At 65.1% G+C, this 54,485-nt stretch carries 57 protein-coding genes (2 of these 57 cut by a window edge); 20 read left to right on the top strand and 37 right to left on the bottom strand.

The window, feature by feature from the left end; genetic code table 11:
• Positions 1-217, bottom strand: the 5' portion of a protein-coding gene (locus tag ABCV34_RS14235) for a methyltransferase domain-containing protein (protein ID WP_345796868.1). Its footprint begins 731 nt before the window's first position; only the first 217 of its 948 coding nucleotides appear in the window; it begins with the start codon at positions 215-217; the stop codon falls past the left edge of the window.
• A 72-nt stretch (positions 218-289) separates the two neighbouring features.
• Here ABCV34_RS14235 and ABCV34_RS14240 point away from each other — a divergent pair, with 72 nt between their 5' ends.
• Both ABCV34_RS14240 and ABCV34_RS14245 read left to right on the top strand, forming a co-directional pair.
• Positions 290-1,048, top strand: coding sequence for a phosphoribosyltransferase family protein (locus tag ABCV34_RS14240; protein ID WP_345796869.1), 759 nt, complete (start codon positions 290-292; stop codon positions 1,046-1,048).
• Positions 1,049-1,055: 7 nt separating this feature from the next.
• Positions 1,056-1,526, top strand: a complete 471-nt coding sequence (locus ABCV34_RS14245) for a tRNA (cytidine(34)-2'-O)-methyltransferase (RefSeq protein ID WP_345796870.1) — start codon at positions 1,056-1,058, stop codon at positions 1,524-1,526.
• Position 1,527: 1 nt separating this feature from the next.
• Here the strand turns inward: ABCV34_RS14245 and ABCV34_RS14250 are convergent, their stop codons facing one another.
• The 4 genes from ABCV34_RS14250 to ABCV34_RS14265 are packed head-to-tail and all read right to left on the bottom strand — an operon-like array spanning position 1,528 to position 3,823.
• The gene (locus ABCV34_RS14250) at positions 1,528-2,562 is read right to left on the bottom strand and encodes an NAD(P)H-dependent glycerol-3-phosphate dehydrogenase (RefSeq protein WP_345796871.1); all 1,035 of its coding nucleotides are present in this window, start codon (positions 2,560-2,562) and stop codon (positions 1,528-1,530) included.
• 37 nt (positions 2,563-2,599) lie between these two features.
• On the bottom strand, positions 2,600-3,106 hold the full coding sequence (gene secB, locus ABCV34_RS14255) for a protein-export chaperone SecB (RefSeq protein ID WP_345796872.1): 507 nt from the start codon (positions 3,104-3,106) through the stop codon (positions 2,600-2,602).
• 26 nt (positions 3,107-3,132) lie between these two features.
• Complete coding sequence (gene grxC / locus ABCV34_RS14260; protein ID WP_345796873.1) at positions 3,133-3,399, bottom strand: glutaredoxin 3; 267 nt, start codon at positions 3,397-3,399, stop codon at positions 3,133-3,135.
• A gap of 13 nt (positions 3,400-3,412) precedes the next feature.
• Positions 3,413-3,823 carry a rhodanese-like domain-containing protein gene (locus ABCV34_RS14265; RefSeq protein WP_345796874.1) on the bottom strand — a complete coding sequence of 137 codons (411 nt, stop codon included), beginning with the start codon at positions 3,821-3,823 and terminating at the stop codon, positions 3,413-3,415.
• A gap of 89 nt (positions 3,824-3,912) precedes the next feature.
• Here ABCV34_RS14265 and gpmA point away from each other — a divergent pair, with 89 nt between their 5' ends.
• The 4 genes from gpmA to ABCV34_RS14285 all read left to right on the top strand — a co-directional run bounded on the left by gpmA (position 3,913) and on the right by ABCV34_RS14285 (position 8,540).
• Entirely contained in the window at positions 3,913-4,665 is a 753-nt protein-coding gene (gene gpmA, locus ABCV34_RS14270) for a 2,3-diphosphoglycerate-dependent phosphoglycerate mutase (protein ID WP_345796875.1), read from the top strand.
• A 1-nt stretch (position 4,666) separates the two neighbouring features.
• The gene (locus ABCV34_RS14275) at positions 4,667-6,148 is read left to right on the top strand and encodes a peptidoglycan DD-metalloendopeptidase family protein (protein WP_345796876.1); all 1,482 of its coding nucleotides are present in this window, start codon (positions 4,667-4,669) and stop codon (positions 6,146-6,148) included.
• Between the two features lie 83 nt (positions 6,149-6,231).
• A complete protein-coding gene (locus ABCV34_RS14280) occupies positions 6,232-7,743 on the top strand; it encodes a S41 family peptidase (protein WP_345796877.1) in 1,512 nt (503 codons plus the stop codon).
• A 17-nt stretch (positions 7,744-7,760) separates the two neighbouring features.
• The gene (locus ABCV34_RS14285) at positions 7,761-8,540 is read left to right on the top strand and encodes a HesA/MoeB/ThiF family protein (RefSeq protein ID WP_345798795.1); all 780 of its coding nucleotides are present in this window, start codon (positions 7,761-7,763) and stop codon (positions 8,538-8,540) included.
• Here ABCV34_RS14285 and ABCV34_RS14290 read toward each other — a convergent pair.
• Genes ABCV34_RS14290 through ABCV34_RS14315 form a run of 6 tightly spaced genes read right to left on the bottom strand, consistent with a single transcriptional unit; the run spans position 8,470 to position 12,478 of the window.
• Positions 8,470-9,219: a pyrimidine 5'-nucleotidase gene (locus ABCV34_RS14290; protein WP_345796878.1), complete on the bottom strand. Its 750-nt coding sequence runs from the start codon at positions 9,217-9,219 to the stop codon at positions 8,470-8,472. The genes ABCV34_RS14285 and ABCV34_RS14290 overlap by 71 nt on opposite strands.
• A gap of 10 nt (positions 9,220-9,229) precedes the next feature.
• Entirely contained in the window at positions 9,230-10,132 is a 903-nt protein-coding gene (gene argB, locus ABCV34_RS14295; RefSeq protein WP_345796879.1) for an acetylglutamate kinase, read from the bottom strand.
• Positions 10,129-10,623, bottom strand: coding sequence for a TlpA disulfide reductase family protein (locus tag ABCV34_RS14300; RefSeq protein WP_345796880.1), 495 nt, complete (start codon positions 10,621-10,623; stop codon positions 10,129-10,131). Before ABCV34_RS14300 ends, argB begins: the two co-directional genes overlap by 4 nt.
• On the bottom strand, positions 10,620-11,339 hold the full coding sequence (locus ABCV34_RS14305) for a BON domain-containing protein (RefSeq protein WP_345796881.1): 720 nt from the start codon (positions 11,337-11,339) through the stop codon (positions 10,620-10,622). Before ABCV34_RS14305 ends, ABCV34_RS14300 begins: the two co-directional genes overlap by 4 nt.
• Entirely contained in the window at positions 11,339-11,932 is a 594-nt protein-coding gene (locus ABCV34_RS14310) for a phosphoheptose isomerase (RefSeq protein WP_345796882.1), read from the bottom strand. The genes ABCV34_RS14305 and ABCV34_RS14310 overlap by 1 nt, the downstream gene beginning before the upstream one ends.
• Positions 11,933-11,986: 54 nt before the next feature.
• Positions 11,987-12,478, bottom strand: a complete 492-nt coding sequence (locus ABCV34_RS14315) for a YraN family protein (protein WP_345796883.1) — start codon at positions 12,476-12,478, stop codon at positions 11,987-11,989.
• Positions 12,479-12,512: 34 nt separating this feature from the next.
• On the opposite strand from ABCV34_RS14315, the gene rsmI reads away from it, so the two are divergent.
• Positions 12,513-13,442, top strand: a complete 930-nt coding sequence (gene rsmI / locus ABCV34_RS14320) for a 16S rRNA (cytidine(1402)-2'-O)-methyltransferase (protein WP_345796884.1) — start codon at positions 12,513-12,515, stop codon at positions 13,440-13,442.
• On the opposite strand, the gene ABCV34_RS14325 is transcribed toward rsmI, so the two are convergent.
• The 10 genes from ABCV34_RS14325 to ABCV34_RS14370 all read right to left on the bottom strand — a co-directional run bounded on the left by ABCV34_RS14325 (position 13,430) and on the right by ABCV34_RS14370 (position 21,075).
• Entirely contained in the window at positions 13,430-14,425 is a 996-nt protein-coding gene (locus ABCV34_RS14325) for a septal ring lytic transglycosylase RlpA family protein (RefSeq protein WP_345796885.1), read from the bottom strand. The genes rsmI and ABCV34_RS14325 overlap by 13 nt on opposite strands.
• Entirely contained in the window at positions 14,422-15,297 is an 876-nt protein-coding gene (rapZ, locus tag ABCV34_RS14330) for an RNase adapter RapZ (RefSeq protein WP_345796886.1), read from the bottom strand. Before rapZ ends, ABCV34_RS14325 begins: the two co-directional genes overlap by 4 nt.
• 70 nt (positions 15,298-15,367) lie before the next feature.
• Positions 15,368-16,306 (bottom strand): HPr(Ser) kinase/phosphatase, encoded by a 939-nt coding sequence (gene hprK, locus ABCV34_RS14335; RefSeq protein WP_345796887.1) that lies wholly within the window; start codon positions 16,304-16,306, stop codon positions 15,368-15,370.
• Positions 16,278-16,775, bottom strand: a complete 498-nt coding sequence (locus ABCV34_RS14340) for a PTS sugar transporter subunit IIA (protein WP_345796888.1) — start codon at positions 16,773-16,775, stop codon at positions 16,278-16,280. Before ABCV34_RS14340 ends, hprK begins: the two co-directional genes overlap by 29 nt.
• 109 nt (positions 16,776-16,884) lie before the next feature.
• Positions 16,885-17,211, bottom strand: a complete 327-nt coding sequence (gene raiA / locus ABCV34_RS14345; protein WP_345796889.1) for a ribosome-associated translation inhibitor RaiA — start codon at positions 17,209-17,211, stop codon at positions 16,885-16,887.
• A 263-nt stretch (positions 17,212-17,474) separates the two neighbouring features.
• The gene (lptB, locus tag ABCV34_RS14350) at positions 17,475-18,263 is read right to left on the bottom strand and encodes an LPS export ABC transporter ATP-binding protein (protein WP_345796890.1); all 789 of its coding nucleotides are present in this window, start codon (positions 18,261-18,263) and stop codon (positions 17,475-17,477) included.
• A 19-nt stretch (positions 18,264-18,282) separates the two neighbouring features.
• Positions 18,283-18,876 carry a lipopolysaccharide transport periplasmic protein LptA gene (lptA, locus tag ABCV34_RS14355; protein WP_345796891.1) on the bottom strand — a complete coding sequence of 198 codons (594 nt, stop codon included), beginning with the start codon at positions 18,874-18,876 and terminating at the stop codon, positions 18,283-18,285.
• Positions 18,873-19,490 carry an LPS export ABC transporter periplasmic protein LptC gene (gene lptC / locus ABCV34_RS14360; RefSeq protein WP_345796892.1) on the bottom strand — a complete coding sequence of 206 codons (618 nt, stop codon included), beginning with the start codon at positions 19,488-19,490 and terminating at the stop codon, positions 18,873-18,875. The genes lptA and lptC overlap by 4 nt, the downstream gene beginning before the upstream one ends.
• Entirely contained in the window at positions 19,487-20,089 is a 603-nt protein-coding gene (locus tag ABCV34_RS14365) for an HAD hydrolase family protein (RefSeq protein ID WP_345796893.1), read from the bottom strand. The genes lptC and ABCV34_RS14365 overlap by 4 nt, the downstream gene beginning before the upstream one ends.
• Positions 20,089-21,075: a KpsF/GutQ family sugar-phosphate isomerase gene (locus ABCV34_RS14370; RefSeq protein ID WP_345796894.1), complete on the bottom strand. Its 987-nt coding sequence runs from the start codon at positions 21,073-21,075 to the stop codon at positions 20,089-20,091. The genes ABCV34_RS14365 and ABCV34_RS14370 overlap by 1 nt, the downstream gene beginning before the upstream one ends.
• Before the next feature lie 122 nt (positions 21,076-21,197).
• On the opposite strand from ABCV34_RS14370, the gene ABCV34_RS14375 reads away from it, so the two are divergent.
• Positions 21,198-21,752 carry an adenine phosphoribosyltransferase gene (locus tag ABCV34_RS14375; protein ID WP_345796895.1) on the top strand — a complete coding sequence of 185 codons (555 nt, stop codon included), beginning with the start codon at positions 21,198-21,200 and terminating at the stop codon, positions 21,750-21,752.
• 18 nt (positions 21,753-21,770) lie between these two features.
• On the opposite strand, the gene cydC is transcribed toward ABCV34_RS14375, so the two are convergent.
• The 10 genes from cydC to ABCV34_RS14425 all read right to left on the bottom strand — a co-directional run bounded on the left by cydC (position 21,771) and on the right by ABCV34_RS14425 (position 35,907).
• Positions 21,771-23,498 carry a thiol reductant ABC exporter subunit CydC gene (gene cydC / locus ABCV34_RS14380; RefSeq protein ID WP_345796896.1) on the bottom strand — a complete coding sequence of 576 codons (1,728 nt, stop codon included), beginning with the start codon at positions 23,496-23,498 and terminating at the stop codon, positions 21,771-21,773.
• 56 nt (positions 23,499-23,554) lie between these two features.
• On the bottom strand, positions 23,555-25,315 hold the full coding sequence (cydD, locus tag ABCV34_RS14385; RefSeq protein WP_345796897.1) for a thiol reductant ABC exporter subunit CydD: 1,761 nt from the start codon (positions 25,313-25,315) through the stop codon (positions 23,555-23,557).
• Positions 25,312-25,440: a cytochrome bd-I oxidase subunit CydX gene (gene cydX / locus ABCV34_RS14390; protein WP_345796898.1), complete on the bottom strand. Its 129-nt coding sequence runs from the start codon at positions 25,438-25,440 to the stop codon at positions 25,312-25,314. The genes cydD and cydX overlap by 4 nt, the downstream gene beginning before the upstream one ends.
• Before the next feature lie 10 nt (positions 25,441-25,450).
• The gene (cydB, locus tag ABCV34_RS14395) at positions 25,451-26,608 is read right to left on the bottom strand and encodes a cytochrome d ubiquinol oxidase subunit II (RefSeq protein WP_345796899.1); all 1,158 of its coding nucleotides are present in this window, start codon (positions 26,606-26,608) and stop codon (positions 25,451-25,453) included.
• 13 nt (positions 26,609-26,621) lie between these two features.
• Complete coding sequence (locus ABCV34_RS14400) at positions 26,622-28,199, bottom strand: cytochrome ubiquinol oxidase subunit I (protein ID WP_345796900.1); 1,578 nt, start codon at positions 28,197-28,199, stop codon at positions 26,622-26,624.
• Complete coding sequence (locus tag ABCV34_RS14405) at positions 28,196-28,759, bottom strand: GbsR/MarR family transcriptional regulator (protein WP_345798796.1); 564 nt, start codon at positions 28,757-28,759, stop codon at positions 28,196-28,198. Before ABCV34_RS14405 ends, ABCV34_RS14400 begins: the two co-directional genes overlap by 4 nt.
• Positions 28,760-28,915: 156 nt before the next feature.
• Positions 28,916-32,848, bottom strand: a complete 3,933-nt coding sequence (locus ABCV34_RS14410; protein WP_345796901.1) for an FAD/FMN-binding oxidoreductase — start codon at positions 32,846-32,848, stop codon at positions 28,916-28,918.
• 109 nt (positions 32,849-32,957) lie between these two features.
• Positions 32,958-33,506, bottom strand: coding sequence for a YqaA family protein (locus ABCV34_RS14415; RefSeq protein ID WP_345796902.1), 549 nt, complete (start codon positions 33,504-33,506; stop codon positions 32,958-32,960).
• Positions 33,507-33,659: 153 nt separating this feature from the next.
• A complete protein-coding gene (locus ABCV34_RS14420) occupies positions 33,660-34,910 on the bottom strand; it encodes a D-amino acid dehydrogenase (protein WP_345796903.1) in 1,251 nt (416 codons plus the stop codon).
• 106 nt (positions 34,911-35,016) lie between these two features.
• Complete coding sequence (locus ABCV34_RS14425; RefSeq protein WP_345796904.1) at positions 35,017-35,907, bottom strand: LysR substrate-binding domain-containing protein; 891 nt, start codon at positions 35,905-35,907, stop codon at positions 35,017-35,019.
• Positions 35,908-36,177: 270 nt separating this feature from the next.
• Between ABCV34_RS14425 and ABCV34_RS14430 the strand changes: the two genes are divergently transcribed.
• From ABCV34_RS14430 to ABCV34_RS14450, 5 genes are all read left to right on the top strand, one after another.
• Positions 36,178-37,080, top strand: coding sequence for an amino acid ABC transporter substrate-binding protein (locus tag ABCV34_RS14430; protein ID WP_345796905.1), 903 nt, complete (start codon positions 36,178-36,180; stop codon positions 37,078-37,080).
• Between the two features lie 103 nt (positions 37,081-37,183).
• Positions 37,184-37,924 carry an amino acid ABC transporter permease gene (locus ABCV34_RS14435; protein ID WP_345796906.1) on the top strand — a complete coding sequence of 247 codons (741 nt, stop codon included), beginning with the start codon at positions 37,184-37,186 and terminating at the stop codon, positions 37,922-37,924.
• An 11-nt stretch (positions 37,925-37,935) separates the two neighbouring features.
• A complete protein-coding gene (locus ABCV34_RS14440; RefSeq protein ID WP_345796907.1) occupies positions 37,936-38,625 on the top strand; it encodes an amino acid ABC transporter permease in 690 nt (229 codons plus the stop codon).
• 15 nt (positions 38,626-38,640) lie between these two features.
• The gene (locus tag ABCV34_RS14445) at positions 38,641-39,375 is read left to right on the top strand and encodes an amino acid ABC transporter ATP-binding protein (RefSeq protein WP_345796908.1); all 735 of its coding nucleotides are present in this window, start codon (positions 38,641-38,643) and stop codon (positions 39,373-39,375) included.
• Between the two features lie 148 nt (positions 39,376-39,523).
• A complete protein-coding gene (locus ABCV34_RS14450) occupies positions 39,524-40,393 on the top strand; it encodes a D-amino acid aminotransferase (protein WP_345796909.1) in 870 nt (289 codons plus the stop codon).
• Here ABCV34_RS14450 and ABCV34_RS14455 read toward each other — a convergent pair.
• Entirely contained in the window at positions 40,390-41,940 is a 1,551-nt protein-coding gene (locus ABCV34_RS14455) for a diguanylate cyclase (RefSeq protein ID WP_345796910.1), read from the bottom strand. The two genes, ABCV34_RS14450 and ABCV34_RS14455, sit on opposite strands and share 4 nt — an antisense overlap.
• A gap of 103 nt (positions 41,941-42,043) precedes the next feature.
• Between ABCV34_RS14455 and ilvA the strand changes: the two genes are divergently transcribed.
• Positions 42,044-43,552: a threonine ammonia-lyase, biosynthetic gene (gene ilvA / locus ABCV34_RS14460; RefSeq protein WP_345796911.1), complete on the top strand. Its 1,509-nt coding sequence runs from the start codon at positions 42,044-42,046 to the stop codon at positions 43,550-43,552.
• Here the strand turns inward: ilvA and phoR are convergent, their stop codons facing one another.
• Both phoR and phoB read right to left on the bottom strand, forming a co-directional pair.
• On the bottom strand, positions 43,553-44,881 hold the full coding sequence (phoR, locus tag ABCV34_RS14465; protein ID WP_345796912.1) for a phosphate regulon sensor histidine kinase PhoR: 1,329 nt from the start codon (positions 44,879-44,881) through the stop codon (positions 43,553-43,555).
• The gene (gene phoB / locus ABCV34_RS14470; RefSeq protein WP_345796913.1) at positions 44,878-45,573 is read right to left on the bottom strand and encodes a phosphate regulon transcriptional regulator PhoB; all 696 of its coding nucleotides are present in this window, start codon (positions 45,571-45,573) and stop codon (positions 44,878-44,880) included. The genes phoR and phoB overlap by 4 nt, the downstream gene beginning before the upstream one ends.
• Before the next feature lie 143 nt (positions 45,574-45,716).
• Between phoB and ubiE the strand changes: the two genes are divergently transcribed.
• The 5 genes from ubiE to rfaE2 all read left to right on the top strand — a co-directional run bounded on the left by ubiE (position 45,717) and on the right by rfaE2 (position 50,429).
• A complete protein-coding gene (ubiE, locus tag ABCV34_RS14475) occupies positions 45,717-46,481 on the top strand; it encodes a bifunctional demethylmenaquinone methyltransferase/2-methoxy-6-polyprenyl-1,4-benzoquinol methylase UbiE (RefSeq protein WP_345796914.1) in 765 nt (254 codons plus the stop codon).
• Between the two features lie 169 nt (positions 46,482-46,650).
• Positions 46,651-47,622 (top strand): TIM44-like domain-containing protein, encoded by a 972-nt coding sequence (locus ABCV34_RS14480; protein ID WP_345796915.1) that lies wholly within the window; start codon positions 46,651-46,653, stop codon positions 47,620-47,622.
• A 136-nt stretch (positions 47,623-47,758) separates the two neighbouring features.
• Entirely contained in the window at positions 47,759-48,385 is a 627-nt protein-coding gene (locus ABCV34_RS14485; RefSeq protein ID WP_345796916.1) for an SCP2 sterol-binding domain-containing protein, read from the top strand.
• Positions 48,379-49,944 carry a ubiquinone biosynthesis regulatory protein kinase UbiB gene (gene ubiB / locus ABCV34_RS14490; protein WP_345796917.1) on the top strand — a complete coding sequence of 522 codons (1,566 nt, stop codon included), beginning with the start codon at positions 48,379-48,381 and terminating at the stop codon, positions 49,942-49,944. The genes ABCV34_RS14485 and ubiB overlap by 7 nt, the downstream gene beginning before the upstream one ends.
• Complete coding sequence (rfaE2, locus tag ABCV34_RS14495) at positions 49,941-50,429, top strand: D-glycero-beta-D-manno-heptose 1-phosphate adenylyltransferase (RefSeq protein WP_345798797.1); 489 nt, start codon at positions 49,941-49,943, stop codon at positions 50,427-50,429. Before ubiB ends, rfaE2 begins: the two co-directional genes overlap by 4 nt.
• A 1-nt stretch (position 50,430) precedes the next feature.
• Here the strand turns inward: rfaE2 and ABCV34_RS14500 are convergent, their stop codons facing one another.
• From ABCV34_RS14500 to ABCV34_RS14510, 3 genes are all read right to left on the bottom strand, one after another.
• Complete coding sequence (locus tag ABCV34_RS14500; RefSeq protein WP_345796918.1) at positions 50,431-51,111, bottom strand: protein-L-isoaspartate O-methyltransferase; 681 nt, start codon at positions 51,109-51,111, stop codon at positions 50,431-50,433.
• 128 nt (positions 51,112-51,239) lie between these two features.
• Positions 51,240-52,061, bottom strand: coding sequence for a bifunctional hydroxymethylpyrimidine kinase/phosphomethylpyrimidine kinase (gene thiD, locus ABCV34_RS14505; RefSeq protein ID WP_345796919.1), 822 nt, complete (start codon positions 52,059-52,061; stop codon positions 51,240-51,242).
• 55 nt (positions 52,062-52,116) lie between these two features.
• Positions 52,117-52,920 carry a thiazole synthase gene (locus tag ABCV34_RS14510; RefSeq protein ID WP_345796920.1) on the bottom strand — a complete coding sequence of 268 codons (804 nt, stop codon included), beginning with the start codon at positions 52,918-52,920 and terminating at the stop codon, positions 52,117-52,119.
• Between the two features lie 192 nt (positions 52,921-53,112).
• Here ABCV34_RS14510 and ABCV34_RS14515 point away from each other — a divergent pair, with 192 nt between their 5' ends.
• Positions 53,113-54,485 carry the 5' portion of a hypothetical protein gene (locus tag ABCV34_RS14515; RefSeq protein WP_345796921.1) on the top strand. It continues 121 nt past the right edge of the window, so the window shows 1,373 of its 1,494 coding nt (coding positions 1-1,373); its start codon is at positions 53,113-53,115; its stop codon lies off the right edge, out of view.

Raw genomic sequence — 54,485 nt, forward strand, 5'->3', positions numbered from 1 at the left:
GGTTCGGGTAGCGGGCGCGCAGCGGATCCAGCGCATGGGCCGCACCGCAGCCGGCATCCAGAATGTCGTGCGGGTCCATGCGGATGTAGCTCAGCCGGCGCAGCATGCGCTGGGCGATTTCGCCAAACAGGAACTGGGGGGCGTCCAGGGGGGCGCGTCGGGCAAATTGCCGCGAGACGGCCATAGGGTCGATGGGCAGGCGGGGAAGCTGTGACATAAGCGATCAAGACCGGTGCCGCGAGCCTTCCGACTGTGCTGTGATGGAGGCTGCTGACACGAAGGTGACATTATGCGGCATCTGATGGCATGGCGCGACTGGTGCCGCTGGATTCCGGCCGAGTGCCCGGGCTGCAGGCGGCGCGTGCCTGGGCAGGGGCTCTGCGGCGCCTGTTCGGTGGCTCTGGTCCCGGATCGCAGCCGGCCGCGTTGTCCGGTCTGCGCGCATCCTTTGATGGGTGAGGCCTGCCCCGATTGCCCGCCCGGCGCCCCGGTTTATGACCGGATCGTTGCCGCCTTCGACTACACCGGCCTGGGGCGGGATCTGGTCCAGGACTACAAGATCCGGTGCCGCCTGTCGCTGGCCGGGGTGCTGGCCGATCGCCTGGCACAGGTTGTGCGCGAGGCCGGCCGGCCAGACGCCGGACTGCCCGAATGGATCGTTCCAGTTCCTGCTCGGCGGGCGGCGCTGTTGCAGCGGGGTTTCAGTCCCCCTGCCGAGATCGCCCGTCTGCTGGGGCGGCGTCTGGGGTTGCCCTGCCGGCTGGATGGCGTCCGTCGTCTGCGGGAGGGCCCCAAGCAGGCGTCCCTGGGGCGCACCGATCGTCTGCGGGCCCAGTCGGGGCTGTATGTCTGCGACCGTGGGCACCCGGAATCCGTGCCCGAATGCCTGGCGGGCGCCCGCATCGCCGTGGTGGACGACGTGCTGACGACCGGGGCGACAATGCGGGCGGTCGCGATGGCGCTGAAGGCCGCCGGTGCCGCCCACGTGGAAGGCTGGGTGCTGGCCCGTGCGGTTCATCAGGGGGCGCCAGAGGGAGTGATCCTATAATGGCACGATGTTTCATGTCGTCCTTGTCGAACCCGAAATCCCGCCCAACACCGGCAACGTCATCCGCCTGACGGCCAATACCGGCACGTTCCTGCACCTGGTGCGCCCCTTGGGCTTTCCGTTGGATGATGCACGTATGCGCCGCGCGGGGCTGGACTATCACGAGTGGGCCCGCATGCAGGTGCATGACAGTCTGGCGGCTGCGTTCGAGGCGATCGATGGAGACCCCGTCCGGCGATTCGCGCTGACCACGCGCGGCTCGGTGTCGATCGGCGAATGCCGCTTCCAGGCGGGTGACGTGTTCGTGTTCGGCCGCGAAACAGCGGGCCTGTCGGCGGAACAGATGGCGTTTTTCCCGGATGGTCAACGTATCCGTCTGCCCATGCGCCCTCAGCAGCGCAGCCTGAACCTGTCCAACGCCGTGGCCGTGACCGTGTTCGAGGCCTGGCGCCAGACCGGGTACGCGGGCGGGATCTGACCTATTCCGGGCGCGGATCGCGTGCCAGCAGGGCAGCCACTGCCTGATGGGGCGCCAGGCCTTCGAACAGTACCTGGCAGACCGCTTCGGTGATCGGCAGTTCCAGTCCGTGGCGGCGGCCCAGCGCCAGCGCGGCCTGCGCGCAGCGCACGCCCTCGGCGGTCATGCCGCCCGCCAGGATCGTTTCCAGCGACTGACCCTGGCCGATCGCGATGCCAACCTGACGGTTGCGGGACAGATCGCCCGTGGCGGTGAGCACCAGATCGCCCAGGCCGGTCAGGCCTATGAAGGTTTCGGCGCGCCCGCCCAATGCGACGCCCAGACGCTGGATCTCTGCCAGCCCGCGCGTGATCAGCGCGGCACGGGCATTGGTGCCCAGATGGAGGCCGTCGCTGATGCCGCAGGCGATCGCCATGACGTTCTTCAAGGCACCGCCGACCTCGACTCCGATGATGTCGCGGGTGGTGTAAATGCGTGCCTGGGTTCCGTGAAACGCAGCCTGCGCGACTCGGCCCGTGTCGGCATGCATGGTGGCTACGGTCAGAGCCACGGGCAGGCCCCGGGCGACTTCGCGGGCAAAGGATGGGCCCGACAGCACGCCGACCTGAAGCCAGGGGGCTCGGGGCAGGGCGCCCATGACGATCTGGTGTGGCCACTGCTGGGTGTCGGGGCTGATGCCCTTGCAGGTCCATAGCAGGTGCAGGGTGGCGGTTGGCTGCGTGGGCAGGGTCCGTGCGAGACGCCGGCAGACGTCGGCCAGGCCCGCCATCGGGACCCCCAGTACGATCAGTCGTTCGGCGTCGATGGGGCCCTGCAGGACATGATCCAGCGCCGCGGCCCAGTCGCTCGTGGCGCGTAGCGAGGCCGGCAGATCGATGCCCGGCAGATACCGCGGATTGGCATGATCCTGGTTGACTGTTTGGGCGACGTCGGGATCGCGCGCCCAGAGCAGTGTGTCGGTCCGGATGCTGGCGAGCGCCGCCAGCGCGGTCCCCCAGCTGCCTGCGCCCAGGACGGCAAGTCGGACAGGAAGCATGTCAACTCCTGGGCAGGTTCTGGAGGATTTTGGTGGGTTAGTTGCGCGCGCCCGGCGGCAGGATCAGGCCGGAGTCTTCACCCTGGGCCTGGGCGCCGGACTGTTGCGCCAGGCGCTGCTCGTACAGGGCCTGGAAGTTCATTTCGCTGAGATGCAGCGGCGGCAGCGAGGTGCGGGTGATGGCGTCGGCGACGTTGGCCCGCAGGTAGGGATACAGCATGGTCGGGCAGACGATGCCCAACAGCGGGTCGAGCTGGTCGGCGGGAATGTTCGCCGCCTCGAAGATGCCGGCCTGGCTGAGCTCGACCAGGTACAGGACCTTGTCGCCGATGCGCGTGGTCACCGTGGCCGTGACCACGGATTCGAAGACCGTTTCGGCCAGCTGCTGGCCGCCGACCTGAATGGAGACCTCGACGGTCGGACCTTCCTGTTCCAGGAAAATCGCCGGCGCGTTGGGCATTTCCAGGGACAGGTCCTTGATGTAGGTGCGTTGCAGGCCGAAGCTGGGGGCTTGGCCGTTTTCGGTGTGGTTTGCTTCGGACATGGGAATTCCAGGAATGGGGTGAAGGGTCAGGAGGGGCAGGCTTGCAGCAGCGGCAGCAGGCCGTCGGCGCGGTCCAGCGCGGACAGGTCGTCGAAGCCGCCGATGTGGCGGTCGTCGATGTAGATCTGGGGAACGGTGCGCCGGCCGGTGCGTTCCATCATGACGGCACGCTGTGCGGGGTCGCGATCCACGTAAATTTTGTGGATCTCCTGGACGCCGCGCTGCTTCAGCAGCATTTCGGCGCGCGTGCAATACGGGCACACGGTGGTGCAATACATCGTGATTTGGGCCATTGGGGAAACTCGGTCAGGATTTTTTGAGGGGCAGGCCGCCTTCGGTCCAGGCATTGAGCCCGCCGTCCAGGCAGGATACCCGTTCGAAGCCGTGCTTGCGCAGTTGCGTGACGGCGCGGCCACTGTCCCGCCCGTGGGCGTCCACGAACACGATGGGCTTGTCCTTTGGCAGGGTGCCGACGTGGGCATCCAGCGTGTCCAGCGTGATGTTGCGGGCCTGGGGGATGTGGCCGGCCTTGAATTGTTCGGCCGGGCGGATGTCGACGAACACGCCCTGTTCCCGGTTGATCTGCTGGACGGCGTCGGTCAGAGCGATGCGCCCGTGCGAGCGCCCCCGTGACAGACTGGGCCACAGAAGCATGGCCCCGGAAACCAGGGCGATCAGCAGGATCCAGAGGTTGTTCTGGCTGAGTAAAAAGTCCACAGTGCTTCCTGTAACAGCGGTCAGAAGAAATTGTATGCCGGGGGATTATAAAATGGTCCGCAGTTTTGAACTTTGCGGGCTTTCCGATCATGCACAAACTGGTCCTCATGCGCCATGGCGAAAGCCAATGGAATCTCGAAAACCGTTTCACCGGCTGGACCGACGTGGACCTGACCGACACCGGCCGGGCGCAGGCGCGCCAGGCGGGCGAACTGCTGCGCGCCCAGGGCTATGAATTCGACCTGGCCTTCGCGTCGGTGCTCAAACGCGCCATTCGTACGCTGTGGATCGCTCTGGATGCCATGGACGCCATGCATACGCCCATCGGCCTGAGCTGGCGCCTGAACGAACGTCATTACGGGGCCCTGCAAGGCCTGAACAAGGCCGAAACCGCCGCACGTTACGGCGAGGCCCAGGTCCTGCAATGGCGCCGCGCCTATGCGATCGCGCCCGACCCGCTGGCTGCCGACGATCCCCGCCATCCGCGGTTCGATGCGCGCTACAGCCGCGTCCCGGCCGACCAGTTGCCAGCGACCGAATGCCTGCGCGATACCGTGAACCGTGTGGTGCCTTTCTGGAACGACTCCATCGCCCCCGCGATCCGCTCGGGCCGGCGCGTGCTGGTGTCGGCGCACGGCAACAGCTTGCGGGCGTTGATCAAGCATCTGGACGGGATCTCCGACGACGAGATCGTCGGCGTGAACATCCCGACCGGCCAGCCGCTGGTCTACGAACTGGACGATGATCTGCGGCCCCTGCGCCACTATTATCTGGGCGACGAAGACCAGATCCGCGCCGCCATGCTGGCGGTCGCCAACCAGGGCAAGGCAAACCAGGCCTGACATGCGACATTTCGGCCTGGGGCTGGTGCTATGTCTGGCGATGGTCTCGGCCCAGGCGGAATCCTCGTTGCAGACGCGCCAGACACGGGCGCGCGAAGACCGGACGGCGCTGCAAGCGCAGATCGACGCCTTGCAAAAGCGCATCGAGGCCTCCGAGTCCTCGCGTCAGGATGCCAGCGCCGCCTTGAAAGACTCGGAACAGGCGATTTCCGACATCAGCCGCCATCTGGCCGAACTCGACCAGCGCCACAAAACGCTGTCGGACACCCTGAAGACACTTGGCGCGGCGCGCACGCAGCAGGCGGCGGAACTCGACCGGCAGCGCCGGGCCCTGGCCGACCAGTTGCGGGCGCAGTATGCCAGCGGCCTGTCTCCCTGGACGGCGCTGTTGTCGGGGCGCGATCCGCAGGACATCGGCCGTGAACTTGCCTACCTGGCGTATGTGTCGCGGGCGCGAACGCGCACGCTCGATGAGCTGCGAGGCACGCTGGCGCGCCTGACGGAGCTGCGACAGCGGACCGATGCCAGCCAGGCTGAACTCGACACCCTGGTGAGCGATACCCAGGCCCAGAAGCTCGCGCTGCAGACCCAGCAGGCGCAGCGCCGCGAGGTGCTGGCGCAGGTGCAGTCCCGTCTTCAGGGCGAACGCCAGCAGTCCAAGGACCTGCATGCGCGGGATGCGCGGCTGGGGAATCTGATTCAGTCGCTGGACACCGAGATCGCCCAGGCCGAGGCTCGCCGCCAGGCGGCGCTCAAGGCCGAGGCGCAACGGCGTGCGAAGGAACAGGCCGAACGGGCGCGGCGTGAGCAGCAGCGGTTGAAGGAACTGCAGGCGCAGCGGGACAAGGCCGCCCAGGAAGCGCAGCACGTGCGCGAGCAAGCCGAACGCCATTTGCGGGAATCGGCGACGCGCGATCAATCCGCTGCCGCGAAGCAGGGGGCGGCCGAACCGCATGCGCCGTCCGGACTTTCACCCGACGAATCCGCCGCGACCAAGCCCGCGGATGCACAGCCGGCCCCGACGCTCGCTACGCGGGAACCTTCCGCCGATGCCGCCGCGGCGACCGAGATCCGGTCGGTTCCCGAGAAGGGTTTTCCGGGGCTGCGCAAGGGCCTGCCCCGGCCCGTGGCCGGCGAAGCGCAGGGGCGCTTCGGTATGCCGCGCCCGGAAGGGGGCGTCTGGCGCGGCATCGTGCTGCGCGCGACGGCCGGGGCGCCGGTGCATGCCGTCGCGGCCGGTCGTGTCGTGTATGCGCACTGGCTGAGCGGTTTCGGCAACATCATCATCATCGACCATGGGCAGCAGTACCTGAGCATCTATGCTTACAACCAGACGCTGCTCAAGCAGGTGGGCGACGTGGTGGCCCGGGGGGATGTGGTGGCGCGCGTCGGTTCGACGGGCGGACAGGTCGAGCCGGGGTTGTATTTCGAATTGCGACATCAGGGGGCGCCGATCAATCCTCAACTATGGTTGCAGCCTTAATTTCTGTACTATGTGAGCTTTGACGCGCCGCGCCTTGCGGGGCATGGCGGCGGGTCTTTTCGGCGAATGGCTTAGGAATGTGCATGGGCACTCGAAAGAATCGATCGTTGGGCTGGGTTGTGATGGGCTTTCTGGGGGGTATCCTGGTCAGCCTGGGCATCTCCGCCGCCGCGCAAAAAACCGAGCCGCTGCCGCTGAAAAGCCTGCAGCAGTTCGCCAACGTCTATGGCGCCATCAAATCCAGCTATGTAGAGCCGGTGTCCGACCAGGCCCTGATCGACGACGCCATCAAGGGCCTGTTCACCGATCTGGATCCGCATTCGGTCTACCTCGACGAGGAAGCCTACAAGCAGATGCAGGACATCACGCGCGGAGGCTTCGGTGGCCTGGGCATCGAGATCGGCACCCAGGACGGCATGCCGAAGGTCATTGCGCCGATCGAGGACACCCCTGCCGCGCGCGCCGGCATCCTGACCGGGGACCTGATCACGGCGATCAATGGCGACCCCACCAAGGGCATGTCCCTGAACGATGCCGTGAAGAAGATGCGCGGCGAACCCGGCACGGCCATCGATCTGACCATCCAGCGCGCAGGTAGCCCCAAGCCCCTCAAATTCCATATCGTGCGCGAAATGATCAAGACGCGCAGCGTGCGCGGCAAGATGCTGCCTCATGACATCGCTTACGTGCGCATCAGCCAGTTCCAGGACCGCACCCTGGTCGATATGGTGAAGATGCTGTCCAGCCTGTCGAAAAAGCAGGCACCCAAGGGCCTGATCCTGGATCTGCGCAACGACCCGGGCGGGCTGCTGGACGGTGCCATCGGCGTGGTGTCGGCATTCGTCGACTCCGGCAAGCTGGTGGTTTCCACCAAGGGCCGTATTCCATCCTCGAACGAAGAGTTCTACGCTCGGCCGCTCGATGGCAGCCATGGCCTGGAGGGCATCCGCCTGCCGACCTGGACGCGGACCGTACCCATGGTCGTGCTGGTGAATGTCGGGTCGGCCTCGGCCTCGGAGATCGTTGCGGGGGCACTGCAGGACTACAAGCGCGCCCAGATCATCGGCAATCGCACCTTCGGAAAGGGCTCGGTGCAGTCCGTGCTGCAGCTCAGCAAGGACACCGGCATCAAGCTGACCACGGCACGTTATTACACGCCCAGCGGTCGGTCGATCCAGAATACCGGCGTCGAGCCCGACCACGTCGTCGACGACAGCGCGGCCGGTAATCTGTTCCGCATGCAGCGCGAAGTCGATCTGCAGCATCATCTGGCCAACCAGGCGACGTCGCAGTCCGCGCAGTCCGGCGAGGAAGACGATTTCGTGCAGGGCGAGATCAAGATGTTCGAATTCGGCGGGACCGACGACTGGCAGCTGCAGCAGGCGGTCAATGCCTTGCAGGGGCGCCCGATCCTGAAGGCCGATGCGGCGCTCGTGCGCCAGGCGCGTGCCGCGGCGTCCGCCGGGCAGGCAGCCAAACCTGCCGCGCAGCCCACCGCCAAACCGGCTGCGACGGAAAAAAAAACACTGAATGAAGGTGCGGCCCCGGTAGAACACTACCGCATCACCCCGGAAGGGCTGATCAAGGTCCAATGAAACCGGATCGGGCCTCTTTGGGTGATGCGCAGTTGATGCGCTATGCCCGGCACATCCTCCTCGATGAGCTGGGCATCGAAGGCCAGGAGCGCCTGCTGGCCGCGCGGGTGCTGATCATCGGGGCTGGTGGCCTGGGATCCCCTGCGGCGCTCTATCTGGCAGCCGCCGGGGTAGGTTCGATCCTCCTGGTGGACGACGACGTCGTCGAGCTCAGCAATCTGCAGCGCCAGGTGCTGCATGCCATGGCGGATCTGGGGCAACCCAAGGCCGAATCCGGTCGACAGGCCCTGCTGGCGATCAATCCCGACATCCAGGTCCGGGCCTTGGTCGAACGTCTGGACGAGCCGCGTCTGCGCGAACTGGCGGGCCAGGTCGATCTGGTGCTGGACTGCACCGACAATTTCGCCACCCGGCATGCGATCAACCGCGCCTGCGTCGCCACACGTACACCGCTGGTGTCGGGGGCGGCCATCCGGTTTTCCGGCCAGATCAGCGTCTACGACCTGCGCGACGACGCGTCACCTTGTTATCACTGCCTGTTTCCCGAGGCCGATGATGTCGAGGAATTGCGCTGCGCCACGACCGGTGTCCTGGGGCCGCTGGTTGGCATGGTGGGCAGCGTGCAGGCGGCCGAGGCCATCAAGATCATCACCGGGATGGGCGAGCCGCTGGTGGGTCGGCTGTTGTCGGTCGATGCCCTGCGCATGCAGTGGCATACGATCCGGTTCAGGCGCGATCCGGAGTGCCCGGTATGCGCCCGTCGCGCGCCCGCATCAGCAGGGTACCCAGGCGGTTGATCCGCACGTCCACGTACAGGTCGCGGCCATGCTGCTGCCGCGAGAACGGCGTGCCCGGATGGTACAGATAAGCCGTGCGCAGCCCCGCCTGACGGGCCGATTTCAGGTTGCGCAGGGTGTCTTCCACCAGGATCACCCGCCGGGCCGGAACGCCCAGCCGGGCGACGACCTGATGCATCAATCCCAATGATGGCTTGGGCCGTGGCAGCCCCATGGGCATCATGTGGTCGATGGCCCAGAGGCCGTCGAATTCCTGCAGGATGCCCAGGGCCTTCAGGACCCGGCGGGCGTAATGCGCAGGCGCGTTGGTCAGGACGATGCGGGTGCCCTTCAGGCTGCGCAGGCGCGTCTTCAGGCCGGTTTCGGCATGGACCAGGGGTCTGACGTCGAAGTCGTGGCAGGTGGCCAGGAACTGGCGCAGGTTCACGCCATGATGCCGTGCCAGGCCAATGGCCGTGGCGCCATAGCGCTCCCAGTAGCGCTGGCGCAGGACGTCGGCCTGATCGGCCGGCAGGTCCAGCGCCTGGGCCACGGCGGCGCTCATGCGTCGATCGATCGTGCGAAAGATTGCCCGCGATGCATCGTGCAGGGTGTTGTCCAGATCGAACAGCCAGACCGGCTCGTCCGGCTGGACGGATTGTCCCCGCCGCAGCGGGCTGGGGGCACGTAATGGGGTCATCGAGGAGTCATCAATGCGAACTGATCATCGTGCCGACGCCGCGGTCGGTGAGGATTTCGAGCAGCAGGCAGTGCGGTACCCGGCCATCGATGATGTGGACCGAGTTCACGCCGAAACGGGCGGCGTCCAGCGCCGAGGAGATCTTCGGCAGCATCCCGCCCGATAGCGTGCCGTCCTGGAACAGCGCGTCGATCGTCTGAGCCGACAGGCTGCGCAGCAACTGGCCGCTTTTGTCGAGTACGCCGGGGGTGTTGGTCAGCATGACCAGTTTTTCCGCCCCCAGGACTTCGGCCATCTTGCCCGCCACCACATCGGCGTTGATGTTGTAGGCCTGGCCGTCCTCGCCGTAGCCGATGGACGAGATGATGGGGATGAACTGGTCGTCCTGCAGGGCCTTGACCACGGCGGGCTCGATGCGTTCGATCTCGCCCACGAAGCCGATGTCCAGGAGTTCGCCGGGATGGTCCGGGTCGGGCATGAGTGTCTTGCGCGCCTGGATCAGACAGCCGTCCTTGCCGGTCAGGCCCACGGCCTTGCCGCCGGCTTCATTGACCATCATGACGATGTCCTGTTGCACCTGGCCGCCCAGCACCCATTCCACGACTTCCATGGTTTCCGCGTCGGTGACGCGCATGCCCTGGATGAAGGTGCCTTCCTTGCCGATGCGTTTGAGGGCGCTATTGATCTGCGGCCCGCCGCCGTGGACCACGACCGGGTTCAAGCCGACGAGTTTCAACAGCACCACGTCGTGCGCGAAGGTGCGTTGCAGATGTTCGTCGGTCATGGCGTTGCCGCCGTATTTGATGACGACGGTCTTGCCGTGGAAACGCCGGATGTAGGGCAGGGCTTCGGAGAGGACTTCAGCCTTGATCGAGGCTGACAATGCCGGGGCGGTATCCGCGAGGGTACTCATGAAGCCAATGCCTTTTCCACCGTGGCCATGAAGGCCTGTTCGTCGTAGTTGCCGAGATAGCGTTTGATGATGTTGCCGTGCTTGTCGATCAGGAACGCTGTGGGGGTCAGCCGCACGTCGCCAAAGGCCTGGGCAAGCTTGCCCTGGGCGTCGATCACCACCGGGAACGGCAGCCGGCGGGTTTCCGTGTAATTTTTCACGTAATTGGGCGGGTCGTACTGCATGGCCACCGCGATCGTGTCGAAGCCGCGCGATTTCAGGTCCTGATAGTGGCGGATGGTGTCCGGCATCTGCGCCACGCAGGTGGTGCAGCTGGTGGCCCAGAATTTGACGAGGACGACTTTGCCGCGTAGGTCCTGCGTGGTCAGGGTTTTGCCCTGGAGATCGGTGAAGGCGACGTTGGGTGCCGCCTGGGCGGCCCCCTGGAACTGCCAGAGTGCAGCGGCGCCGATCGCGATCACCGCTGCCAGGCCGAGAATGATCTTTTTCATTTCACAGGCATGGTCTGCGCGCCGCCGCTACCGCCTGCCGGAGGCGAGGCTGGGGCGCTGGAAGTACTGGATTCCGTGACGGGGGCCGGCTTGCCGGGATCGGTGATCAGGCTTTCCCGCGACACGACATTGAATAATTTTACGACTTTATTGACCCCCGAGATGCTGGAGGCGACCTTGGCGGCGCGCTCGCCCTCGTCGGCCGTGACCTTGCCCATCAGGTAGACCACGCCGCGTTCGGTCGTGACCTTGATCGTACGGAAGGGCACGCCTTCGGTGGTGACGAATTCGCTTTTGACCTTGGAGGTCAGCCAGGTGTCGTTGGTGCGCACGCTGAGCGGTGTGATCTCGCCCACGCGGATGTGGTCGTCCACCTGATGGACTTTCTGGATCGAGCGGGCGATGGTCACTGCCTTCTGGCGGTCGGCTTCGGTGGGTACGTCGCCCACCAGCAGCAGGCGGCCCGCGTAGGACGTGCCCAGGACCCGGGCCTTGTCGCCAAAGGCCTTGTTCATTTCGCTGGAAACGCGCAGTTCGATCGTCTGGTCGTCAACCTGTTCGCCGGCCGTGCGGCGGTCGGTGGCGACCATGGCGGTGGTGGCCGCCGTGCCGCCCACGATGAACAGGCCGCAGCCGGACAGGGCGGACAAGCAGGCGAGGCTGATCAGGCAGCGCGCCAGGGGGCGGGTGGACAATGGGCGTGCGGACAAGGGCATCAGAGGGGGTCTCCCAGGAGCAGGGCGTCGATGCCGTCACACAGCGCATGCAGCAGCAGGATATGGACTTCCTGGATGCGCATGGTGCGATCGTGCGGGACGCACAGATGGATGTCAGTCTCGTACAGTAGTGAATTGATCTGGCCGCCGCCCTTGCCGGACAGGGCGATGACTTGCATTTCGCGTTCGTGGGCGGCCTCGATGGCGCGCAGCACGTTGGGCGAATTGCCGCTGGTGGAAATCGCCACCAGTACGTCGCCGGGTTGGCCCAGGGCATTGACCTGGCGTTCGAAGACGGAATTGAAGCCGTAGTCGTTGCCCACGGCGGTCATGATCGAGGTGTCGGTATTCAGGGCGATGCCGCCCAGAGGCAAGCGGTCACGCTCGAAGCGGCCGACGAGTTCCGCTACGAAATGCTGGGCATCGGCGGCCGAGCCGCCGTTGCCGCAGGCCAGGATGCGGGCATTGTTCGTCAGGGCGCCAAACAGCAGGTCGACCCCGGTCGCCAGAGCGGGAGCGAGTTCGCGGGCGCTGGATTTGAAGGTGTCGACGGCATCGTCGAAATGCGACGTCATGCGGGAGGTCATATCCATGGCGCCGATTATCGCATGAGAGCGTGGTGCGGGCGATCGTGAACGTAACTGGATTCAACTCCGGAACGCATCCTGGATCCAGTCGATCTGCTCACCCTCCACGCTGACGACGTCGAAGCGGCACACGGGAGTCCGCCCAGCGAAGTGCCGGGCGGACAGCAGCGGCAGGAAATAGCGGGCGGCGCGGATCAGGCGCGCCTGCTTGGGCCGGTTTACACTGGCGGTAGCCCCGCCATGGCGCCGGTCGCGTCGCTGTCGCACCTCGATAAACACCAGCGTCGAGCCCTGGCATGCCACCAGATCGATCTCCCCCGCCTTGCAGCGCAGGTTGCGAGCCAGGATTCGCAGCCCCCGCGCATTCAGGTGACGAAGGGCCAGAGATTCGGCCGCATATCCCTGCCGCTGGCTGGGCGATCCCGCGGATGGCGGGGCGCCCTGCCGGTCATTGCGCGGGGCATGGCGGGCTGCGGTGCGCGCCGCGCGCCGGCGGCGGCGCAGCGCCAGGCCCTGGGCCTGTTGCGCCCGCGCATAAGCATCGGTCAGCATGGCGCCGATTCGTCCAGGAAAAAAGGAATTCAGTATGACGGAAATGAGGGATCCGGAGGAAGTCGCTCTGACGTGGAAACGTCACATCGACCAGGTCGCCGGACAGAACTGGCCGGCGGGATGCCTGTACGTGGTGGCCACCCCGATCGGCAATCTCGAGGATCTGAGCCTGCGCGCCTGGGAAGCCTTACGGCGCTGCGATGCGATCGCGGCCGAGGATACCCGCACGACGCGCACATTGCTCGATGCCTGGGGGATCGCTACGCCCCTGCTGGCGGCGCACCGTCACAACGAGCAGGAGGCGGCCGAGGGAATCGTGGACCGTCTGGCGCGGGGCGAGCGGATCGCTCTGGTGTCGGATGCCGGCGCGCCAGCGGTCAGCGATCCGGGGGCGCGCATCGTGCGGCACGTGCGGGCGGCTGGTTTCCGGGTCGTTCCGCTGCCTGGGCCCAGCGCCGTCATTGCCGCCCTGATGGCTAGCGGCGCGACTCGCGACGAAGAGCCCGGCTTCGCCTTCGCAGGATTCATGCCCTCCAAGGCTCAGGCCCGCCGCAAGTGGCTGGCGCGCTGGCTGGGCTGGCCGGTTCCCGTGGTGATGTTCGAGACGCCGCACCGCCTGCGTGCCGCCCTGTCGGACCTGTCCGAACTGGCAGGGCCCGATCGCGTGCTGACCGTGGCCCGTGAGCTAAGCAAGCGGTTCGAGGAGATCGGCACGCTGCCTTTGGGTTCAGTGAACGACTGGCTGGCCGAGGATGTCCATCGTACGCAGGGCGAATTTGTGCTGGTGCTGCATGCGACCGAGGCCCTGCCCGCGCAGGACGAGGACCTGTCCGCGGATCACGAGCGGCTCATGCGAGCCTTGCTGGCCGATCTATCGGTGCGGGATGCCGCGCGCATCGGCGCGGCGGCCACCGGCCTGTCACGCGACCGCCTGTATGCCTGGGCTTTGGGTCAGAAGCCCTGATCCATGGCGACGACCGGATTCAGTCCGGCCGAGGCCGACAGAGAGGCCGCCGTGTGGTCGGCTTCGTTGCGCGACGGATAGGGGCCCATGCGGACCTTGTACAGAGGTGGCTGGTAGCTGACCGATACTTGCCCCAGTGACCGGTCCATCTGGGCATTGACTCGTTGCGCGAGGGCATGCGCATTATCCGGCGAGGAAAAGGCGCCGAATTGCAGGTAGATTCCGGCGCCTGCCGGGTCGTTGCCGGCCCGTGTCGGTGGAGGCGCGGACGCCAGGGCCGGCGGGGGCAGGCTGACCGGCGCGGGCATGGGCTGAGCTGGCTCGGTGACTGAAACCGGGGTCGCCGCCGACGCCATCAGGGGTGCTGACCCATCGCGGCCGGCGCGGATGTCGGCATTGGTGATGGCCTGGACGACGACGCGCCCGCTGCCGGGGCCGACCAGGCCCAGCTTCGCGGCGGCGACGTATGACAGGTCGATGATGCGGCCCGGGTGGAAGGGCCCCCGGTCGTTGATGCGCACGATGATCGAGCGGCTGCTGCCCACACGCGTCACCCGGGCGTAGCTGGGAATCGGCAGGGTCGGGTGGGCGGCCGTCATGGCGTACATGTCGTAGGTTTCGCCGTTGGCGGTCCTTTCGCCGTGGAATTTCCGGCCGTACCACGAGGCCACGCCTTCCTGACGATAGGGTTGGTCCTCGCCGATGGGGACGTATCGGATGCCGAAGACCTGATAGGGCCGGAAATTCGCCGGGGCGTGGCGCTCGAGGCGCGGCACGGCATCGGGGATGGAGGCGATGTCCGGCGGGACCCGGTCACCCGGGCCGTCGTCCTTGTAGTACCCCCCCGACCGGGAAGCGCAACCGGCCAGGATCGCCAGTGTCGCGCAGAGCAGCCCGATTGCCAGCGTCCGCAGGAACGGCCGGCCGGCCGGATCGGCCGTTGGTTGCGCAATCGCGAGCGGGGAGCAGGGGGCGGCGGTCATGGGGATGGCTTGTGCAGCAGCGGGTTGCGGTGGCGCACCAGCAGAGGCGAGTGGTCGGCGAACCGCCGCGCCAGCTGTTCTGCGACATAGACCGAGCGGTGCTGCCCGCCGGTGCAGCCGATCGCGACCGTGAGATAGTTGCGTGTGTCCTGCATGTACAGCGGCAGCCATTTGCGGATGAAGCCGGCGATGTCCTCGATCATGGCCTCGACGCTGCCAAACTGGGCCAGCCAGTCGGCAACCGGGGCATCGCGCCCGGTCAGCGGGCGCAGCTGCGGATCATAGTGGGGGTTGGGCAGGCAGCGGACGTCGAAGACCAGGTCGGCGTCATGCGGCACGCCCCGCTTGTAGGCAAAGGATTCAAAGGTCAGGATGACGGATGCCCGGTCGACCTGCACCAGGTCGCGCACCCAGCCGCGCAGCTGTCCCGGTGTCAGGTCCGAGGTGTCGATGACATGTTCCTGGTGTCGTAGCGGAGCCAGCAGTTCGCGTTCGCGGGTGATGCAATCCTGTAGCGACGGATCCTGCCCCTCGTGCCGCAGCCGGTCGGTCAGGGGGTGGCGGCGCCGGGATTCCGAGTAGCGCTGCATCAGGGTATGGTCGTCGGCATCCAGGAAAATCACGTGCAGGGCCAGGCCCATGGCCCGCAGGCTGGTCAGAATGCCGGGCAATTCGTCCAGGTCGCCGGGGGTGCGCACGTCGATGGACACCGCCACCCGTTCCAGACCGCTGTCCTGGGTGCTGGCGATGAAATCGTGCAGGAACCGGACGGGCAGATTGTCGACGCAGGTGTATCCCGTGTCTTCCAGCATACGCAGGGCCACGGATTTCCCGGATCCCGAAATGCCGGTGATGAGGACGATGTTCAGCATGTCGCAGGCCTTCGTCGGGACGCTGTCCTGCCGCGAGTCAGGCTCGTCGGAGCGGTGTCGGGAGCCAGGGTCACGGCCGCTTCTCCTGGGTGCTTTCCATGATGGCCAGGGCCTGGCGTTCGATGAATTCGCCCATGGTGTCGATGCCGCGCAGGCTGAGGATGGTGTTGCGCACGGCCGCCTCGACCAGCACGGCCAGATTGCGGCCGGCGGCCACCTGCAGCATGACCCGGCGGATGGGAATGCCCAGGATGTCCTGGTATTCGTCCTTCATGGGCAGGCGTTCGAAGTTGTCCGGGGTCATGCGCACCAGGTGGACGATGAGCTTGATCTTCATCTTCCGCCGCACGGATGTTTCGCCGAAGATGGTGCGAATGTCCAGTAGACCCAGGCCGCGCACTTCCAGCAGGTTCTGCAGTAGTGACGGGCATTGGCCCTCGACGAAATTGGGCGCCGTACGGGAGAGTTCCACCGCGTCGTCGGCCACCAGGCCGTGCCCTCGGGAGATCAGTTCCAGAGCCAGTTCGCTTTTTCCCAGCCCGGATTCGCCCGTGATCAGCACACCCAGACCCAGCACGTCCATGAAGACGCCGTGCACCGTGGTCTTGGGCGCCATGCGTTTGCCCAGATAGACGCGCAGCAGGTCGATCAGGTGGGCGGCATCGGTCGGCGTGCCGACCAGCGGGATGTCCTGTTCCAGGCAGAAGGCCCGCAGGTCGTCGGGTGCCTGGGTCCCACCTGCCAGTACGATCGCGGGGACGCCGCCGGCGACCAGTTCTTCCAGGTGGTGACGCCGGCGTTTCGAGTCGAGACGCCGGTAATAGGAGATTTCCTCGGTGCCGAAGACCTGGATGCGGCTGGGGTGGATCAGATTCAGGTGGCCGACCAGATCGGCGGCCGCGTCCCGGGAATCGGGCACCGGCCGTTGGGCGGCCGCAGCCTGCCCGGCTAGCCAGGTGAAGGAGATCTTTTCGGCGTTGTCACGAATCAGCTCTTGAATGGTCAGCATGTTCGGTGGACTGGGCGTGGGGGCCGTTCAGGAGGAGTTGATGGATGGCGGTGGAGTCCGTGGACTGCGTCAGTACCTGGCGGACGTCGGCGTCCGACATCAGGCGCGCGATGCTGGCCAGCAGGTCCAGATGCATCTGTGTGGCGGCTTCGGGGATCAGCAGAAAGAACAGCAGACGGGCTGTGCGGCCATCGTTTGCGTCGAAACGGATGGGGGCGGCCAGCCGGATGAAGGCGGCGTGGGGCTCTCGCAGGTCTTTCAGGCGTCCGTGCGGAATTGCAACTTCGTGGCCGAGCGCGGTCGAACCCAGACGTTCACGCGCCAGGAGGCTGTGGAAGACCGACATGCGGGCCACGCCTTGGTTGTTCTCGAACAGCAGGCCTGCGTGTTCGAAAGCCCGTTTTTTGCTGGTGGCCGCCAGATCCAGGACGATATTGCCCGGAGGCAGGATGCGAGAGCTCAGGTTCATCGCGACATTATAGGAGCGAGACCCGGGAGTAGAAACCATCATGGCCCCGGAACGTGTGTCGCGAGGCCATGTGTCGATTCAAACAGCGGGAAAACGGCTGGTCAGGATGTCATTCCGCCAGAATTTCCTGACGTTTGGGGGGTTCATGAGCGTAGGTCTGAGCCTTGGATTTGTATTTGATCACCTGGCGGTCGACTTTGTCGACCAGCAGATCGATGGCCGCATACAGGTTGTCATCCGAGGCTTCGCAGTGCAGGTCCTTGCCGCGCAGGCGCATGGTGATTTCTGCGGTGTGTTTCAGGGGCTCTATCGAGAGCAGGACCTGGGTGTCGATGACCTGATCGAAGTGCCGTAGGATGCGCGCAGTCTTGGTGTGGACGTATTCGCGGATGGCTGGGGTGATTTCCAGATGACGACCGGTGATTGTCAGGCTCATAGTGCAGACTCCTTGCGGAAAAAACAGAGGTGGTTCCATCGGGAACCGGGGGATGTGGGGATGAGACCTCCTTTTCTGACAGTTTGATGACAAGTCCAGTGTACCCATTGCCACGAGGACAGCAAGGGGGGGGAAACGGGGTAAGATAGCGGGATTCGCTGCGGTGCCTTTTGATGGGTGCCAGCACATGAAAATGGCCCCGTTGTCCGGGGCCATTTTGTCTGAAGGCTGTCTGGCTGGCGTTCGATGCGGCGCGTGGGCTGTTACATCCGAAAATTCTTTCCCAGATAGACCTGGCGCACGGCCTCGTTGTCCACGATATCGCTGGGGTGGCCGCTGGTCAGCACCCGGCCTTCACTGATGATGTAGGCGCGATCGCAAATCCCCAGCGTTTCGCGCACGTTGTGATCGGTGATCAGCACGCCGATATTGCGGCCCTTCAGAAATTGCACGATACGCTGGATCTCGATGACCGCGATCGGGTCGACCCCCGCGAAGGGTTCATCCAGCAGAATGAAGCGTGGATGCGTGGCCAGGGCGCGGGCAATTTCCACGCGGCGGCGCTCGCCGCCCGACAAGGAAATCGCCATATTGCGGCGGATGTGCTCGATCTGCAGTTCGTCGATCAGGGATTCCAGGCGCTCTTCGATGGCATGGGCCGACAGAGCGTGGCCCTGCGAGTCGCGCTGCAGTTCCAGGACCGCGCGGATGTTCTGTTCGACCGTCAGGCGGCGAAATACCGAGGCGTCCTGCGGCAGGTAGGATAGCCCCAGGCGGGCGCGGCGGTGCATGGGCACCCCCGTGACGTCGTGGTGGTCGATGAGGATGCGGCCGGTATCGGCCGGGATCAGCCCCACGATCATATAGAAGCTGGTGGTCTTGCCCGCGCCGTTGGGGCCCAGCAGGCCGACGACTTCGCCGCTGTCGACCGACAGGGAGACGTCCTGGACCACGGCTCGGCGGCCAAAGCTTTTGCCCAGGCCGATGGCCTGCAGGCTGCCGCGGGCGCGGGGCGGCTCGGATTCGGAAATGGATGCTGCGGTGGTGGACATGGGCAGGCGATGAACGGGATTACGAACGACCTGCCCGGCACTTGGCGATGGCCTGATCGATGCGGGACTGAGGCTGGGCGAGGGAACGTACACGGCCGCCGGCGGCTGCGGAGTTCTGTCCGCCGAAAGCTTCGTAGGTGCCAGTCTTCTCGTGATAGATGATGCGCGCCCCCCGCACGTTGTCGAAGGACTGGCCGCAGATCTGGCGGGTGACCGTGGCCTGCCCCGTCAGTGTGATGTCGCCGGACTGGCCAACGTAGTCAGCCTGCTGGCCGGTGGCAATCAGGGTTTCGAACTTTTCCGGGTTTTCCTGGCGGATCGTGACCACATGCCCCTTGTCTGCCGTGGCCGTGCCGAATTGGTTGCCCTGGGCGTCCTCGTGCGAGACGAGCTTGTCGGCCCGCAGCGTCATGGCGCCCCGGGTCAGGAGCACGTTGCCGGTGAAGGTACTGGTCTTGGTGAGGTCGTCATAATGCAACGTGTCGGACAAAATGACCGTGTCCGGCTCGGGTTTCGTCTGGGTGGACTTGCCTTTGGCCGGGGCCGCCTGGGCCGACAGCGCGAGGCAGCAGGCCGCCAATGCGGCAAACAGGGCGAGAGGCGAAATTTTCATGGTTTGGTGGCCTTTTTGGGTCCGGCGTTGCTGTTCGCCTGATCTTCGCCGGAGATTTTCACGTCGCTGGCGGCCTTGACCGTCAGCTGTCGGGTGCGGTTATCGTAGCGCATGCCCTGGCCGCGCATGGTCGAATTGCCGTTGACGACCAGCGCCGGCAGGTCGGTATGCACCAGGTCTTTGTTGGGTTCGATGATCAGCTGTTCGCTGCGCACATCCAGCTGCTTGTGCTCGGCGTCGGGCAGGCGCTGCAGGTGGGCGTTGCCATCGAGCACAATGCGGTCGCCATGCTGATCCAGTGTGCCGCGCAGGGCCGTGCCGACCGTGATGGGCGAATTCGGCTTATGGCCCACGGCTCGGGGGGCGGTGATCTCGTAGTTGTCCGTATCGGGGAAATGTTCCATCGTGGTGCCTTCCAGGCGGTCGATGGCATGTCCCCGTGGATCGGTGCGCACCATGACGAACTGCTTGGCCCAGGAGTCGCGCTCGTGCGTCATGCGCCGGGGTGGGTCGATCTGGATCGAACGCAAGGCATAGTCCGACGCCCACCAGGTGCCCAGCACCAGCAGGCCCAGCAGCAGCACCGCGACCAGTCCGGGCAGTCGGTCTTTCATTGGATCGCACCGCCCAGAGTGGACAGGGATGCGGTAAAGCAGGCCCCCAGGCGGCCCTGCGCCGCCAGAAGCAGGTCGCAGCATTCGCGCACGGCGCCGCTGCCCCCAGGCAGATTTGACACCCAGTGGGCGATCTGGCCGACATAGAAGGGGGCGTTGGGTACGCTGGCGGCGAAACCGACGCGCTGCAGGACGGGCAGGTCGATGATGTCGTCACCCATGTAGCCGACGTGCTGCAAGCCCAGGCCGGCCTCGCGGGCCAGGTCCTCTACGGTGGTGATCTTGTCGTGGACCCCCTGCAGGGCGGGTGAGATCCCCAGTTCGGCCGCGCGCCGCGCGGTGATGGCGCTCTTGCGGCCACTGACCCAGGCTACCCGGATGCCCTGTTCGCGCAGCAGGCGCAGCCCATGGCCGTCCAGGGCGTTGAAGGGCTTGACGGCTTCGCCGTGTTCGCCGTACCACAGGCTGCCGTCGGTCAGGATGCCGTCCACGTCGAACACCATCATGCGCACGGCACGGGCGCGCTCGCGCACTTCCGGGGCGATGCGCGCCAGAACCTGGGCTTCGGCAGGGTGGGAAAAACGGGGCAGCTCGTTCATCAGATGACCTTTGCGGCAAGAAGATCGTGCATGTGCAAAGCCCCCAATAATAGCCCGTCGGCGTCCAGCACCAGCATCTGGCTCAGTTTGTTGGCGTCCATGACGCTGGCCGCCTCGATGGCCGGGGCGTCCGCCGCGATCGTTTTCGGGTGCCGGCTCATGCCGGCCGATACCGGCAGCGCGCGGATGTCGCCGTGCTGGGCGATCATGCGGCGCAGGTCGCCGTCGGTGAAGATGCCGACGGGCCGGTCGTCTTCCAGCACGATGGTCATGCCCATGCCTTTCGAGGACATTTCCGTCAGCGCATCGGGTATCAGCGTATCGGGGCGCACGCGCGGCAGGGCAGTGCCGCTGCGCATGATGTCGGCCACCGATGTCAGCAGGCGGCGCCCCAGGGCGCCACCGGGGTGCGAGCGTGCGAAATCCTCGCGGTCGAAGCCGCGGGCCTCCAGGCAGGCGACCGCCATGGCATCGCCCAGAACCAGCGCGGCCGTGGTGCTGGCGGTCGGTGCCAGGTTCAGCGGGCAGGCCTCGTGATCCACCGCGGCGTCCAGGCTGAGATCCGCGTTGCGGGCCAGTTCCGAATCCGCATGGCCCGTCACGGCGATGATGCGCGTGCCCATGCGCTTGGCCACGGAAATGATGGTGATCAGTTCCTGGGCCGAGCCGGAATACGAGATCGCCAGCAGGATGTCCTGGCCGGTCAGCATCCCGAGGTCGCCATGGATGGCCTCGGCGGCATGCATGAAGAACGCCGGCGTGCCTGTCGAGGCCAGCGTGGCCGCGATTTTGCGCGCGATGTGGCCGGATTTGCCGATGCCCGTGACGACCACCCGCCCCGGGCAGTCCAGGATCATGGATACGGCCTGCCCGAAACGGTCGTCGATGCGGCCTTGCAGGGCTTGCAGTGCCTGGATCTCGATGTCGAACGTGCGATGCGCGCTGGCGCGGACCGCAGCTGGGCTGGGCTGGGGATGGGGATGCATCGTTGGATTTTACTGTGAGTTCGTGTCTTGGCGTGTCGCCGAGCCCGGGACGATTTGGCTACCGTGGTGGTGTCCGGCTTGTTAAACTGTGGCCGCCTCGCTTTCTTCGACAGGATGATGCCATGCAAACCGATCCGGCCCAATACATCCGTGACATGATCCGCACCGTGTCCGATTGGCCGAAACCCGGCATCCAGTTCCGGGATATCACCCCCATCCTGCAGGATCCGCGCTCGTTTCGGGTGCTGATCGACCTGTTCGTCTACCGTTACATGCGTCAACGCCTGGACCTCGTCGCCGGGATCGATGCGCGGGGATTCATCGTCGGGTCCGTCCTGGCCTACGAATTGAATCTGGGCTTCGTGCCGGTGCGCAAACAGGGCAAGCTGCCCTATCGGACAGTGGTAGAGGAATACGCACTGGAATACGGCAATGCCTCCGTCGAGATGCACACCGATTCGGTGCGCCCCGGTCAGCGCGTCCTGCTGATCGACGACCTGATCGCCACCGGCGGCACGATGATGGCGGCATCGCGCCTGCTGCAGCGCCTGGGCGCCAATGTGGCCGAAGCCGCCGCGATCATCGACCTGCCCGACCTGGGCGGCTCGAAGGCAGTCCGCGATTCGGGGTTGCCCGTCTACACGGTCTGCGAGTTCGAAACCGGCGCCGAGGAATAGCTGCCGGATCGTTGCGTGTCAGGCCGGGGTTTGCGGCCTGGATGGCTCACGAGCCTCAGGGCTGCGTTGTCGCCTGTGCTGATCTGGGGCCTCCAGGGAAATGGACTGATCGACGGTGCCGGGCGGCAGGCACGCATGCGTGGCCAGCACGACGGTACGGCCCCGGGTGGCCCGGGGCAGGTCGGCCAGGAATTCCGCCTCCGTGTCGGCGTCCAGACCAGCGGTCGGCTCGTCCAGCAACAGAACGTCCGCAGGCGACAACAGCACTCGTGCCAGGGTCAGCCTGCGTGCCTGTCCGACCGAAAGGCCGGCCCCCGTTTCCCCGATCCAGGTATCCAGGCCGTGCGGCAGGCTGCGGACGAAGCCGCCCAGGCGCGCGGCGTCAAGGGCATGCCACAAGGACCCGTCGTCGGCCTGCGGATCGCCGATCAGCAGGTTGGTCCGGATCGTACCGAGGAACAGCGGCGCATCCTGGGCCAGCAGGGCGATGCGGCGATGCAGGTCGCGCTGGGCGCAGTCGCGCACATCGACTCCGCCGAAGCGGATGCAGCCGGATTGGGGGTCGTCCAGACGCAGCAGCAGGTGAAGCAGGGTGGATTTTCCCGAGCCGCTGGCTCCGGTCAGGGCGGTGCGGCTTCCGGGATGGAAGTCGAGATCGATACCGTCCAGGACCACCCTGTCCGGAGCTTCCGGATAGGCATAGCGCACGCCCCGAACCTGCAGGGCGCCCGCCGATGGCAGCTTGGTGGGCGCCGGCGGATCCTGCAGGTCGGGTTCCGCCCCTGTGATGGCCTCGATGCGCGTCAACGCCGCAAGCGTAGCGCCCATGCGCGCCGCGCCCCGGACGACGGGGCCCGCGGTTTCGAACAGGCCCAGGGTGGCCAACAGCAGCCCAGCCAGCACGGGGGGCTGCATCAGGCCGTGCGCGACGGCATCCAGGCCGGCCCACAGGATGGCCAGCAGGGCTGCACCGGTGGCAGCCTGGATCAGGCCCTGGCCGCTAGCGCTCAGGCTGGCCTGGACGCCGCGGGCACGGGATGCCTGGCGGCAGGTTTCGTCGAAATGCTGGCGGACTGACGCCGAGAGCGCCAGCGCGAGGATGTCCGCATGACCTTCGGCTGCTTCCTGTATCGCTGCCCGCAATTGCGCCGCGCTGTCCTGTACTGCCCGGCCCGGCGCTTTGGTCCGGTATAGCAGGATGGCCGGGACCAGCAGGCAGGCGGCCAGGAAGGCTGTGGCGACGATCCAGGCGGCGGCCGGCAACTGCCAGACCAGACATGCCGTCAGTGCCAGACCCGCCATCAGGGCGCTCAGCAGCGGGGCCATCAGGGACAGGAACAATGTATCCAGCGCGTCGACGTCGGAGGTCAGGCGTGCCACCAGGTCGCCTGCGCGATAGCGTGCGAGCTGGCGCGGCGACAGGCGGGCCAGGGCGAGAAAGATCGTGCCACGCAGTTCCGCGAGCAGGCGCAATGTCGCCGTATGGCCGGCCAGGCGTTCCGCATAGCGGGCGCCGATGCGGATGAATGAGAACCCGCGCACCAGCGCCGAGGGCGCGAACAGGTTGAAGGTCTGGGCCGCGCTCGCCGAAGCGGCCCCGGCCAGGGCCGCGCCGGTCAGGAACCAGCCAGCGACGCCCAGCAGGCCCGCGCCGGCCGCCGCAGTCAGCAGGGCCAGGGCGATGGTGGCGGCCAGGCTTGGCCAATGACGTCGGTAGACCTGGATCAGAAGGCGTCCGCGGCCCATTGGGTGGTCGCTTCGCTGCGCGTCCGTAGACAGCGGCCCGGGTCGGTCCGATGGATTCATGCCGCCGCCTCGATGAGGCCGTTCGTCAGCAGGATGCGGCGGGTCAGTCGTTGAGCGACCGTAGGCGAGTGCGTGACTAGCAGCAGCGTGCGCCCGCGTGCGAAGGACAGAAGACCGTCCAGAACGGCTTTTTGCGTGTCGTCGTCCAGATGCGCAGTGGGCTCGTCGAGCAGGATGAGGCCGGGGTCGCGAAGGTATAGCCGGGCCAGTGCAACGCGCTGCGCCTGTCCGCCGGACAGGCCGTGTCCGCGGGGGTCGATCCTGCTATCCAGGCCTTGCGGCAAATCGCTGACGAATGGCGTCACGCAGGCCCTTCGCGCTGCGTCGGCGATCTCTGCGGGGCTTGCATCGGGACGCCCGAGCCGGATGTTGTCGGCGATCGACCCCTGGAGCAGGAAGGGGCGCTGGCCGATCAGAACGACTTGATCGCGCAGATCCTCCTCTGGCCATTCGGCCAGGAGGCGCCCGCCGAGCCTTAGGGGGCCTTCGGCGGCCTGGAGCCGCGCCAGGACTTCGAGCAAGGTTGTCTTGCCGGCGCCGCTGGCGCCCAGCAGGGCGACGTGCTCGCCCGCCTGGATCGACAACGACAGACCATCCAGGATAGGCCGGGGCCGTTGCGGCAGGCTCAGCCGCAACGGCCCGGCGAGTACGGAGATGCCGGCGTCGCGCGCGAACTGGTGCCGCGCTTCGGGGGGACCGGCTGGCCGCTCCGGCGGGGGCGTGTCGATGGCCGGGAGGCAATCGAAGGATGCTTCGATCTGGGCCACGGCGGCCCGCGCGGCCGCCCGGTCGTGATAGTGGGCGGCGAACTGCCGCAGGGGTGTATAGACCTCCGGTGCCATCAGCAGGCAGAAGAAACCCGCCTGGAGGGACAGGGCCTGTCCGCGCAGATTCAGGTAGCCCAGGTAGCTCAGGCCGATGTAGACGGCGACGCCCGCCACGCCGAGCGCGGCGAAGAATTCCAGCACGGCGGAGGACAGGAATGCGATACGCAGGACGGCCAGGGTGCGGTCGCGCAGCGTATCGCTGGCCTGGGCGACCGCTTCAGCTTCGGCCTGTGCGCGGCCATGCAATTTCAGGGTGGACAGGCCGCGCAACCGGTCGGCAAAGAATCCCGACAGCCGGGCGAAAGTCCGCAGGTGGCGCCGGCTGGCCGCTTCCGCGCCCCAGCCGACCAGGGCCATGAAGAGCGGAATCAGCGGGGCGGTTGTCAGCAGCAGGAGACCGGCGATGAGGTCGACGGGCAAAATGATGAGCGAAAACGCGATCGGTAGCACGACGGCGGCCGCCATGGAAGGCAGGTAGCGGGAAAAATAGCCGTCCAGGGCTTCGGTCTGCTCGACGACCGCGCCCGCCAGTTCGCCGGATGCCCGGCGTCGTGTCCATGAGGGGCCGGCAGCCAGCAAGGTGCGCATCAGTGTCCGGCGGACGGCATGCTTGATGCGTTCGGCCGCACGAGCGCCCGCGCGCTCCGCCATCCAGGCCAGTGCCGCACGGGCCAGGATCAGCGCGGCGATCATGGCAAGCGGCTGCAGCAGGGCGTCGCGGCTGGCCTTCTGGACGAAGCCGGCTTCCAGGACGTGCGCCAACAGCCAGGACTGGAGCACCAGCAGGCCGCCGGCCAGCAGGGGGGCTGTCGAGGCGAGGGCCAGTGGGGCCCGGGCCAGGCGCGCCAGATCCCGCAGCCATCGGGCCTGGTCTGGCGTTGCGGGCTGGAGGATGGCTGGGTCGTATTCCAGGCTGGAGCGATCGTTCACTCGACGTCCGCGGGGTCCACTGACGGCGCGTGCGCATGACCCTCGCGCAGTTCGAACCACATGGCGTTCAGGATGCCGAACGCGCAGGCCAGGCCCAGGCCGAGAATCCATGAAAAATACCACATGTCCGGCTCCTTAATAGGCGTGGGGGGAAGTGCCGATCGATTCCGCCGTGACCTTGCCCCGCATCACGCGGTAGACCCAGGCGGTATAGGCGGTGACGATGGGCAGCAGGATCAGGGTCGCGAGCAGCATGATCCACAGGGTCAGGTGGCTGGATGACGCATCCCAGATGGTCAGTCCCGCCGCCGGCTGGCTCGATGAGGGCAGGATGAAGGGGAACAGTGCGAAGCCTGCCGTCAGGATCACGCCGGCGAACGCGGCCGACGAGGCCAGAAACGCCAGGGGGCCGGCCCGGCCGATGGACATCAGGATGGCCGTGAGCAGCGCCCCGCCCACGCCGGCGGCCGGGGCGAGCCACATCGCGGGCCAGATCGTGAAATTGCGCATCCAACCCCCGGTCTGGAGCGCGACGCTCTTGGCAAGCGGGTTGGAGGGCGCGGAGGGATCGGTGAAGCTGGTGATGGCATGGCCCTGGATACCGTAGGCCACCCAGAAGCCTCCGACCACGAACAACACGATCGACAGCAGAGCTGCCGTCGTGCCCCAGCGGCGTGCCCGGGCTGCTACCATCCCTTCTGTGCGCCAGGCCAGCAGCACGGCACCATGCATGGCCACCAGCGAGACGCCGAGGACGCCTGACAGCAGGGCGAAGGGGGAGAACAGCTGGAAGAATTGGCCCGTATAGACGGGGCGCATGGTATCCGGATCGAAGCTGGAGGGTACGCCCAGGATCACATTGCCCATGGCCACCCCGAACACCAGGGCCGCGATGGTTCCGGAGAAGCATAGCGCGGCATCCCAGTTGCCGCGCCAGCGCGGATTTTCGAGCTTGCTGCGGTACTTGAAGCCGACAGGCCGCAGGATCAGCGCCAGCAAAGCCAGCATCATGGCGAGGTAAAAGCCCGAGAAGGACGCCGCATACAGGAGCGGCCAGGCGGCGAAGATAGCCCCGCCCGCCGTGACCAGCCAGACTTGGTTGCCTTCCCAGACCGGGCCGACGAGGTTCAGCGCCATGCGCCGTTCGATATCGGTACGCGCGACGAGGGGCAGTAGCGCGGCCACGCCCAGATCGAAGCCGTCCATGATCGCGAAGCCGATCAGCAGGGCGCCCAGCAGTGCCCACCAGATCACGCGCAGCGTGCCGTAGTCCAGAGGAATTAAGGTTTCCATTACCATCTCCCGTTCAAGCCTGCAGGGTGATCCGTCCGGGCAAGCCGGAAGCCGCCGGATCCAGGGGGTCGTGCACATCCTGGGGGCCCTTCCGGACGGCAAGCAACATGACTTTCACGCCGATCACCAGCAATGCGGTATATAGCACCAGGAAGACTGCCAGACTGATGGCCAGGTCCGTGATCGTCAGGCCGGAGGCTGCGTAGTAGGTCGGCAGTACGCCTTCGATGACCCAGGGCTGGCGGCCGTATTCGGCCACGAGCCAGCCGCATTCGATGGCCACCCAGGGCAGGGGCAGGCCCCAGAGAGCAGCCTTCAGCAGCCGGGGACTGCCGCCCAGGCGCCCGCGCGAGGCGAGCAGGAAGGCGACGGCGAAGAACAGGATCAGATAGAACCCGACGGCCACCATGACGCGGAATGTCCAGAACAGGGGCGTCACGTTCGGGACGGTGTCGAGCGCGGCCTGGCGGATCTGGTCGTCCGTCGCCTTGGACAGGTCCTGTGTGTAGCGTTTGAGCAGCAGCCCGTAGCCGAGATCGGGCCAGATTTTATCGAAACGCTTGCGGGCGGCCTGGTCGTCCGGGTGGGCGCGGATGTGGCGCAGGGTTTCGTAAGCGTCGATGCCGCTGCGCACGCGGGTCTCGGCCCGCGTGACCAGATCGTTGATGCCCAGCATGGGCGTCGTGAGCGAGCGTGTGCCGATGATGCCCATCACGTAGGGGATCTCCAGGGCGAAATCGTTCTTGCGTTCCGCTTGGTTGGGTATCGCGATGAGGTTGAAGTTGGCTGGCGGCGGCTCGGTCTGCCACATGGATTCTATGGCCGCGATCTTCATTTTCTGATGCTCGGTGGTCAGGTAGCCGCTCTCGTCGCCCAGTACCACTACGGATAGCGAGGCGGCCAGGCCGAAGCTGGCGGCCACGACCATCGATCGCTTGGCCAGGTCGATGTGCCGCTTGCGCAGCAGGTACCAGGCGCTGATCGCCATGACGAACATGGCGCCCGCCGTGTAGCCAGCGCTGACGGTGTGCACGAATTTGGCTTGGGCCACCGGGTTGAACAGCACGGCGGCGAAGTCGGTCATTTCCATGCGCATGGTGTCGGGGTTGAACGCCGCGCCGACTGGATTCTGCATCCAGCCGTTGGCGATCAGGATCCACAGGGCGGACAGGTTCGTGCCCAGTGCGACCAGCCAGGTCACGACGAGGTGGCCAAGTTTCGACAGCCGGTCCCAGCCAAAGAAGAACAGGCCGACAAACGTGGCTTCGAGGAAGAAAGCCATGAGACCTTCGATGGCCAGCGGCGCGCCGAAGATGTCGCCGACATAGTGGCTGTAGTAGGACCAGTTCATGCCGAACTGGAATTCCATTACGATGCCGGTGGCCACGCCGAGCGCGAAATTGATGCCGAACAGCGTGCCCCAGAATATCGTCATGCGCTTCCAGATCGTGCGGCCGGTCATGACGTAGACGCTTTCCATGATCGCCAGCAGGAAGGACAGCCCCAGCGTGAGCGGCACGAACAGGAAGTGGTACATGGCGGTGGCGGCGAACTGGAACCGCGACAGGTTGACGACGTCGAAGTCGATCATGATGGATTCCCCGAGAGTTTGGGACTGCGAAGCTTGCCGGCGAAATCGAGTACTTTCTGGATCCGGGCACCGAGCCGCATCAGGCTTTGCAGGGTTTCCGGCGGCAGGCGCTGGATCTCATCGAACCAGTCGGTGGACAGCTCGATCAGCTCCAGCATGGCCTGCATGCGCTGACGGGCGTGGGCGTCGGCCTCGCTTTTTGGGGCATCGAGGAGCATGTCGCGCAGCAGGCTGAGGGTCGGATCGATCTCCCGTCTGCGTTTTTCTTCCATGAGGACTCGGAAGATTTCCCAGACGTCGCCCAGTGATTCGTAGTAGTCGCGCCGGTCTCCGACCCGATTCGCCTGCCGGATCAGACGCCAAGATTGCAGTTCCTTGAGTCCCATGCTGACGTTGGATCGCGAGAATTTCAGTGTTTCAGCGATTTCATCAGCGTGCAGGGGGTGCGGCGCGATGAACAGCAGGGCGTAAATCTGACCGACAGTCCGGTTCACGCCCCAGCGGCTGCCCATTTCGCCGAAGTGAAGGATAAAGCGCTCGGATTGAGAAGAGAGAAGCATGACGTTTCGTTTGCTTATTTCTGTAATTTCAGTATTTTCTGAAAATTCAAAGCAAAACAAATTTAGATCAATTCTGATCGCTTGCCAATACCCATTTCGAAAATAAGGTTACCGAGCGGCGCCGCACCCGCGAGGCGGTCTGGCCCCGGTGGCCCTCTACACCAGCACCCGCTCGATCCCGCCTGCGTTGGCCGCCTTCACGTAATCCGGCATCCAGTCGTTGCCCAGTAGGTGCTTGGCCATTTCCACCACGATGTAGTCCGCCGATAACCCCGTGTCTTGCTCGTAGCGCGCCAGGCCCTGCAGACAGGACGGGCAGGACGTCACCATTTTCACCTCGCCCTCGAATCCGTCCGCGCGGATCGCGGCGGTGTTCTTTGCCAGTTCTTCCTGTTTGCGAAAGCGGATCTGCGTCGAAATATCGGGACGCGACACCGCCAGCGTGCCCGATTCCCCGCAGCAACGGTCGGTCTTGATGGCGTTGGATTCGCCCAGCAGGGACTTCACCGTCTTCATCGGATCCTGCTGTTTCATCGGCGTGTGACAGGGATCGTGATAGATGTAGCGCACACCTTGCACCCCGGCGATGTCCACGCCCTTTTCCAGCAGATATTCATGGATGTCGATCAGCCGGCAGCCGGGGAAGATTTTGTCGAACTCGTAGCTTTCCAACTGGTCGTAGCAGGTGCCGCAGCTGACCACCACCGTCTTGATGTCCAGGTAGTTCAGCGTCGTGGCCATGCGGTGGAACAGCACCCGGTTGTCGGTCACCATCTGTTCGGCCTTGTCGGCCAGCCCGTTACCCCGCTGAGGGTAGCCGCAGCACAGGTAGCCCGGCGGCAGCACGGTCTGCACGCCCACATGCCACAGCATGGCCTGGGTCGCCAGCCCGACCTGCGAGAACAAGCGTTCCGACCCGCAACCCGGGAAATAGAACACGGCCTCGGTGTCGGGCGCCGTGGTGGCGGGGTTGCGGATGATGGGGACGATGTCCGGGTCTTCGATGTCCAGCAGCTTGCGCGCAGTCTGCTTGGGCAGGCCGCCGGGCATTTTCTTGTTGATGAAGTGGATCACCTGTTCGCGGACCGGCGCCTTGCCCACGGTCGCTGGTGGATGCGCCAGCTGTTTCTTCGCCACCGGCGCCAGCAGGTCATGGGCCAGGCGTTGGGCCTTGTAGCCCATGTCGATCATCGCGGTGCGGGTGGCCTTGATGACGCGCGGATTTTTGGCGTTCAGGAAGAACATGGACGCCGCCGTTCCGGGATTGAAGGACTTTTTGCCCATGCGCCGCAGCAACGCCCGCATGTCCATCGACACGTTGCCGAAGTCGATGTCCACCGGGCAGGGGTTGTAGCATTTGTGGCACAGCGTGCAGTGGTCGCCCACGTCCTCGAATTCCTCCCAGTGGCGGATGCTGACGCCGCGCCGGGTCTGCTCCTCGTACAGGAAGGCTTCGATCAGCAGCGACGTGGCCAGGATCTTGTTGCGCGGCGAATACAGCAGATTGGCGCGCGGCACATGGGTGGCGCACACGGGCTTGCATTTGCCGCAGCGCAGGCAGTCCTTGATCGCGTTGGAGATCGCGCCGATCTCGCTGCGCTGCATGATGAGCGATTCATAGCCCAGCAGGTTGAAGCTGGGCGTCCAGGCGCGCGACAGGTCGGCGCCTGGCATGAGCTTGCCGGCGTTGAAATGGCCGTCGGGGTCGATGCGTCGCTTGTAATCCTGGAACGGACCGAGTTCGGCCTCGGTCAGGAATTCATATTTGGTCAGGCCGATGCCGTGCTCGCCGGAGATCACGCCGTCCAGGCCTCGGGCGATACCCATGATGCGCGCCACGGCGTCATTGGCTTCCTGCAACATCTCGTAGTCGTCGGAATTCACCGGGATGTTGGTGTGGACGTTGCCGTCGCCGGCGTGCATGTGCAGCGCCACGAAGACCCGGCTCTTCAGGATGCGGTCGTGGGTGGCCTGCAGGCCCGCCAGGATGGCGGCGCATTCGGCGCCCGCGAAATGGCGCTCCATCGCGCCGCGGATGTCGTTTTTCCAGGAAATGCGTAAGGTGTGGTCTTGAATCACATCGAGGATGCGCGCATCGGGCTGGGCCGCCAGGCGTTCGCGCAGGGCTGGTTCCAGCGCCGTCAGCCCCAGCGACGACAGCGTGTCCAGGCTGTCGGCCAGCGGTGCGTCCAGGTGACCCAGCAGCCAGGTCCAGCGGCGCTGCACGGCCGACAGGGTTTCCAGCGCGTCGTGGTGCCTGGTGGCCAGGATGGCTTCGCGGGCATGCTCCGCGTCGTCCGGGTCCTCGGCCTTGCCGATGGGCAGGTCGCCGCCCAGGTAGGTTTCCAGCGCGTCGATTAGGCGCAGCTTGTTACGTGTGGACAGCTCGATGTTGATGCGCTCGATCGCGTCGGTGTATTCGCCCATGCGCGGCAGGGGGATGACGACGTCCTCGTTGATCTTGAAGGCGTTGGTGTGTCGTGCGATGGCTGCGGTGCGGGAGCGGTCCAGCCAGAACTTTTTGCGCGCCTCGGGGCTGACCGCAATGAAGCCTTCGCCGTGCCGGGTGTTGGCGATGCGCACGACCTCGCTGGCGGCCATTGCCACCGCGTGTTCGTCGTCACCGACGATGTCGCCGATGAGCACCATTTTCGGCAGGGTGCCGCGTTTGCTTTTGGTGGCGTAGCCAACGGCGCGCAGATAGCGCTCGTCCAGATGTTCCAACCCGGCGAGGATCGCGCCCTGGGCGCGGCCCCGACTATCCAGGTATTGCTTGACCTCGACGATGGACGGCACCGCGTTGCGGGCCTGGCCGAAGAATTCCATGCAGACGGTGCGCGTATGGGTCGGCATGCGGTGCAGGACCCAGCGCGCGGCGGTGATCAGGCCGTCGCAGCCTTCCTTCTGGACGCCCGGCAGGCCGGCTAGAAACTTGTCGGTCACGTCCTTGCCCAGCCCTTCCTTGCGAAAGCGCCGGCCCTCGATGGTGAGGATTTCCGTTTTCAGCAGCGTCTGGCCGGGGCGCCGGGCGCCGTCAAACCATTTCAGTTCGAAGCGCGCCGACTCGACCTCGTGGATCTTTCCGCAGTTGTGGTCCAGGCGGGTGACTTCCAGCCAGTTGCCCTGGGGATCCACCATGCGCCACCAGGCCAGATTGTCCAGCGCCGTGCCCCAGAGCACGGCCTTCTTGCCACCGGCGTTCATGGCGACGTTGCCGCCCACACAGGAGGCATCGGCCGAGGTCGGGTCCACCGCGAAGACGCGCCCGGCGGCCTCCGCCGCCTCGGCGACGCGGCGGGTCACCACGCCAGCGCCTGTCAGGATCGTGTGCACCGGATCTTCGACGCCGGGCAGTGCGATGGCCTCGACCGGGCCGATGGCGTCGAGCTTTTCGGTGTTGATGACGGCCGAGCGCCAGGTCAGCGGGATGGCGCCGCCCGTGTAGCCGGTGCCGCCGCCACGGGGGATGATGGTCAGTCCCAGATGAATGCAGGCCCGCACCAGGGCGGCGATCTCGTCCTCGGTGTCGGGCATCAGCACGACGAAGGGGTATTCCACGCGCCAGTCCGTGGCATCGGTCACGTGCGAGACGCGCGACAAGCCATCGAAGCGGATGTTGTCGCGTTTGGTCAGATGGGACAGCTGCTTCATCGCATCGCGACGCAGGCTGTCCATGGCCACGAAGCTGTCCTCGAAGGCGGCCACGGCGCTGCGTGCCGCAGCCAGCAATTGCTGAACTTTCGCGTCGCGTGTGCCGTGGTCGTCTTCGCGGCGCCGATCGATCTCGGTCAGCCGGTGATTCAAGGCTTCGACGAGCTGGTGGCGACGTTTGGGATTGTCCAGCAGGTCGTCTTGCAGGTAGGGATTGCGCCGCACGACCCAGATATCGCCCAGGACCTCGAAGAGCATCCGCGCGGAGCGGCCCGTGCGTCGCTGGGTCCGCAGTTCGGACAACAGCTGCCAGGCAGGTTCGCCCAGCAGCCTGAGGACGATTTCACGGTCGGACCAGGAGGTGTAGTTGTAGGGGATTTCGCGCAGACGGGGCGCCTGGGCGGGTTCGAGCAGTTCGGGGGCGACGGAGGCGTTCATGGATGCATCGTGGTGCCCCTGTCGGAAGGAGGGGCAATTGCTTAGTTTAAAGGCAAAAGGATGTCGTTCGGAGAAGGGGTGTTCAGGATGCCGCGATCGGCCCGCGGGCCTACAACAGCTGGCTGAGCCAGGGCCAGGCATGCAGCAGTGCCGCCGTCATGGCGATGTAGCGCAGCAGCTTGCCGACGGCCATGTAGACGACGCAGGGCCAGAACGGTAGCCGCAGCCAGCCAGCGACGGCGCACAGCGGGTCGCCGACGACGGGCAGCCAGGACAGCAGCAGGGCCGGGGGGCCGAAGCGGTGGAACCAGCGCGTGGTCAGCGCATGCCAGCGGCCGCCCGCCTGCGTATTGGCGCGCGGGAGGTCCGCCGGCGCATGTCCCCGCCATGCGCGCCAGTGTTCCCAGAGGGTTTCCGCACCCGTGCCCATGGCATAGCTGGTGATGCCACCCAGGGTGTTGCCCACGGTGGCGACCAGCACGGCGGGCCAGAACATATGCGGCGCGATCTGGACATAGGCAAAGACGGCCGGTTCCGACCCCAGCGGCAGCAAAGTGGCCGAGATCAGACTGATGACGAAGATGGCGGGCAGGCCGACGCCTGGCAGGGCCAGTGCGGCGAGCAGGGCATGGATCGAGGATTGCAACCAGATTTCCATGTCGTCAGCAGCGTTTCTCGAATCATAACGACCCGGAGAATACATGACTAACCCGGTCGCATGCCAGTCATGAGAGCGCCTCAGGGGCGTGCCCCGCAGGGCTCGTCGCCGAGCCTGCGAAAGTCCCGAGCATCGGGGTGAGGGCCGGTATTTTCAGCAGGTGGGCTGGAACGGTGCCGGATCGATCGCGGGGGCTGAGCCCGTCATCAAGCTTTCCAGCAGGTGGCTGCTGCCACAGGCCAACGTGAAGCCCAGGGCGCCGTGGCCGATGTTCAGCCACAGATTGGACGCGGCCCGGCTGCGCCCGATGATGGGGCGGCCGTGGGGAGTGGCGGGGCGTTCGCCGGCCCAGGCCTGGGCCGGTTCCATGTCCACCTGCGGCAGCAGTTCCCGGGCCTGTCGCTTGATGAGGGCGATGCGATCGGCTTCGATGCCCTGTCCGGTGATCCCGATGCCGACCATCGCTGCGATGCGCAGGGTCCCATCCAGCTTGGCGTAGACGGTGCGCCGCTCGTAATCGGTCACGCTGATGGCCGGCACCTGCCCGGCGGTGCAGGGCAGGCTCAGGCTGTAGCCCTTCAGGGGATAGAGCGGCGCGCGCGTGCCCAGCGCCGCCAATAGCTGCCGGCTTTCCAGGCCGGCTGCCAGGACGAACTGGTCCGCTTCGATGAGTTCGCCCTGCGTCGTGCGCAGGCTACGAATGCGATTGTCCGACCGCTCCAGTCGCTGGATCGAGGTCCGCATGCGCAGTTCGACCCCCGGCAGGGCCGACAGTCGCTGGAACAGGCCCTGGGTGAACCGGGCGCAGTCGCCCGATTCCTCGCTGGGGGTGTAGACCGCGCCAGCCAGGCGGGCGCGGGCCGGCGCCAGGGCGGGTTCCAGCTCGATCAACTGGTCGGCATCCAGGACCCGCTGTTCAGAGCCCAGCCCGGCCTGCAGTTCGACCTGGGCCCGGGCCTTGTCGAGCAGCGCCGGTGTGCGGTAAGCGATCAGTTTGCCGTTGCGCAGATGGCTGAAGTCGATGGGGTCATCCCGCTGGATCTCGTGCAGTACTTGCCGGCTGAGATAGGACAGCGACAGCAGCTGGGCGGTGGTGGCCGAGGCGGCGCGGGCATTGCAGGCTTGCAGGAACTGCAGGCACCAGCGCCATTGCCGGGGATCGGCACGCAGCTTGAAGCGCAGCGGCGAGCTTGGGCTGAGCAACCAGTGGGGCAGGTCGGGCAGGACGCCAGGACCGGCCAGCGGGGCGACATAGCTGTAGCTGAGCTGGCCGCCGTTGGCGTGGCTGGCGCCGCTGGCCGGTTCGGCGGCGGCATCGACGAGGGTGACTTGCCAGCCTTCGCGGGCCAGTTGCCAGGCCGTGGTGACGCCGATGACTCCAGCGCCGATCACACATGCATGCATTTTTCCGTGTCCATGAGAATCAGATAGGGCAGCGGAAATTGTCGGTCGTGTTCAGGGGTGCTGACAAATACCGATCATGACACCAACCATAACCTGCAGGTATGGATTACCCTGATGGATGGGTTTCGTGCAGCGTGTGGCAGACCTGTTCCAGACAGTCGATGAAATCGCGGTGCAGCAGGCTCAGGGGATCGCTGGCGTGCGCCATGACATGGATCGGGATGGGGATGGGCGGATCCAGGTGGCTGAGGGTCATGCCGGGCTTGAGCATGGCGCGGCCGGTCAGCATGTCGACGATCGCATCCCCGCACCCCGCCTCGACAAGGCTGCAGGCGACGTAGTGCGTCTGGACGATGATGCGGGTGTCGAGCTCGATGCCGGCCTGCCGCAGAGTCTGGTCCATGACCGTGCCGACCTGGTCGCGGGTGTCCAGCGCGATGACGGGCCTGTCGGCCAGCTGCGTCAGCGGCACCGGGTCGGGCGCGGGGGTGAGACTCAGGTAGGCCAGTTCGGTGGCCCCGATCGGAATGCGTCGCAGCCCCGGATGGTCATGGTTGTCAAAGGTGACGATCAGGTCCAGTTCCTGGGCGTGCAGCGCGGCGACCAGATCCGGGCTGTGCAGGGTACTGATCTTGAATGAGGCTTGCGAGCCGGGGTGGAAGCGCTGAATGGCCATGGGCAACAGGCCCAGGCCGATGGCAGGTGCGCAGCCGATACGCAGATGCCCTTGCCGACCCTGACGCAGATTCGCGGCCAGACGCCGCACGTGCGCCAGATCCTGGCCCAGCTGACTGATCTGAGGTGTCAGGATCTCGGCTTCGCGGGTCGGCACCAGGCGGCCTTTGACCCGGTCGAACAGTTTGAAGCCCAGCTGTGCCTCGGCGTGGGCGAGGATTTTGCTGGCAGCCGGCTGCGAGATGTTCAGCAACGCGGCGGCCTGCGTCAGCGAGCCTGCCTGGCGAATGGCCTCGAAGACTTCGATGTGGCGTAACCGCATGGGATACCTGGGGGAAACCCATCAGCCCAGCAGTATAGAGCATAGCCTGTTGTTATGGCAGCCCGTGTAATTGCTATTTGTGGGAATGGGTCGCACTGCGGATAATAAACGAGGATCACGCGGTGGCTGTAACAAAATGCGGCTCGATGGCGTGGTGCGGAGGACGACAAAGTGATTACACTGACGGTCGCTTGCATAACCCCCATGCAGGCCCCGTCCAAGTGAAGAACCACTGGACACATAAAACAGGCTTATCTCACAGGAGGAACCATGAAACTGTTGCCAATTATTCTGGCCACGGCCGTGTCGGTCGCGGGCATGACGGCAGCCCAGGCTGAAACCAGCCGGATGGACAAGATCAAGTCGACCGGGGAATTGACCCTGGGCTACCGCGATTCGTCGATTCCGTTCTCGTATCTGGACGACAACCAGAAGCCCGTCGGCTATTCCATGGACATCTGCTACGGCATCGCGGACGCGCTGAAGAAAGACCTGAAGCTGCCCGATCTGAAAATCAAACTGGTGTCGGTGACTTCCTCCACCCGGATCCCGCTGGTTGCCAACGGCACCGTCGATCTGGCTTGCGGTTCGGCCACCAACAACGAACAGCGCCAGGTCCAGGTCAGCTTCGCGCCGACCACCTTTGTGACGGCGACGCGGTTCACGGCCCTGAAGAGCTCCAAGCTTAACGATCTGAAGGACTTCAAGGGCAAGACCGTGGTGTCCACCTCCGGCACCAGCAACCTGAAATGGCTGACCCAGGTCAATGCCGACGACAAGCTGGGCATGCGCATCATTCCGGCCAAGGACCACTCCGAAGCCTTCCTGACCGTGGCCAGCGGCCGCGCGTCGGCATTCTTCATGGATGACATCCTGCTGGCGGGCCTGGTGGCCAGTTCCCAGAAGCCGGGCGACTGGATGATCAGCCAGAAGGCCTACACGATCGAACCCTACGGCATCATCGAGCCCAAGGGCGACGCGGCGTTCAAGACCGCCGTCGATAACGCGGTCAAGGCCATGATGAAGGACGGCAAGATCGACGCGCTATACAAAAAATGGTTCATGTCGCCAATTCCGCCGAAAAACATCAACCTGAACTGGGCGATGACGCCTGAACTGAAGAAGGTCATCGAACACCCGACCGATTCGCCCAATCCCGCAGACTACAAATAAGTCTTCAGGAAACTACTCGTCAAGTAGCGGCACCTCCCGGGTTTGTGCCAGGGGGGTGCCGTTTGCATCATCGGTATCCGGGCGCACCGCAAAGGATAGATCTATGAATTACCACTGGAACTGGCTGATTTTCTGGGCTGAAGCCCCTGATGGCACCGGGACCTATCTGGATACCCTGATCCGGGGCATGTACTGGACGATTTCCGTCTCCATTCTGGCCTGGGTGATTGCCCTGGTCATCGGGGTCGTGGTCGGTGTTTTGCGTACCAGCCGCATCAGCTGGGTCGAGCGGCTGTGTACCGCTTATGTCGAATTGTTCCGCAACGTCCCGCTGCTGGTGCAGATGTTTCTGTGGTACTTCGTGTTCCCTGAAGTCGTGCCAGGGTCGCTGGGCGACATCATCAAACAGGCCGATCCGGTCTGGAGCACGTTCTGGACCGCCACAGTCTGTCTGGGCCTGTTCACCTCGTCGCGGATCGCCGAGCAGTTTCGCGCCGGCATCACGGCCTTGCCGCGTGGTCAGGCCATGGCGGGTACCGCCGTGGGGCTGACCCGGGTGCAGGTGTACCGTTACCTGTTGCTGCCCATGACCGTGCGCATCATCATGCCGCCGCTGACGTCCGAAGCCCTTAATCTGATCAAGAACTCGTCTGTCGCCTTCACGATCGGTCTGCTCGAAATCACCGGCGCTGCGCGTTCGATGCAGGAATTTTCGTTCCAGATCTTCGAAAGCTTCACGGCGGCGACGATCCTGTATCTGGTCATCAACCTGGTGGTCGTGGTCCTGATGCGCCTGATCGAGAAATGGATCAGCGTGCCCGGGTTCGCGGGTATCAAGCGATAAAGGGGACCATCATGAATGGATTCGATTTCGACGTCATCTGGCGTACGCTGCCCTACGTCCTTGGGACCGGGCTGGCGTTCACCCTGAAACTCACGGTCCTGGCCACGGTGGGTGCCATCATCCTGGGCACCCTGATGGCGATGATGCGGCTTTCTTCGAACCGCGTCATCTCCGGGGTTGCCGGGTTCTACGTGAACCTGATGCGGGCCCTGCCGCTGATCCTGATCATTTTCTGGTTCTATTTTCTGGTGCCGTACGTCATCGGTTGGGTGACTCAGGCGGGCCGGCCCATCGCGGTCGGCGGCTTTACCTCGGCCCTGATCACATTCGTCCTGTTCGAGGCGGCCTATTTCTGCGAGATCATGCGCGCGGGCATCATGTCCGTCCCATTTGGCCAGGCGGGCGCGGGCTATGCCCTGGGCCTGAACTACTGGCAGGTCATGGGGCACGTGGTTCTGCCGCAGGCCTTTCGCAACATGACGCCGGTGCTGCTGACGCAGATGATCGTCCTGTTCCAGGACACATCCCTGGTGTACGTGCTGTCGCTGACGGATTTCCTGGGCGCCGCCAACAACATCGCCCAGCGCGATGGGCGTCTGGTGGAAATGTTCGTTTTCGCAGCCGTTGTCTATTTTCTCATTTCCTATGCCGCGTCCCGTTCGGTCAAGCGGCTCGAGCGCCGCATGGCCATCGCCAGCTAAGGCCAGGAGTCTCCCATGATTGAATTCAAGAATGTCAGCAAATGGTATGGATCCTTCCAGGTCCTGACCGACTGCACCACTTCCGTCTCCAAGGGCGAGGTCGTCGTGATCTGCGGCCCGTCGGGGTCAGGTAAATCCACCCTGATCAAGACCGCCAACGCGCTGGAACCCTTCCAGAAGGGTGAAATCTTCATCGACGGCGTCTCCGTCGGTGCACCGACGACCAATCTGCCCAAGCTGCGGTCTCGCATCGGCATGGTGTTTCAGCATTTCGAACTCTTTCCGCACCTGTCCGTGATGCGCAACCTGTCCCTTGCCCAGATCAAGGTTCTGGGCCGCTCCGAGGCCGAGGCGGGCGAGCGCGCGCGCGCTTTGCTGGATCGCGTGGGCCTGAAGGCGCATATCGACAAATACCCCGGTCAGCTGTCGGGCGGCCAGCAGCAGCGTGTGGCCATCGCACGGGCGCTGGCCATGGATCCCATGGCCATGCTGTTCGACGAACCGACATCCGCGCTGGATCCCGAAATGGTCAACGAGGTGCTGGACGTCATGGTCGACCTGGCCAAGGAAGGCATGACGATGATGGTGGTCACCCATGAAATGGGCTTTGCCCGCAGCGTGGCGGATCGGGTGATCTTCATGGATCAGGGCGCCATCATCGAGGACTGCACCAAGGAAGAATTCTTCGGCAATCCGGACGCGCGCTCCGAGCGGGCCAAGCACTTCCTGTCGAAGATCCTGCATCATTGAACGGCCCATTCCGGCGCCCCGCCTGCCCGAAGTGCAGGGGGTGCCAGCGCCGGTGGTCATGACGGCCGGCTGGCGCGCGTCCGTACCCACAGGTCAGGCGCATTCGGGGCCGTCCCCCGTTTTTATCGTGTAAAAAAGGTGTTGAGTCATGATTCCCGGTGTTGACAATGACAGTATCGTCTATCTGAACGGCGATTACGTCCGACTGGGCGATGCCAAGATCTCGGTCCTGGACCGGGGTTTCATTTTCGGCGATGGCATTTATGAAGTCGTACCGTGCTACGGCGGCAAGCCCTTCCTGATGGGCAATCACCTGGCGCGCCTGCAGCGTAGCCTGGCTGCCATCCGTCTGGAAACCGGCTGGGATATCCCCGCCTGGGAGCGGCTCGTCCTGGAAATGCTGTCGCGTTCGGGATCCGGGGCGGGCGACCGCACCGTCTACCTGCAGGTGACGCGTGGAGTTGCCAAGCGCGATCATGGCTTCCCGGAAAATAGCCAGGCTACCATCTTCTGCATGGTGTCCCCGCTCAAGCGGCCGGACGCCAAGAAGCGCGAACACGGCATGTCGGCCGTCAGCATGGCCGATGAGCGCTGGCTGCATTGCGAGATCAAGTCCGTGTCCCTGTTGGGCAACGTGCTGGCCAAGCAGCACGCCACCGACGCCGGCGTGGACGAAGTGCTGCAGTTTCGCGACGGCCATCTGTCGGAAGGGTCGTCCTGCAACATCTGGGTGGTGAAGGACGGCGTGTTGCGTGCGCCAGTGCGCGATCACTTCATCCTGGAAGGCATCCGCTACGGGTTTCTGGAAGGGTTGGCAACCAAGGCCGGCATTGCCTTCGAGGCGCGTCCCATCACCCGGGAAGAGGTCGCCCAGGCCGATGAGCTGATGCTGTCCTCGGCCACCAAGGAAGTCCTGCCGATCACGCAGTATGACGGGCGTCCGGTGGGTTCCGGCAAACCGGGCCCGGTCTATGCCCGTTTGCGGGCGGACTACGACGCGGCGATCGCGGCACTTTAAAGCGGTCGGGACTCGTCACGCCACCACCGGAACCGGTTCTTGCCGGCGTTTTTGGCGATATACATGGCCGCGTCGGCGCGGCCGAGCAACGTCTGCAGATCCTGACCGTGCAGCGGGTACAGGGCGGCACCTATGCTGGCCGAGATCCTGGCTTCGATGCCATTCAGATCGAAAGGCACGGACAGGGCCTCCAGGATCTTCCGGATGACGGCCTCGCCGTTTTCCCGCGTGGGCAGGGCGGTCAGGATCATGGTGAATTCGTCGCCGCCGAACCGGGCCACCGTGTCCTCGGAAGAGGCGCGCACGTGCTGCTCCAGCCGCTGCGCGACCTGCTGCAGCAGGAGATCGCCGATGACATGGCCGTGGTAATCGTTGACTTCCTTGAAGCCGTCCAGATCCAGATACAGGAAGCCTGCCAGGGTTTGATGTCGACGGGCGGTTTCCAGTGCTCGTTCGGCGCATTCCAGAAACAGAATGCGGTTGGGCAGTCCCGTCAACGGGTCGTGCAAGGCGGCGTGGGCCAGACGGGCTTCGCTCATCTGCAGGGCCTCGGTGACGGCGCGCTGGCGGGCCAGTCCCAACGTCAGCCAGACTGTGAAGAGCAGCAGGACCGCCGAGGCGCCGGCCGCCATCGTCAGGTAGCTGATCTCCCGGGGCCGGACGGGAGCCATGACGTCGTCGTAAGCGGTCCCGACGACGGCCATCAGGGGGTAGTCGCTCAGGGTCCGGTAGCTGATGATGCGTTTGACGCCGTCCACATCACCGAAATCGATGAGGTTTCCGCTCGGGTGGGTGGCGCCGCGGACGAACCAGGACGATTCCCGGGCGGGGCCGCCGAAGCTGATTTCACGGCTGATCTTGCGGCTGCGCGTGACGCCGTCGAGTCCGGTGACTTCCAGCAGGCCCTCGGCGCCAAGGTCGGCCTGACGGTAGAAATCGGTCAGATAGGCAGGGCCGATCGCGATGACGACCACCCCGCCAAAACTGCCGTCGGGCCGGGTGATGCGCAGCGACATCGGAATGCGCCACTGGCCCGACACACGGCCCAGGACCGGCTGGCTGATGTAGAGGGTGTCCCGGGTATTGGCGCGTTGGGCGATGAAAAAATCGCGGTCGCTGTAGTTCACTGCGGGCAGTGGGTTCTGGGTGCTGTTCACGATCTTGCCGCGCTCGTTCACGACGCTGATGATGGTGAACATGTGCGAACGGATCACACCTTGGTCCAGCCAGTCGCCGAGGTCCAGACGCCGATCTCCTTCCAGGTATTGTTTGCGCACGAAGGCGGCGACCTGCTCGGCAGCCAGCAGCGTCCGGCTGACCTGTTCCTGGAACGCAATGGCCAGGCTTGAATTGGCCTGCATCGCTGCGGCCACCGCCTGGCCTCGCTCGGCGGTGATGCGCTGCACGACGGTCAGCCACAGGCCCGTCATCACGATCACGTACGCCAGCAGGATGAGCACGCACAGCGGCTTGTCGAACGAATAGCGCTGGCCCAGGCTCATCTGACAAAGTGGCAGTTCTGTAACGTCAAGACTGTAGCTGTTCAATCCGGTTTCGTCGAGTTGTCTGCCATCGGTCGCGGCCCGCTGGACGGAAAGCCTGTTTTCGCTGTGATATTCTTTTCAGCTTCCCCACCACTGCTCGCGTGCCATGTCCGTCGATTACCTGAAACGCATCCTGACGTCCAAAGTCTATGACGTCGCCCATGAAACCCCATTGGACCTGGCCCCCCGGATTTCGAAGCGCATCGGCAATACGGTGCTGCTCAAGCGCGAAGACACCCAGCCTGTGTTCAGCTTCAAACTGCGGGGCGCCTACAACAAGATGGCGGCTCTGAGCGCCGAGGAACTCAAGCGTGGGGTGATCGCGGCCTCGGCCGGCAACCATGCACAGGGGGTCGCCCTGTCGGCCAGCCGTCTGAAATGCCGCGCGGTCATTGTCATGCCGGTGACCACGCCCCAGGTCAAGATCGATGCCGTGCGCGCCCTGGGTGGCGAGGTCGTGCTGTTTGGCGACAGTTTCACCGACGCCGCCGAGCATGCGGCCGAACTGCAGGCGCGCGATGGCCTGACCTTCGTACACCCGTTCGATGACCCCGACGTCATCGCGGGTCAGGGCACGGTGGGCATGGAGATCCTGCGCCAGCACCCGGGCCCGATCGATGCGGTCTTCGTTGCCATCGGCGGGGGCGGGCTGATTTCTGGTGTGGCTGCGTACATCAAGCAGCTGCGCCCCGACATCCAGGTGATCGGCGTGCAGACCGAGGATTCCGACGCGATGGTGCGCAGCGTGCGGGCCGGGCGCCGGGTGAAGCTGGCCGACGTGGGCCTGTTTTCCGATGGGACCGCCGTCAAACAAGTCGGTCAGGAAACCTTCCGGCTGGTGCGCGAGTACGTCGATGATTTCGTCACGGTCGATACGGATGCCATCTGCGCTGGCATCAAGGACGTCTTCCAGGACACGCGCAGCGTGCTGGAGCCCGCCGGCGCGCTTGCTCTTGCGGGCTTGAAGCGCTACGCCGCGCAGCAGAAATGGAAGGGCAAGACGCTGGTGGCGATTACTTGCGGCGCCAACATGAATTTCGACCGGCTGCGTTTCGTGGCCGAACGGGCGGACGTGGGCGAGGCGCGTGAGGCGCTGTTCGCGATCACGCTGCCGGAAAAACGCGGCAGCTTCCTGCGCCTGTGCGAGGCGGTCGGCCAGCGGTCGGTCACCGAATTCAATTACCGGATCTCGGATGCCAAGCAGGCCCACGTCTATGTCGGTCTGCAGATCCGCTCCGAACCGGAAATCGAAAAGCTGGCGGCGCACTTCCGCAAACTGGATTTCCCGACGCTGGACCTGACCGGCAACGAGATGGCCAAGACGCACCTGCGTTACATGGTGGGCGGACACTCGGGCCTGGCCAAGCACGAGGTGCTGTATCGCTTCGAATTCCCGGAACGGCCGGGCGCGCTGATGAGGTTTCTGGGGGCGATGAATCCCGAGTGGAACATCAGCCTGTTCCACTACCGGAATCAGGGCGATGATTACGGCCGCATCCTGGTGGGTATCCAGGTACCGCCCGACGACAAGAAAGCGTTCAAGGACTTCCTGTCCACCCTGGGATATCCGTACTGGAACGAAACGGACAACCCGGCGTATCGACTGTTTCTTTGATCAGGCGGCGTCCTTCTTCGTGGACATCCGGCCCGTGGTGTCGGCACACACCCTGTCGGCCGGAAACCGGATCGAGAATGTGCTGCCTTCGCCCGGTGTGCTCTGGATGTCCAGCGTCGCCTGATGGCGCAGGGCCACATGCTTGGTGATGGCCAGGCCCAGGCCCGTGCCGCCGGTCGCGCGGGATCTGCCCCGGTTGACACGGAAGAACCGCTCCGTCAGGCGCGGGATATCGGCCTCGTCGATGCCGATTCCCGTGTCCCGGACCTGATAGCAGGCGCCGCCGTCGGCCTGGCGTGCCCAGACGATGGTGATCGTGCCTCCCGCCGGCGTATAGCGTACGGCGTTGGTCAGCAGGTTGCCGACGGCCGAGGCCAGTTCGCTGTCCTGGCCGACAACCCGCAGCCCGTCATCCACCTGGACGTCGAAATGATGTTGTCCATTGGACAGGGCCTGGCTTTGCGTCAGCGCCGTGCGGATCAGGGCGGGAACGTGGACCGGCGCCCCGGGCCCGTTGGGCGTGGTCTCCAGCGATGACAGGGCCAGCAGATCGGCGACCAGAGCCTGCATGTTGTGCGCCTGTTGCGCCATGAGTTCCAGGTAGTGGCGGCGCTGATCCGCGGTCAGCGCGTCCTCGGGCAGGTCGAGCAGGGTTTCGACGAAGCCGGACAGCACGGTCAGCGGCGTGCGCATTTCATGCGACACGTTGGCGACGAAATCCTTGCGGGTGTTCTCCAGACGCTCGATCTGGGTGATGTCTCGTGTGACCATCAGGAACTGGCCTACGCCGTAGGGCGCCAAGTGCAGCATCAGGGTGCGGGTATGGCCGGCGCGCGTCAGATGCAGGATGAGGGGCTTGTCCCACCGGTCCTGGCGGGCATATTGGGCGAATTCCGGGGATCGCACGACGTTCAGGATGCTGTGGCCGCGGTCCTGCTCCAGGTTCAGCCCCAGATGGCCGGCGGCCATCTGGTTGCACCAGTGCAGGGATTTGTCCGGCGCCAGGGTCAGGGCACCGTCCGGCAGGGCCTCGGCGGCCAGCAAGGCACGTTGGAAATTGCGGGACCGTTCCTGCAGGTCCTGGCGGTTTTGCTTGAGCTTTCGGTAGATAGGCGCGAGGATCTCGTCCCAAGGGCCCACCGACGGGGGGGGCGGCGCGTCGATGTGGCGTACCCAGCGGGCGATGCGCGACAGCTGCAGGCCGCTGACCAGGACCATGATCAGCAGTCCCAGGGCAAACAGGGCCCAGCCGGTGGCAGCACCCAGCCAGGCGCCCAGCAGCCATCCACCCAGGGCCCAGAGTGCGATGGCGACGAGAGTTTTGATCATTCCGTGTGTGTGGTGCTGAAACGGTAGCCCGCCCCCCGGACTGTCTGGATGGTGTGTTCCAGGGCGGCCGGGGACAGGGCCTTGCGCAGACGGCGGATATGGACGTCGACCGTGCGTTCCTCGACGAAGACATGGTCGCCCCAGACCTGATCCAGCAGCTGGCTGCGGCTATACACGCGCTGTGCGTGCGTCATGAGAAAGTGTAGCAGGCGAAATTCCGTCGGTCCCATCGGCAGCGCCTGTCCCGCGCCTACGACCTGCCGTGCGTTGGGGTCCAGGGTCAGTGTGCCCGCTTGAATCGGCTCGGGCGTCAGCTGTGGGGCCCGGCGGCGTAGCAGCGATTTGATGCGCGCCAGCAGCTCGCGCGGGGAAAAGGGTTTGGTCAGGTAGTCGTCGGCACCGGATTCCAGGCCGTCCACCTTGTCTTGTTCCGTGCCGCGTGCCGTGAGCATGATCAGGGGGATGTCCCGGGTGCGCGGCGCGGCGCGCAGTTGCTGGGCGAGGCGGATGCCGGGCTGGTCCGGCAGCATCCAGTCCAGCAGGATCAGGTCCGGCAGGACACTCTGGATCTGTGCCTGGGCCTCGCGGCTGTCGCCGGCGCTGCGCACCGCATAACCGGCATGTTGCAGATTGACGGTCAGCAGTTCCTGGATGGCGGGTTCATCTTCGACGATGAGGATCGTGGCTGGCATGATGGATGAGTTCGAACGGCGTGGTAAGCGCGGGAGTTTGTGACTGGGGTCATCATACGGTCACATTATTTCATTCATATGACGTCTTCAGGGTCTTGGCAATCCATGGGATGGCTAGAGGAATGCGGTACGATACGCGGATCATGATTGAATCATCCCACGACGCCGGCCAGGGGCCGCAAACTCATTTCGGTTTCGAGACCGTCCGCGAGTCGGACAAGGCCCATCGCGTTGCCGATGTCTTTCATTCGGTCGCCTCACGCTACGACCTGATGAACGACCTGATGTCCGGTGGGTTGCATCGTATCTGGAAGGCCTTCACGGTGGGTCGGGCCCAGATTCGCCCCGGGATGCGGGTGCTGGACATCGCCGGGGGCACCGGCGATCTGGCGCGCGCGTTCGCACGCCGGGCGGGGCCTACCGGCCAGGTCTGGCTGACCGACATCAATGATTCCATGCTGCGGGTCGGGCGGGACCGCCTGCTGGATCGCGGCCTGGTGACGCCGGTGGCGGTCTGCGACGCGGAATGCCTGCCGTTTCCCGACCGTTATTTCGACCGTGTGTCGGTGGCTTTCGGTTTGCGCAACATGACGCACAAAGACCGCGCCCTGGCTGAAATGCATCGGGTGCTGAAACCCGGCGGCAAGCTGCTGGTGCTGGAATTCTCGCGCGTGGCGCGCCCGCTTGCCCCCGTCTACGACTGGTATTCCTTCAACGTCCTGCCCAAGATGGGCCAGCTGGTGGCGTCCGACGAGGCCAGCTACCGGTATCTGGCCGAATCCATCCGCATGCACCCGGACCAGGAAACCCTGGCCGACATGCTGCGCACTGTGGGGTTCAGTCGGGTACAGTATTTCAACATGACGGTCGGTGTTGTGGCGCTGCACGAAGGGGTGCGGCTGAACTGACATTCATCGCGCCGATTTCGGGATGGGGCCGCGTCGAGCGGCCCTTTGTCTTGCTGCGCATACCAGAGATCTGTGGTAATTTATGAATATTCAGCTTGTTGTCAGGTTCGATCGAATCCCTGTCTTTATTCCTTCCCAGGCTGATGAACGAACTCGTCCAGGAGACTCCATGACCGTTCAATTCCCTCGCTGGATTGTCGCCGCGCTGCTGCTTGTCGCTGCGTTGGCAATGCTGTCCGCCACCTCGGATGCGCATGCGCGCCGGCTGGGTGGTGGCTCGAGCCTAGGGCGCCAGTCCACCAACGTCATCCAGCAGCGTCAGGCGGTCACACCGCCGGCCGCCAACACCACCCAGCGCGCGGCAGCTCCCGCCGCCGGGGCTGCGGCAGGCACGGCAGCCACCGGTGCGGCCGCCAAATCCGGCATGTCCCGCTGGCTGGGCCCCATCGCCGGCATCGCGGCTGGCCTGGGTATCGCCGCGCTGTTGTCCAGCCTGGGCCTATCCGGCGCCTTCCTTGAATTCCTGTCCAGCGCCTTGTTGATCGGATTGGTGGTGTTTGCCGTGATCTTCCTGGTGCGCCGGCTGCGCGGCGCCCAGCGTCCGCTGGCCGCGGCCACTCCGGCGGGTGGCAACAGCTACCGTCAGGCGGAATCGGGCGCCGCTCCCTGGAAGCCGACGCCTGCCGCGCCGGTGAATCCCGCCGCTGCGTCGGCGGCTCCGGTGATCGAAGCCGTTCCTTCGGTGGATACGCAGGATCCGTCCTGGTTCATTCCGGGCGACTTCGATGTCCCCAGTTTCCTGGCACAGGCCAAGCAGCAATTCACCCGGGTCCAGGCCCTATGGGACGCGGGCGACCGCGACGGCCTGCGGGAATTCCTGACCGATGATCTGCTGGCGGAAATCACCCCGCGCCTGCCCCAGCCCGGCGAGGGCAACGTCACCGGGATCGTGCTGCTGAACGCCGAACTGCTGGGTATCGAAGCGGTGGCCGGAGGCCATCTGGCCAGCGTGCGCTATTCCGGCATGCTGCGCGAATCGGCCGGTGCCGAGGCCTTCCGCTTCGAAGAGGTCTGGAATCTGTACAAGGCCGAAGGCGCGGGCTGGCTGCTGGCCGGAATCCAGCAGCTCAACCCGCAATGACGCCACATCCCGTGTCCATACGCACAGGATAAAACCGGTAAACTGGGGCCTTGTACAAGGCCCCAGTGCTTTCTGGATGCCGTTCGCGGTCCTCGATCCGGTTTCGTCCGATGCGGGCCGGCCATCGGTCCCTCGCATGAACATGTCTTTTCCCTTCTTCCTGCCTCATCCCGCGGCATTGCTGCTGCGCGGCTTCAATGCCTTATTGCACCGAGAACCCTGGGCGCGCGAACGTCTGATGGCCCATGCGGGCAAATCCGTGCGTCTGTCCGCCGGGCATCCCTGGTCGCTGCAGGCGTCCATCGGCTCCGACGGGACCCTGCAGGCGTGCGATGCGGCCGTGGTGCCCGATGTTACCCTGTCCGTGCCATCCGACCGTCTGCGTGACCTGCCCGCCGCCTGGCGGGACCAGGGGTTGGCGGGTGTGACGGCGCTGGCTCATATCCAGGGGGACGCGGGGCTTGCCCATCTGGTGTCCGACCTGGCGCGCGGCCTCAGCTGGGATGTGGAAGACGATCTGTCCCGGGTCGTGGGCGATGTCGTTGCCGTGCGGCTGACGCAGGGTGCCAGACTGCTGGCCGGTGGCGTAAGACAGACTGCCGGGCGGGCACGGGACAATCTGGCCGAATACCTGGGGGAAGAATCCGGCATCGGGGTTCGTGGCGTGGATTTCGGGGCCTGGCAGGTTGATCTGCGCACGCTGGAAGCCCGTCTGGACCGTCTGAATGCGCGCCTGTCCCGTCTGCCGGAGGGCGCATGCTGACGTTTCTGCGCGTGGGGTACATCCTGTGGGTGGCTCTGCGGTATCGGCTCGACGAGATGGTCCTGTCCGGCCTGCAGCACCCTTGGGCGCATGCCTTGCTGCGCGTGGTCTGCCTGGGGCGCCGTCCCCACAGGCCGCGCGGCGAACGACTGCGGCTGGCGCTGGAAACCCTGGGCCCGATCTATGTGAAATTCGGCCAGGTGCTGTCCACGCGCCGCGACCTGGTGCCCACCGACATCGCCGATGAGCTCGCCCTGCTGCAGGATCGCGTACCGCCGTTTCCTTCGGATCAGGCCGCCGCCATCATCGAAGAATCCCTGGGGGCGCCTCCACAAACTCTGTTTGCCGAGTTCGAGCGCGACCCGGTGGCGTCGGCATCGATTGCTCAGGTGCACTTCGCCGTGCTGCATGACGGCCGGGAAGTCGCCGTCAAGGTCCTGCGCCCCGCGATGCGCGAGGCCATCGAACGCGACCTGACGCTGCTGCGCGCCCTGGCGGGGCTGGTCGAACGGCTGGTGCCCGATGGCCGGCGCCTCAAGCCTCGCGAGGTCGTGGCCGAATTCGACAAATACCTGCATGACGAACTGGACCTGATCCGCGAGGCGGCCAACTGCAGCCAGTTGCGGCGCAATTTCGGGCCGGACACCGGTCGTGCCGACTTGCTGCTGGTGCCCGAGGTCGTCTGGGAGTTCTGCGCCAGCCAGGTGTTCACCATGCAGCGCATGCGCGGCGTGCCCGTCAGCCGGGTGGCGCAACTGCGCGAACTGGGGGTCGATATTCCGCGCCTGGCGCGTCAGGGGGTCGAGATCTTTTTCATGCAGGTGTTCACGGACGGCTTCTTCCATGCCGACATGCATCCGGGCAACATCTACGTATCGGATGATCCCGAAACGCTCGGGCGCTACATTGCGCTGGACTTTGGCATCGTCGGATCGCTGTCGGAATTCGACAAGAACTACCTGGCGCAGAATTTCCTGGCCTTTTTCCGCCGCGATTATCGGCGGGTGGCCCAGTTGCACATCGAGTCGGGCTGGGTGCCGTCCACCACGCGCGAAGAAGAACTGGAAGGTGCCGTTCGGGCGGTGTGCGAACCGTACTTCGACCGGCCGTTGGCGGAAATCTCACTGGGTCAGGTGCTGCTGCGACTGTTCCAGACCTCGCGGCGCTTCAGTGTGGAAATCCAGCCGCAACTGGTGCTTTTGCAAAAAACCCTGCTGAACGTCGAGGGCATGGGGCGCGAGCTCGACCCCAACCTGGATCTGTGGCAGACGGCCAAGCCCTTCCTCGAAAAATGGATGCATCAGCGCGTCGGCCTGCGCGGCTTGCGTCAGCGTCTGGACCAGGAAGCCAGCCAATGGGCGCAGATCCTGCCGCAGATCCCGCGGCTGGCCTATACCCGGCTGAACCATCCCGATCCTGGACCCGCCATGCGTTCCGAACTGGAACGGCTGCGACGCGCCCAGGAAGGCGCCAACCGTTTGCTGATGGTGCTGTGTGGCATCCTGGCTGTCGGCCTGGGTGTCGCCGTGTGGGCGCTGACACGCGGGGGATGGGTATGACAGGGGATGCGCGCTTCGAAGCCAAGATCCTGTCGCCGGCCGAATGCGAGGCTGCCGTGCGTCAGGGCCGTTTTCCGCGCCCACTGGTGTTCACCAACGGTGTTTTTGACATCCTGCATCGCGGGCATGTGACGTATCTGGACCAGGCCGCCCAGCTGGGCGCGGCCCTGATCGTGGCGGTCAACACCGACGCCTCTGTGCGCCGTCTGGGCAAGGGCCCTGACCGGCCGCTGAATGCGCAGGAAGACCGCGCTGCGCTGCTGGCCGCGCTGGCCTGCGTCGACGTCGTGACCTGGTTCGACGAAGACACCCCGCTGGAATTGATTCAGGCATTGCGCCCCGACGTGATCGTCAAAGGCGGTGACTACGACATGGATACTCTGCCCGAAACGGCTGCGGTGCGTGGGTGGGGCGGCAGCGCCGTGGCAATCCCGTTCGAGCATCAGCGCTCGACGACGGCGCTGTTGAAGAAGATACGCCGGTAATTCAGAAGGTAAACCGGGGGCGGGCGGTACCCCGCAGCGGCTTGGTCCAGGTATCGAAAATCTGCACGGTTTCGAAGTTCGCGGCAGCGGTGCGTGTGATGCTGCAGGCGGTCATGATCGGATTGTGGCCGACGATGGCCACCAGGCGCCCGCCCACGGCCAACTGGTATTTCAGGGCGTCCGGGACGGTGGGCACCGACCCTGTGATCAGGATGGCGTCGTATTCGGCCGTGCCCCAGCCCGCATGGGCGTCCCCCGTTTCCAGGACGACGTTGCCGATCTGGTTGCGGGTCAGGTTGGTCTGGGCAAAGGCAGCCAGGCGGCTGTCGATCTCGATGCTGGTCACCTGTTGGCACAGGCACGACAAGAGCGCGGCCTGATAGCCCGATCCCGTGCCGATTTCCAGCACGCAGTCCGTGGGCTGCAGCCGCAGTGCCTCGGTCAGCCTGGCCTCGACCTTGGGTGAGAGCATGCATTCGCGGCTGTCGACGCCATCGATCACCAGCGGCAGTTCCGTGTCGGCAAACGCCAACGCGCGCAGCTGCGGCGGCACAAAACGTTCGCGTGGCATATCGAAGAGCGCTTGCAGTACACGTTCGTCCTGGATGTACCAGGGGCGGATCTGCTGTTCGATCATGTTGAAACGGGCACGTTCGGCTTCGGTGATGTCGTTGACGTTCATGTCGCGTGAGTCTCAGGGTTAACGTGAATCGATTATAGGCCAGGCGCCCGGTCCGCGAGTGGGCGCCTGGCGGAAGGCTCGCCGGAGCCGGGGACGGAAGACAGGGTCCTGGGTTCGGGGCGCAGGGCTTACGCCTGTGTGGGCCACCAGGCATGGAAGTGGTGTACCGGGCCGTGTCCGGAGCCCACCGTCAATTGACCGGATGCGGCAATGGCGCGTTCCAGGTAGGTCTTGGCCTGGCGGGCGGCTTCGGGGACGTCGCCGGTGCGCGGCAGCAGGGCTGCCAGGGCGGCCGATAGTGTGCAGCCGGTGCCGTGGGTGTTCGGGGTTTCGATCCGGCGGCCCGGCAATTCGATCATGCGGTCGCCATCGTGCAGCAGATCGATGGTGTCGTTGCCCGGCAGGTGGCCGCCCTTCAGGAAGACCCAGCGGTCGGCGTCGTCGGGCAGCAGCCGGCGCAGCCGTTCGGCCACGCGGCGCATGTCCTTCAGGTTGTCCGCAGCCCCCTGGCCGAGCAGGACGCCGGCTTCCGGCAGATTGGGGGTGATGACGGTGGCCAGCGGGATCAAGCCTTCACGCAGGGCTTCCACCGCCTGGCGTTCCAGCAGGTGATCGCCGCTTTTTGCAACCATGACCGGGTCCAGCACCAGATGGGCGGGCTTCCAGTGGGCCAGGCGATCAGCCACCACACGGGTGACGCCCGCCTGACCCAGCATGCCGATCTTCACGGCATCGACGCGCACATCGGCGAACAATGTGTCGATCTGGGCGGCGACGAATTCCGGCGGGACCGGCGAGATGCCGGTGACGGCCTGGGTGTTCTGCGCGGTCAGCGCGGCGATCACGGCCATGCCATAGGCGCCCAAGGCGCTCATGGTCTTGACATCGGCCAACACGCCGGCTCCCCCGGAGGGGTCGACGCCGGCGATGGACAAAGTATTGGGAATCATCGCGGGTTCCATGCGAGGCGGGGTGTGATTGGCACACCCCGTTGAGGCGAACGGGTCAGGCGGCCCTGGTCGAAGGCAGCAGGCCTTCTTTGGGCGAGCTGGGGTCGGCGTCATAGTATTTGCGCTTGACTCGGCCAGCCAGATACGCCTCGCGCCCGGCTTCGACTGCCAGGCGCATGGCTCGGGCCATGCGGATCGGCTCGCGCGCACCGGCGATGGCCGTGTTCATCAGGATCGCGTCGCAGCCGAGTTCCATCGCAATGGCCGCATCCGACGCGGTGCCCACGCCCGCATCCACCAGCACCGGGACCCGGGCCTGATCGATGATCAGCCGCAGATTCCAGGGGTTGATGATGCCCATGCCCGAGCCGATCAGCGAGGCCAGCGGCATCACGGCTGCGACACCGATGTCTTCCAGCATGCGGCACTGGATCGGGTCGTCGCTGCAATAGACCATGACGTCGAACCCGTCGGCTACCAGGGTGCGGGCCGCAGCCAGAGTCTCTGGCATGTTGGGGAACAGGTTGCCGGCGTCGCCCAGGACTTCGAGCTTGCACAGCTTGTGGCCATCCAGCAGTTCGCGCGCCAGGCGCAGTGTGCGCACGGCATCGTCCGCCGTGTAGCAGCCGGCTGTGTTGGGCAGGATCGTGTAGCGGTCCGGCGACAGGAAATCCAGCAGATTGGGTTCGCCCGGATTTTGGCCGATGTTCGTGCGGCGGATCGCGACCGTCACGATTTCTGCGCCACTGGCCTCGATGGCCTGGCGGGTTTCTTTAAAGTCGCGGTATTTGCCGGTGCCGACCAGCAGGCGGGATTGGAAGGAGCGATCGGCGATGGTCAGGGTGTCGGGGGTGGTCATGGCGTGCTTGTCAGGGGACGTTCGTGCGAAGCGGCCGTATCTGTCCGGCCACGGACAAGGATAATCCATTTGAGCGCGGATGGTGTGTGGGCCGCGCAGTCGTCCGGGAGAGTCGGTATTAATGTAAGAAAGTACGAATTTGTTGTATAAATTGCATCATTCGTAAACAAACATATAAACCAGGGGGAAGTCATGATGCGGTCCACACAATGGCTGCGGTGGGGGGTGCTGTGTGTCTGTTCCGTTGCGCTGGCCGGTTGCGCCGGCACGCGGACCGTGGCGAAAAAGGACGCGGTGAACTATCTGGCCAGTTCCGACTACCAGGGCTATGCCGCGCATTACCTGGATGCCAAAGGTCAACCAACTTATGATCCGAAAAGCTTGCTGGATACGCTTGAGGCGGGCAAGGCTTTCAATGATGCCGGGATGTGGGCCCTGAGCCGGGATGCTTTCGATGCGGCCGGCGGCTTGCTGAACTGGAAGGAAGATTCCGTCGATACGCCATCAGAGGTCGCCAACCTGCTGGGTACGACACTGACCAGTGACGCCTTTGGCGCGTATCAGGGCAAGATCCACCAGGGTTCCCTGATCGATTATTACCAGGCTATCAATGATTTGATGCTGGGTAGCGAGGCCAATGCCAGGGTGGATTTCAATCGCCTTCAGGTGCGCCAGGACAATGCGGTCACGCAACTGGGCGCCTTCGCGGCGACGGTCAACCACTCGGTCAAGGACGGCCTGGCGGACGAGAAAAACGACAAGGCTAAACAAAGCCTGGGTGAGGTGGGTCCCAAAATTGCCGATGGCATCAAGGATCTGCCTGGCGGATTGACCAAGGCCAAGATCAGAATGTCGGTGGGTGATGCATTGGGGGCCGTGTTCCGTGCCACGTCCGCGACGGAATCCGACAAACGCGCGAATTTCTCGCGCGACATGCTCAAGAGTGCCAGTGCGGCCAGTGCGACGCGCGGTGGCAGCGCGATGCTGGCCTATCTTGGGCGCGAGATCCGGCGCGGCAAGGGCAGGCTGGCCAACAAGACCATTGTCCTGTTCGAAGACGGAATCGGGCCCGGTCTGAAGGAATTCCGCATCGACCTGCCGCTCTTTCTCGTGTCGGGCAAGGTCACTTACACCGGGATCGCCCTGCCGCAGTTTCAGCCGGGGCAATCGGCGTTTGGCAGTCTGAAGGTGGGTTCGGGCAAGACGCAACAGGAAACCGCCACCCTGACCGATCTGAACGAACTGGCCGGCCTGGAATTCGATGCCGCTTACAAGGGCATCGTGGCCAAAGCCGTGATCTCGACCGTGATCAAGACTACAGCCCAGGTCGTGGTCAACAACCAGATCGACAAGCAGAACATGGACCCGCTGGTCGGGTCCTTGCTCAAATTGGGCACGGGTGCCGCGCAGTATGCATTGACCAAGGCCGATGTCAGAAGCTGGGCAAATCTGCCCAACACCATCCAGATGATCGTGGTGGATCGGCCAAAAACCGGGACGTTGGCTCTGTCGGGGGCCCTGGGGCAGCCGATCGCCGATATCCCACTGGCAGCGGACGCCAATAC

Origin of the sequence: Castellaniella sp. MT123 (assembly GCF_039614765.1) — a bacterium.
Lineage (GTDB): Bacteria > Pseudomonadota > Gammaproteobacteria > Burkholderiales > Burkholderiaceae_B > Castellaniella.

What these genes read in the sequence shown, in the direction of transcription:
- rapZ (WP_345796886.1), bottom strand. Translation starts at nt 15,297, where the DNA reads ATGCTGAACATCGTCCTCATCACCGGCATTTCGGGATCCGGGAAATCC.
- cydB (WP_345796899.1), bottom strand. Translation starts at nt 26,608, where the DNA reads ATGGAAACCTTAATTCCTCTGGACTACGGCACGCTGCGCGTGATCTGG.
- gpmA (WP_345796875.1), top strand. Translation starts at nt 3,913, where the DNA reads ATGCACAAACTGGTCCTCATGCGCCATGGCGAAAGCCAATGGAATCTC.
- cydC (WP_345796896.1), bottom strand. Translation starts at nt 23,498, where the DNA reads ATGGGCCGCGGACGCCTTCTGATCCAGGTCTACCGACGTCATTGGCCA.
- cydX (WP_345796898.1), bottom strand. Translation starts at nt 25,440, where the DNA reads ATGTGGTATTTTTCATGGATTCTCGGCCTGGGCCTGGCCTGCGCGTTC.
- ABCV34_RS14370 (WP_345796894.1), bottom strand. Translation starts at nt 21,075, where the DNA reads ATGCATCCCCATCCCCAGCCCAGCCCAGCTGCGGTCCGCGCCAGCGCG.
- secB (WP_345796872.1), bottom strand. Translation starts at nt 3,106, where the DNA reads ATGTCCGAAGCAAACCACACCGAAAACGGCCAAGCCCCCAGCTTCGGC.
- ABCV34_RS14400 (WP_345796900.1), bottom strand. Translation starts at nt 28,199, where the DNA reads ATGATCGACTTCGACGTCGTCAACCTGTCGCGGTTCCAGTTCGCCGCC.
- ABCV34_RS14430 (WP_345796905.1), top strand. Translation starts at nt 36,178, where the DNA reads ATGAAACTGTTGCCAATTATTCTGGCCACGGCCGTGTCGGTCGCGGGC.
- lptC (WP_345796892.1), bottom strand. Translation starts at nt 19,490, where the DNA reads ATGAAAGACCGACTGCCCGGACTGGTCGCGGTGCTGCTGCTGGGCCTG.
- ABCV34_RS14440 (WP_345796907.1), top strand. Translation starts at nt 37,936, where the DNA reads ATGAATGGATTCGATTTCGACGTCATCTGGCGTACGCTGCCCTACGTC.
- ABCV34_RS14415 (WP_345796902.1), bottom strand. Translation starts at nt 33,506, where the DNA reads ATGGAAATCTGGTTGCAATCCTCGATCCATGCCCTGCTCGCCGCACTG.
- ABCV34_RS14245 (WP_345796870.1), top strand. Translation starts at nt 1,056, where the DNA reads ATGTTTCATGTCGTCCTTGTCGAACCCGAAATCCCGCCCAACACCGGC.
- ABCV34_RS14420 (WP_345796903.1), bottom strand. Translation starts at nt 34,910, where the DNA reads ATGCATGCATGTGTGATCGGCGCTGGAGTCATCGGCGTCACCACGGCC.
- ABCV34_RS14510 (WP_345796920.1), bottom strand. Translation starts at nt 52,920, where the DNA reads ATGACCACCCCCGACACCCTGACCATCGCCGATCGCTCCTTCCAATCC.
- ABCV34_RS14365 (WP_345796893.1), bottom strand. Translation starts at nt 20,089, where the DNA reads ATGAACGAGCTGCCCCGTTTTTCCCACCCTGCCGAAGCCCAGGTTCTG.
- ilvA (WP_345796911.1), top strand. Translation starts at nt 42,044, where the DNA reads ATGTCCGTCGATTACCTGAAACGCATCCTGACGTCCAAAGTCTATGAC.
- ABCV34_RS14325 (WP_345796885.1), bottom strand. Translation starts at nt 14,425, where the DNA reads ATGACCGCCGCCCCCTGCTCCCCGCTCGCGATTGCGCAACCAACGGCC.
- ubiE (WP_345796914.1), top strand. Translation starts at nt 45,717, where the DNA reads ATGATTGAATCATCCCACGACGCCGGCCAGGGGCCGCAAACTCATTTC.
- ABCV34_RS14305 (WP_345796881.1), bottom strand. Translation starts at nt 11,339, where the DNA reads ATGCCCTTGTCCGCACGCCCATTGTCCACCCGCCCCCTGGCGCGCTGC.
- ABCV34_RS14300 (WP_345796880.1), bottom strand. Translation starts at nt 10,623, where the DNA reads ATGAAAAAGATCATTCTCGGCCTGGCAGCGGTGATCGCGATCGGCGCC.
- ABCV34_RS14240 (WP_345796869.1), top strand. Translation starts at nt 290, where the DNA reads ATGCGGCATCTGATGGCATGGCGCGACTGGTGCCGCTGGATTCCGGCC.
- ABCV34_RS14405 (WP_345798796.1), bottom strand. Translation starts at nt 28,759, where the DNA reads ATGCTTCTCTCTTCTCAATCCGAGCGCTTTATCCTTCACTTCGGCGAA.
- ABCV34_RS14435 (WP_345796906.1), top strand. Translation starts at nt 37,184, where the DNA reads ATGAATTACCACTGGAACTGGCTGATTTTCTGGGCTGAAGCCCCTGAT.
- lptB (WP_345796890.1), bottom strand. Translation starts at nt 18,263, where the DNA reads ATGTCCACCACCGCAGCATCCATTTCCGAATCCGAGCCGCCCCGCGCC.
- ABCV34_RS14280 (WP_345796877.1), top strand. Translation starts at nt 6,232, where the DNA reads ATGGGCACTCGAAAGAATCGATCGTTGGGCTGGGTTGTGATGGGCTTT.
- ABCV34_RS14445 (WP_345796908.1), top strand. Translation starts at nt 38,641, where the DNA reads ATGATTGAATTCAAGAATGTCAGCAAATGGTATGGATCCTTCCAGGTC.
- phoR (WP_345796912.1), bottom strand. Translation starts at nt 44,881, where the DNA reads ATGATCAAAACTCTCGTCGCCATCGCACTCTGGGCCCTGGGTGGATGG.
- rfaE2 (WP_345798797.1), top strand. Translation starts at nt 49,941, where the DNA reads ATGACAGGGGATGCGCGCTTCGAAGCCAAGATCCTGTCGCCGGCCGAA.
- ABCV34_RS14310 (WP_345796882.1), bottom strand. Translation starts at nt 11,932, where the DNA reads ATGGATATGACCTCCCGCATGACGTCGCATTTCGACGATGCCGTCGAC.
- argB (WP_345796879.1), bottom strand. Translation starts at nt 10,132, where the DNA reads ATGAGTACCCTCGCGGATACCGCCCCGGCATTGTCAGCCTCGATCAAG.
- ABCV34_RS14315 (WP_345796883.1), bottom strand. Translation starts at nt 12,478, where the DNA reads ATGCTGACCGATGCTTATGCGCGGGCGCAACAGGCCCAGGGCCTGGCG.
- ABCV34_RS14410 (WP_345796901.1), bottom strand. Translation starts at nt 32,848, where the DNA reads ATGAACGCCTCCGTCGCCCCCGAACTGCTCGAACCCGCCCAGGCGCCC.
- ABCV34_RS14290 (WP_345796878.1), bottom strand. Translation starts at nt 9,219, where the DNA reads ATGACCCCATTACGTGCCCCCAGCCCGCTGCGGCGGGGACAATCCGTC.
- ABCV34_RS14340 (WP_345796888.1), bottom strand. Translation starts at nt 16,775, where the DNA reads ATGAACCTGAGCTCTCGCATCCTGCCTCCGGGCAATATCGTCCTGGAT.
- ubiB (WP_345796917.1), top strand. Translation starts at nt 48,379, where the DNA reads ATGCTGACGTTTCTGCGCGTGGGGTACATCCTGTGGGTGGCTCTGCGG.
- ABCV34_RS14250 (WP_345796871.1), bottom strand. Translation starts at nt 2,562, where the DNA reads ATGCTTCCTGTCCGACTTGCCGTCCTGGGCGCAGGCAGCTGGGGGACC.
- ABCV34_RS14480 (WP_345796915.1), top strand. Translation starts at nt 46,651, where the DNA reads ATGACCGTTCAATTCCCTCGCTGGATTGTCGCCGCGCTGCTGCTTGTC.
- grxC (WP_345796873.1), bottom strand. Translation starts at nt 3,399, where the DNA reads ATGGCCCAAATCACGATGTATTGCACCACCGTGTGCCCGTATTGCACG.
- ABCV34_RS14425 (WP_345796904.1), bottom strand. Translation starts at nt 35,907, where the DNA reads ATGCGGTTACGCCACATCGAAGTCTTCGAGGCCATTCGCCAGGCAGGC.
- lptA (WP_345796891.1), bottom strand. Translation starts at nt 18,876, where the DNA reads ATGAAAATTTCGCCTCTCGCCCTGTTTGCCGCATTGGCGGCCTGCTGC.
- raiA (WP_345796889.1), bottom strand. Translation starts at nt 17,211, where the DNA reads ATGAGCCTGACAATCACCGGTCGTCATCTGGAAATCACCCCAGCCATC.
- ABCV34_RS14275 (WP_345796876.1), top strand. Translation starts at nt 4,667, where the DNA reads ATGCGACATTTCGGCCTGGGGCTGGTGCTATGTCTGGCGATGGTCTCG.
- ABCV34_RS14375 (WP_345796895.1), top strand. Translation starts at nt 21,198, where the DNA reads ATGCAAACCGATCCGGCCCAATACATCCGTGACATGATCCGCACCGTG.
- hprK (WP_345796887.1), bottom strand. Translation starts at nt 16,306, where the DNA reads ATGCTGACCATTCAAGAGCTGATTCGTGACAACGCCGAAAAGATCTCC.
- rsmI (WP_345796884.1), top strand. Translation starts at nt 12,513, where the DNA reads ATGACGGAAATGAGGGATCCGGAGGAAGTCGCTCTGACGTGGAAACGT.
- ABCV34_RS14485 (WP_345796916.1), top strand. Translation starts at nt 47,759, where the DNA reads ATGAACATGTCTTTTCCCTTCTTCCTGCCTCATCCCGCGGCATTGCTG.
- thiD (WP_345796919.1), bottom strand. Translation starts at nt 52,061, where the DNA reads ATGATTCCCAATACTTTGTCCATCGCCGGCGTCGACCCCTCCGGGGGA.
- phoB (WP_345796913.1), bottom strand. Translation starts at nt 45,573, where the DNA reads ATGCCAGCCACGATCCTCATCGTCGAAGATGAACCCGCCATCCAGGAA.
- ABCV34_RS14500 (WP_345796918.1), bottom strand. Translation starts at nt 51,111, where the DNA reads ATGAACGTCAACGACATCACCGAAGCCGAACGTGCCCGTTTCAACATG.
- ABCV34_RS14450 (WP_345796909.1), top strand. Translation starts at nt 39,524, where the DNA reads ATGATTCCCGGTGTTGACAATGACAGTATCGTCTATCTGAACGGCGAT.